This window comes from Catellatospora tritici, assembly GCF_019083965.1.
GTDB classification, from domain to species: Bacteria; Actinomycetota; Actinomycetes; order Mycobacteriales; family Micromonosporaceae; genus Catellatospora; species Catellatospora tritici.
On record NZ_JAHRCY010000016.1, the window covers coordinates 112,220 to 168,635 of the forward strand.

Here is a 56,416-nt window from a genome sequence, read left to right on the forward strand (position 1 = left end):
GTGGACTTCCTTACCTGGCTGTCCACGACGCCATGAACGACCCTTATCCGAGCACTACCTTCATCGGCGGTCACTTGTTGCGGTCCGCCGGGAAGGCTCCCGAGCGGGCACAGCCGCCGCGAGGTCACCGGCGCGCCCGGGACCTGGGCGCTGCAGCGCCCCATCAGGTGAAGGAGTGAGATATGCGCACGGTAAGCGGCCACTCGGACTGGACTGGAACGCTCCAGGACGGTGCCGGAACAATCTCTACCACCAGCGCCACCCTCGATGCCGTGCCATACACGTACGCGAGCCGCTTCGAGGGGGCCGAGGGAGCTTGCCCGGAAGAGCTGCTCGCGGCGGCATATGCTGCCTGCTACAACCAGGCCCTGTCCAACATCTCCGGCAAGGAAGGCTCCCAGATCGCCTCGGTGACCACCACAGCAGACGTGACAATGGGTGTCGATGACCGAGGTCCCGCGATCGTCGCCCTGCACCTCACTGTCGAGGCGAAGGGCCCCGGGATGTCACAGCAGATCTTCCAACACCTGGCCGAACAGGCTCGACTCCGCTGTGCGTTTTCGAAGGTGCTCGTCATCGATCCGACCATGACTGCGAAGCTGGCACCCCAATAACGGCTATGCAACCTCGTCGGCGACGGCCAACCACGACCCTATTCACATAGCCATCGCAGTCGATCGTGGATCGCTAAATATCCAGTGCGGCGTTATCGGCTGGATCGGGCAGTTTTCCAGCTTTCGTTACTGACTTACGCCCGCCAAGGTAGCCGACGGGCGGCCACTCGGTCAGCACCTGCGCCCCGTCGGCGCGTAACGTTCCGTCCCGGCCCATCAGGCCCCATCGGCGTTCTCCGTGCAGGACGGCCAGGGCCATTGCGATTGCGATGCCGGTGCTCGAACAGCGGCCCCAGAGGCCCCCGAAAAGCCCTCGTTCGCCCTGGCGCGGGCTGTACAGGCCCCTCAGCCCAGCAGTCTCGCGGCGATGATCGCCAGGCGCCTACCCTGGTAGCGCGCTGCGGCCGTGGCCGCGGCGTCGGGTTTGTTGCCCTGCGTGCCCGAGGCCCACGAGGTGCCGTACGGGTTGCCGCCGGCGGCGTACACGCTGTCGTCGGTGTAGCCGGGCCCGACGATGATGCAGCCCCAGTGGTAGAAGACGTTGTTGAGCGACAGGATCGTGCTTTCCATGCCGCCGTGCGCGTTGATCGCCGAGGTGAAGCTGGTGACCGGCTTGTCGGCGAGCTTGCCGGCGAGCCAGAGCCCGCCGGAGGTGTCGAGGAACTGCTTGAGCTGGGCGGTGGTGTTGCCGAAACGGGTCGGAGTACCGAACGCGTACGCGTTGGCCCACTCCAGGTCGTCCAGGGTGGCCTCCGGAATGGTGGGGTTGACTGCCTCGATGTGCGTGCGCCAGGCCGGGTTGGCGTCGATGGCATGGTCCGGGGCGAGTTCGGCGACGCGGCGCAGCCGCACCTCGGCTCCCGTGTCGGCGGCGCCGAGGGCGATCGCCTCGGCGAGGCGATGCACGGAGCCGGTGGCCGAGTAGTAGACGACGGCGACCTTCACGTCGGACATCGGATCCTCCTGTTCGTCGCTTACACGAAGATGTCGGCAGGTGTCCCGCACCATCCGGCGAATTGCGAACCGGCGAGGACGCCACTGCGCCGCGGCGCTCCGGGAAGAGCCGGCCTGTTCGCCCCGGCGGCTGACACCGGCCCTCACGTCATGGTCAGCACCACCCGGAAACGCGCCTTGCCGCTCATCATCCGGTCGTACGCGGCGGCGGCGTCGGCTAGCGGCGCCTGCTCGATCATCGCTGCGACGCTCTGGTCGACGGCGAAGCGCAGGTTGTCCTCGTTCTCGATGGCGCTGCCGGTGATCAAGCCCGTGACCCGGATCGTTCCGTAGAGCAGCGCGACCGGGCTCACCTCGATCGGTTCCTCGGAGGCGCCGACCACCATGAGTGTGCCGCCTCGGGCCAGTCCGGGGATCAGCGGCGTCATCGACGAGCCGCTGGCGGCGGTCGCGAGGATGACATCGGCACCGCCCAGCTCCTTGAGCCTGTCGCCGAGGTCCCCGGCGGTGCTGTCGAGGAAGTGGTGCGCGCCGAGCTGCCTGGCCAGCGGCTCCTTGTCGGTGCCGCGCGCGATCGCCACCACCTGCGCGCCCATACGGCGGGCGTACTGCACGCCGAGATGGCCCAGTCCGCCGATTCCCTGTACGGCGACCAGCGACCCGCCCCGCACGCCGGCTTTCAGCAGGGCGTTGTACGTGGTGAAGCCCGCGCACAGCAGCGGCGCGGCCGCGACAGCGGACAGCTGCTCGGGTAGGCGCACCAGGCCCGACTCGCGGGCGTAGGCGTACTCGGCGTAGCCGCCGTCGACAGATACTCCGGTGACGGGCTGGTTCTCGCAGCCGGCGAAGTCGCCGCGGCGGCACGGGTTGCAGACGCCGTCGTGGCCTCCGAGAAAACCGATGCCGGCCCGGTCTCCGATGTTCCAACCGGTGACGCCCTCGCCGAGGGCGTCGATCCGTCCGGCGATCTCGTGGCCGGGCACTCGCGCGGGCTCGGACTCGGGGCGAGGGTGCACGGTGAAAGCGTCGGTGTGGCAGACCCCGCACGCCTCGACCTTGACCCGGACGTGTCCGGGCGCGGGCTCGACCAGCGGGCGTTCAGCTAGTCGCAGGCTCCCGTCGGCCGCGACTTCGACGGCACGGTAGGTGCTCATCCGGCTCATCTCCGGTGGTGTCTTGGCAGCGGGCCAGGCCGCGGCGGCACGCTGGCGACCTGGGCGGTTTCAGTTCACCTTAGGCTGGTATGCGGTGATCACGGGCGGGAACGGGTCGTCCGCGGCGGCGAACCGGTTCGCTGCCGCTGATAGCGACCAGCCGCGGCGCCACGCATCTGCCAGAAGGGGGCGTCGGCCTCCTCGCCGCGCTGCGGCCGTGCCCGGCCAGCGTGGCTACAACGGTGTCCATTTACCGTCCAACTTCCTGACACGCGGATACGCCTCCTTCGTGACGGTCGCCTCTGGCCGCCTTGGCCCATCGCTGGTGGCCGACATCGGCTCGGCGCCGCTCGAGTCCGAACTGCTGCTTCCGATGAGTCCGACGCCGCAATCACGCTGCGCCGTAGGCGCCGCGCTGGTCACCGCGAGCCACGACAAGGTGCTCGGCGACACGCCCCCGGGAGTGTTGTCAACGCCGGCCGTCTAATCCGCCTCGGCACCCGGCCGGTAGGTCTGCGGGAAGAACACCTTGATCGGGCCGCGGCCGGCCTCTGCCCTTGACCGGCTCCTCGATCTTGGGCATGAACTCGTCGATCTTCTTCGCCCGCGCGGCCGGTCGCGCCGGACCGGTTCCAGCATTGCGTAATTGAACGTAGTGGCGGACGGTGTGATGGGTCGCAGCCGACCAACACGGCGGCCCGCCGGTGGCTGCCGGTCAGGTCGTAGGCGGCCAGGATCTCCATGATCTCCTCGTTGGTCTTCATCGCTGGCAGCACGCCGATCGCCGATCCGATAGGGCGCCTCCATCGGATCGGCGATCGGGCTCACCTGACTCGGATGATGCTCTTGCCGCGGGTCTGCCCGCCGGCCAGATTCGCGATCGCGGTCTCGACGTCGGACAGCTCGTACTCGGCGGTGATGTCTATGCGTACCGACCCGTCGGCGACCAGGCTCATGGCGCGGGCGGCGCTGTCGGCCAGCCGCTTCGGGTTGGTCTGGCTGGCCAGGTTGCTGTTGTAGGTCATCAACGACTGGCCCTGCATCAGCAGATCGTTGGCCGACACGGTGACCGGTTCGAAGGTGGCGATGTTGCCGTAGACCACGATCCGGCCATGTGCAGCCAGCCGCGCCACGTTCGCAACACGGGTGTCACCACCGATCGGATCGAGGATCACGTCGAACTTCTCCCCACCCAGGGCGTCGGGGAACTCCTCACGCGCCAGCACCTGGTGGTAACCGAACTGGCGGGCATAGTCGACCTGATCTGCGTTGCCGACCACGCCCACGATGCGCTGCGCGCCCGCCGCCGCGGCGAACTGTCCGGCCAGCGACCCGACACCACCGGCTGCGGCGTGGATCAGCACGCTGTCCCCGGGCCGCACCCCGGCGACGGTGTGAATCAGGTCGTAGGCGGTAGGGGTGACCCACCCGAACCCCGCCGCGGTACGCGGGTCGACCTGTGCGGCGTTGATCGCCAGCACCGCGGGGGCGATCACGACTTCGGCGTAACCGCCCCCGCCGATCAGCGCGGTAACCTGTTCGCCAATACGGGCCTCGTCCACGCCGTCGCCCACCGCGACGATGTCGCCGGATGCCTCAAAACCCGGCACGAACGGGCGCGGGATCGGGAAATGTCCCTCGCGCACCAGCACGTCACCGTACTGCACCCCGGCGTAGGCGACCCGGATCGCGACCTCACCGGGCCCCGGCGCAGGCACGGCCGCCTCCGTGATCCGGAACTGGTCGTCGGCATCCAGAACAACAGCCTTCATCACGTTAACCTCCTGGGTTGAATCAGTATCCTGATACAGAGCAACCTTGGCAGTATCAGGTACCTTAGTCAAATGAGGGAGTTGTGACATGGCTGACGTGCCCGTGGAGGAATACGTGTGCACCCGGATCCGTCGCGCCGAACAGGCGCTGATGGCCCACCACGAAGCAGTGCTGCGCGGCTACGGGCTGTCCATGACCCAGTACACGGTGCTACTAATCCTGTCCCGCGAGGACGGCATGTCCGGCGCTCAACTGGCCCGCGCGTGCGGAGTCACCCAACAGAGCATGGCAACCGTCCTGACAGGCATGCAGAACAAGGGACTCATCGACCGGCAACCGTCCGCCGTGCACGCCAAAGTCATGATCGCCACCCTGACCGGCGCCGGCCGCGACCTGCTCGACCACGCCTACCGGCAAGTCATCGTGCTCGAACGCGCCCTCACCGACCGGTTCACCCCCGACGAGCACAAGCTGTTCTGCGAATTCCTCGACCGCGCCACGGCCACTCTCGTCGAACAGACACCCACAGCGCACGCCAGCCGATGACCCACCGCGGTAGGCGCGGGGAAAAAGCATTGTCCGCCAGTGTGTGAGAATCTCCTGTCCGCCATTGGGGGAGAGCTACCTGGCACCTAACACCCTGCGTGGTGTCGAAACTCGCGAACATCGAAATCCATGCGATCGAGTGGCCATCTCCCCTGGTGTCGAAACTGACGGACAAACCCTCAGCCCGGTCCGGCCGTCGAGCTGCTCACGCAGGATGTCAGCGTGGCCGGCATGCCGGGTGGTCTCCTGAAGGATGTGGATCATGATGTTGAACAGGTTGACGTCGGGCAGCGACCACCACGGCACGTGGCCAGGCGCGTCGATGGGAAGCTCTGCGATCGTCGCGTCCGTATGCTTGCAGGCACGCTGGTAGAAGTCGATGATCTGTTCGCGGGTCTCGTCCGGGGTCGCCCACAGGTCGCTGCCGTCCGCGTCCTGCCATCGCCCCAGCGGCTGCGGGGAGGGGCGACCGAAGACCTCACCGAAATACCAGGCCTCACAGGTCGCCATATGCTTCACCAGGCCAAGGAGATTGGTTCCCGTCTCCGTCGGGGACGCCGGATGTCGTACTCGGACAGAGCGTCGAGCTTCCAGACCAGCGCCTCACGGATCACCTTGAGCCGGCCGTGCAGGAAGTCCTTCGCGAAATCATCGATCATGGCGACGAGCTTGCCACGCGGCAACAACAGGAGCCGCTCCGGAGCTCACAGAACTGTGGCGTCGAAACTCCGCACACGAAATCCAGCGACGTTCTTGTGGTGCCGAATCTGGCGTTCAACCGGTGTCCGAAGCCGTGGAGATAGTCAGACAGGCGAGGCCGCTAGCGCCGGCGTTCCGGTTGCCACAGCCCGTGGACAGCTCCTTCATATGCCCCGGGAAGGACGCGTGAACGTTCACGCGAGCTAGACTCCGGGCATGTCTGAACAGCCTTCACGCCCGGACGATCAGCCGCGCTGGCTGACTCAGGCTGAGCTGGAGACATGGCAGCAATTCGCCCTGATGATGCACAAACTGCCCATTGCCTTGGAAGCGCAGCTGCAGCGGGACGCGGGTCTTAGCTACGTCGAGTACTACGTCCTCGCCGGGCTGTCCGATCAGCCGGGGCAACGCATGCGCATGAGCGACCTGGCCGTCCTCACCAATGCCGAGCTGTCCCGTCTCTCCCACATGATCAGCAGGCTGGAGCGCCGCGGGTTCGTCCGCCGGGAGCCAGACCCCACCAATGGCCGCTACACCTTATCGATCTTGACCGAAGCCGGCCGCGCCCATCTCGCCGAGGCCGCCCCGGGGCACGTGGCCTGCGTGCGCGACCTGGTCTTCGACGTACTCGACCCCGCTGAGCTGGACAGCCTGCGCACCGCTGCTGAGAAGATCAGCGCGAGGATCGACCGCCGGGAGCAGTAGCTCCGTCCCCGCACGGACACCGCCCGTCAGTTGCCACAGCACCTTGACGAACGGAGTCCTCGGCGAGCCCGAGGCCAGATAGTGTGTCGACGGTGATGCCGGCGAACAAATCGTCCTCGGGCAGCCGAGTGTCGACCAGCGAACGGGCCAGCTCGTACTCCTCCGTCGGCCAGACCTCGCGCTGGACGTCGAGCGGCACCCGGAACCACGGGCCGTCCGGGTCGATCTGCGTGGCGTGGGCGAGCAGCGCCCGGTCGCGGACGTCGAACCAGTCGGCGCACTGCACCCGGGTGGTGATCTCCCGCTCGGTGAGGCCGCCCTCGTCCCAGACGGCGATCCACTCGCCGAAGGGGGACTCTTGCCCATGTTCCACGAGGTAGGCGTGGAGCACGCGGACCCGGGCCATCGACATGCCGTGGTTGTAGTACACCTTCAGCGGCTGCCAGGGCTGGCCGGACTCCGGGTAGGAAGCAGGGTCTGCGGCCGTCTCAAAGGCCGCCATCGTGACCTTGTGGGTCATGATGTGGTCGGGGTGCGGGTAGCCGCCGTTCTCGTCGTACGTGGTGATCACGTGGGGACGGAACTGCCGGATCAGCCGGACCAGCGGCTCGGCCGCCTTCTCCAGCGGCACCAGCGCGAAGCAGCCGACGGGCAGCGGGTCGCCCTGCGGCATACCGGAGTCGACGAACCCCAGCCACGCCTGCTTGACGCCCAGGATCTCGCAGGCGGCGTCCATCTCGCTGCGCCGCAGCTCATGGATGTCGGCCTCGACCGCCGCGTCGCCCTGGAGCTTCGGGTTGAGAATGGAGCCGCGCTCGCCGCCGGTGCAGGTGGCCACCAGGACGTCGACGCCCTGGGCGACGTACTTCGCCATGCTGGCGGCGCCTTTGCTGGACTCGTCGTCCGGGTGCGCGTGGACCGCCATCAATCGCAACTGCTCTGTCAACGTATGTTCCTTCCGCATTGCCCCGCTGCGGGGCCGGATCAGGGGACCTGGAGCCTCAGTGGGCGAGCACCGGCACCGCCGCCTCGTCCTCGGTGCGCTCGTGGTACGTACGGCCGACGTTGACCAGGGACAGGACGACCAGCGTGGCGATCACGAGCATGCCGATGGCGAACCAGATGGCGGTGGTGTAGCCGTGCACCACGCCCTGCAGTTGGACCAGCTGCTGCTGCGGATTCGTCGCGGCACCGGCGGTGTGGTCCCGGACATACGAGGTCGTCATGGACGTGGCGATGGTGTTCAGCAGGGCTGTGCCGATCGCGCCGCCCACCTGCTGCGAGGTGTTGACCATCGCGGACGCAACGCCGGCGTCGCGGGGCTCGACGCCCGCAGTGGCCAGGGACATGGCAGGCATGAAGGTCATACCCATGCCGAGACCGAGCAGCGCCAGAGCCGGCAGGACGGTCGAGGCGTAGGACGAGCGGATCTCCATCTGCGCGAGCAGGAACATGCCGGCCGCGGCCACCAGGTAGCCCGCGCCCATCAGGATCCGGGCCGGAATGCGGGTCATCAGACGCGGCCCGATCTGCGTCGAGCCGATCATCATGCCCGCCACCATCGGCAGGAAGCAGAACCCGCTCATGATCGGCGAGTAGCCCTTTACGACCTGCAGGTAGTAGGTCAGGAACAGGAAGGTGCCGAAGATGGCGATGACCGCGAGGGCGAGGGAGAGGTAGACGCCGCCGCGGTTGCGGTCGGTGACCACTCGCAGGGGCAGCAGTGGTGCCTTGACCCGGGCCTCGGTGATGACGAAGGCGAGCAGCAGGACCACCCCACCGCCCAACAGGGAGAGGGTGGTGCTGTCGCCCCAGCCGTGGGACTCGGCGTAGTTGAAGCCGTAGACCAGGCAGGTCAGGGCCAGGATGGACAGGACCACGCCGGGGATGTCGAGCGGGTGGCGGTTGCGGCTGCCCTCGGGCTCGCGGATGACGAAGTAGGCGCCGGCCGCCGCGGCGATGGCGAACGGGATGTTGACGTAGAACGTCCAGCGCCAGTCCAGGTACTCGGTGAGCGCACCGCCGAGGATGAAGCCGACGGCGCTGCCGCCGCCGGCGATCGCGCCGTAGATGCCGAACGCCTTGGCGCGCTCCTTTGCGTCGGTGAACATCACGGCGAGCAGCGAGAGCGCGGCGGGGGCGAGCAGGGCGCCGAAGGCGCCCTGCAGGGCACGGGCGCCGAACATCATGGTGCCGGTGGTCGCCGCGCCGCCGAGCGCGGAGGCGGCGGCGAAACCGATCAGGCCGATGACGAAGGCGCGCTTGCGGCCCCACAGGTCGGCCACCCGGCCGCCGAACAGGACCAGGCCGCCGAAGGCCAGCGCGTAGGCGGTGACGACCCACTGCCGGTCGCCGTCGGAGATGCCCAGCTCCTGCTGGGCGGAGGGCAAGGCGATGTTCACGATGGTGGCGTCGAGGACGACGATCAGCTGGGCGAGGGCGATGAAGACGAGCGCTTTCCAACGCTCGGCGTGCGCGTCGCCGGCAGCTTTGAGGGCTGTGCGAGACATGGGGGTATCCACTTCGGTACTTCGTGAGGAATTGGCTGGCTGAAGGTGCCTGATGACGTGCGTCGAAGGGATCACCGCACCCGCTCATGTCGCAGCACGCTGGGGAGATCAGGCCCCGAGTGCATGGTCAGGGCGCCAGGTCGATGATGCGGACCGGCCGGCTCGCTGAGGGGCCGCCGGGCGGAAAGGCATCCGCCGGGCCGACCGTCCTCGATCGGGAGTCGGCGAAGAGTGCGGGTCCCGGAACCTGACCCCTGTCCGTTCCGGGACACCGCCCGCTCCGGCTGTCGCCGTACCACCCCGCACGGTGGCGATCCGACGTGCGTGGTGGTACTGCGGCGACCGGCATCGCGGTTGCGCTGACCTATGGTCAAGGCTTGCGTCGGCTGAAGGTGGAGATCAGCACGGCGGCGACCGCGACGTGCATCAGCCCCAGGATCGTCTTGGTTGCCCCGGTTGCCGCGAAGACGAACAGGGGCATGAAGGACACCAACAGCACCGATACGGCAAGCACGGTCCACACGACCGATGCGCTGCGGGTGAACCGGTCCAGCAGCGCCCGCGCACCCCAGCCGAGCAGGCCGACGACGAGCGTGAACGTGACGGTGAGCGGCAGGCTGACCGCAGAGGGCGCCTGGCCGTTGCCGGGGTCGACGACCAGGTCGATATCCAGAATCTGGGCGGCCGTCCAGAGCAGCGCAGCGGCCAGGACGGCACCGCCGACCGTGAGAGCGCCGACGCGCAGCCGCGAGGCCGGCGGGGAGACGGAAGTGTCAGTCATCAGGGACTCCTTCATGGAACGAGGATGATCTTGCCGCGGGTGCGGCCGGACTCGACGTCGCGGTGTACCCGCGACGCCGAGTCGGTGGGCGGACGGGACGCGGTGGTGTCGACCCGGACGGCGCCGTCCGCCTGAAGGCGGACGGGTTTCCCGTCGCCTGCCTTCCGGCAGGCGAGGGCGTCAAACCCGGACGGTCTTGAGGGCGCGGGTCCAGGACTCCAGCTGGTCGAACAGGATGGTCGCCGCGGCGTCGTGCTGCGGAGCCGGCTTGAAGACGGAGAAGTGCTCGAAGTCCGTGAACAGCGAGAAGGACAGCTGCTGACGTACGTGGGCCAGCTGCAGTTCGCTGGCCACGGTCCGCAGGTGCTCGATGGCCCGAGCTCCGCCGAGGGAACCGTAGGAGACGAAGGCGGCGGCCTTGTTGTTCCACTCGCCGTACAGGTAGTCGATCGCGTTCTTGAGCACCCCGGAGGTGGAGTGGTTGTACTCGGGGGTCACGAAGACATACCCGTCGAACTCGGCGATCTTGGACGCCCATGCCTTGGTGTGCTCACCCTGGTACTGGCCCATGGCTGGCGGCATGGCCTCGTCCAGGTGGGGCAGCGGGAAGTCGGCGAGGTCGACCAGCTCGTATTCGGCGCCGGTGCGGGCGCCGGACTGGTCCATCACCCAGTCTGCGACGGCCTTGCCGTTACGGCCGGGCCGGGTGCTGCCGAGGATGACGGCGATCTTGAGGTCACTCATGCGGTTCTCTCCTTGCTGGGCCGGCTGGCCAGTGTGAGGCCGGCCGACGGATTGCATGGCTGGCGGGGTCGTGGCGTTGAGCCACAGGTACCGACCCGCCACAGACATCACTTGAACGTTCAAGTGTCAGCTTAGCAGCAACACTTGAACGTTCAAGTGTGAGGTGCGACTCGTGACCGTGGTGGCGGCGGCTGGACGCCGAGGAAGCAAAGGCCCACGGCTCGGCGCACCACGCCACCCGACGAGCACCCGGCACGCTGGTCATCAACCTCGACGGCGCCGCGGCGAGCAGGCAATACTTCGTCATTTACGGCCCCGTCGCGACGTCGCGGGTACCCTGTATCCTGCTGCCGCAAGCGCCAGCCTGCAGCTAGACCGCAACGCGGCGCGGACAGCGAGCCAGCTGAAAGCTCTCGGCCATGCCGTCAGCATCGCCACCGACCTCGTCGTCGTGCCGGGGCAGGGGGCCGAGTTGCCAATCGAGGACCTGCTGGAGTTGTCTGCATGCCGCGTCGTTCCGAGCCGGAGGCATCCACACCAGACCCTTTGGGCTGCACGCACCGGCGGCGGCCTGCCCTGGCATGAGCGAGGGTTCAGTCAGATTGACTGGGCCGTCACGACGGGCGCTTCATACTGCCTCTCCGAGGATCGCTGCTGGGTTCATGAGCACGGGGCCGCCTGCTGAACGTCACCTCGTGGCGACGTCGGACGGGCAATGCGTACCGGTCACTTCGCGCCACGCGAAGCTGACCCGTGTCCTTCAACGATCGAGTCGCGGCAGTCGCCCGCTCCGACCGCCAAGCCCGGCGGTCGGAGCGCAACGGTGTAACGGATAGCCCGGGTTACTGAGAATGGTCACCGTACGGGGTAAGTGAGAATGTGCAGGCCATGAGCGTCGTCGAAGTCGGCCAGGCCGTGCCCTGTCCGGTGAGGGATCCCCTTACGGACGTGATCCGTTACGCCTGGACTGGAACATCCCCGTACTCATCCGGCGGGCCGAGCAACTGGCGGATCTCGTCGGCATCCTCACGCTGGCCGAGGGCTTCCAAGATGTCAGCCTGGGTAACCAGTGCTGACCGAAGACCGCTCGCGAAGGCCTCCGGCTCACTTTCCACCAGCTCCGCATATAGGCTTACTGACTCCTCTGCCAGCGAAAGCGCAGTGTCGAGTTCGGCGGCGCGGAGATGGCGCGCCCATGCGGCACCCCACAGCCCATAGGCCAGGTTGGGCAGAAACGCGTCCGGGTTGGCCTCGGCCAGCCGCCGGTAGCCGGTGACAGCCTCCTCGGTCGCGGCCAACGCCGCCTCCCACCGCCCCAGACCTGACAGCATCAGGCCGAGGTTGTTCAACGACCCGGCCAGGTCGGGCGGGAACGCATCGGGGTTGGCCTCGGCCAGTCGCCGGGAGCTGGTTACGGCTTCCTCGGTCACGGTCAACGCCGCCTCCCGCCGCCCCAGACCCGACAGCATCCCGCCGAGGTTGTTCAGCGCCGTGGCCAGGTTGGGCAGAAACGCGTCCGGGTTGGCCTCGGCCAGTCGCCGGTAGCTGGTGACGGCTTCCTCGGCGGTGGCTAGCGCCGCTTCCCGCCTACCGGCCTCAGCCAGCCGTAGCGCATGCCAGGTGAGCCATGTTGCCCGGGTTTCGGTGTTGCCGGCCGGTAGCCGGTCAACGATGGTAGTGGTCAGTACAGCAGCGATTCGGTGCAGCTCCAGGGACGGGTAAGGGATCTGCTCGGCTAGATTCTGCAGCATTGTCAGGTCAAGCTGTTCGGGCAGAAGCGCTGATAGTGGGTCGGTGTAGCGGCCGGGGAACTGCACGGCCACGGCGATCACCGCGCCGGTCATGGCCGCGACATCGGCTGCCAGGACTGAGCCGATCAGCGAGGTAGGCGCGGGGTGATGGTGCACCGCCCGGCCGATCACGGTCAGCGCCTGTACGGCCTGGGCTTCGCTGATCCCGGCGAACACCCGGGTCAACTGCCGTGGGTCACAGGAGGCCAGGACTTGGGCAGCCAGGTGCTCGGCGAGCAGATCGGGCTGTAGCGTGCCCAGCGCGGTGCCCGGACCAGCGGGGTACAGGTCAGCCAGCCATGTCACCCACCGGTCGACGGTCCGCGTGTCGACGTCGGACACGGCCGGTGTGCGGGACACCAGACCTGTCAGTCGTTGCTGTCGCTGGCGCCGAGCAGGGCCGCGACCGCTGCCAACTGCCGCAGCGGGGCGACGGCCTGCTCCAGCATTTCCGGATCTACATCAGTGTCGACCAGTGGCGGCCGTGAGCGCTGGGCCTGGGCTCGCCAGTATTCAGCTTCATGGCATAGCACCTCGTCGAGCACATCGTGGCCGCCATCGATCGGTGAACCCAGAATCGCCACCAGGGCGTGGGCGTGCAGCGCAGCAGCGGTGCCTGCGGATCGCGGTCACCAGTGGGAAGCTGGGCGGGGACCCGCCCGCCGGTCAAGATCTTCGCGAACACCGCTGCCGCCTGTGCGATGATTTCGCGTTGTGTACGGTCGTCGGCACGGGCCGGCAGGTCGATCACGTTGGTCGGCAGGGTGACCGATGAAGTCGGGCCGTCATGGCGTGCCGGCACGGATCCGCTCATCCATACGCCTCCAACCCAGTGTTCCGGTTCCACGGTACGCGGCGGCGGTGTGCCGGGGTCGCTCATCGAAGCCCTCGATTTCACCGAGCCGTTGCGCACGATCGCTGGAGTCGGCGTCCACGGCGCCTGGCACGGCCGAGACGGCAGGTGTTTCATAGAGTGGAAGGCGTCGCGATCAGGCCGGATATGTGCCGGCGCCGACCGGCGGCGTGTACTTGTGGCACCCGATGACCGGAGGTGGCCATGGATCTCCTCTTGCGCCCGGGGACGCGTGCCGATACGGATGAGTGCGGAAGGATATGCTTCGACGCGTTCGACCGAATCGCCCGCGAGCACGGCTTTCCCAGTGATTTTCCGAGCCAGGACGCTGCGACGGGGCTGGTGGAATCCCTGCTGGACCATCCGGGCTTTTACAGCGTGGTCGCCGAGCGCGACGGGCGGGTCGTCGGGAGCAACTTCCTCGACGAACGCTCACCGGTCGGCGGCGTCGGCCCGGTGACCGTCGATCCGGACCGCCAGAACCACGGCACGGGCCGTCTGCTGATGGAAGACGTCATGCACAGGGCCGCGCAACGGCACGCCCCGGGAATCCGGCTCCTGCAGTCGAGTTACCACTGCAGGTCGTTCGCCCTGTACGCCAGCCTGGGCTTCGAGTTTCGCGAGACCCTGGCGTGTCTTCAGGGCCCACCGATCGGGCTCACTATCGCCGGCCACACCGTGCGAACCGCTACGGACGCGGACCTGGCAGCCTGCAACGACCTGTGCCGCCGGGTCCACGGGACCGACCGTGGCGGGGAAGTCATCGACGCCCTCAAGCAGGGCACGGCCCGGGTTGTCGAGCACGACGGCCGCCTGACCGGTTACGCCACGGACCTGGCGTTCTTCGCCCACGCGGTGGGTGAGACGACAGACGACATCAAGGCTCTGATCGGGGCAGCCACCGCCTTCGCCGGCCCAGGCATCCTCGTTCCCGCGAACAACAGCGCATTGCTCCAGTGGGGCCTGCGCAACGGCCTGAAGATCACCCAACTCATGACGTTGATGACCATCGGCCTCTACAACGAGCCGGCGGGGGCGTACCTGCCCAGCATCCTCTATTGACGAGCCCTGCGGCTCAACCGCCACCGCGGCCTGGCAACGGCTACGACGCGGCGTCGGGTGTGAGGGTGGTCCGCACCAGGTCCGGCACATGCTCGTGTCGAGTCTGCTTGACTCCGGCTACCGTGTGCGCGAGGTCGCAGAGCGGATGGGCCATGACCCGGCGACGCGGATGCGCTAATACACGCGGGTCAACCTGGTGTGCCAGCGGCGACCGCTTAGGACGCCGCGGCCTTCGTGACGGGTCTGCTGCCGCTTTCCGGTGCGACCGGACCGTCGGGCCGACGGTTTCGCAGCAGTGCAAGCGGGCCGGTAGCCGCGACGGTAGCCCGGTCGGATGAAACCGGCCCTACGGGGGCTTCCAGAGTGGAGTTCGCGGCCGGCTCGGCCCGACGCGATCACCTCGCCGTCGTGCCCGACCTCGGTCCGGGCCACGTGCTCGTCAATCGTCGCCGTGATCAGGTCGCCCATCGGGGGCCGTACCGGAAGGTCGCTGCATCTGCGGCCGAGGGTCGTAGGCCATGAACCACCCGGTGGGGTCGACCTCCCACTCGGCGTCGGCAAGAATGAGCCAGTCATCGCGGTCGCCGGCGAATTTCACGTGGGAACCGGATCTCGGCATGGCGCGCATGACCCGCCGGATGTCCTCAGCGTCACCACCGGTCAGTACATACCGCTCCGGCTCGGTCTCGGTCCCGGTGAGCACATGCCATCCGTGCTCGACCGGCTCTGGGCTCGTAGTTCGCCGCGACAGTGCCCAGCCGGCGACGTATGCGTCCACATAAGCGGCTACTGATGGATCAATCTGCGGCACGAGCAGGCAGGCTAGCAGGCAAGCGTCCCGCGTTCCCGCCGCAGCATCGGCCAGTGTCGCCACTGTCGGACCGCCGCGCATCGACCATCATGACGTTCGGTAGATCGCGCGCTGCTCAAGCCAGTACGAGCATTGCTCGACCTCTATCGATTGAATAGTGCTTTAGGGCAGAACAGGCCGGTGCAGGCCCCGACGGAGAGCTCATAGGACCAAGTCCGGCGGGTCGTGCGTGCCGGGGCCTCTCAATCACTACGTAGCCCCTACGGAGGTTTCGGTTGCCGATCGTGTTCCTCACCACCCGCTCGCGTGTCCTTGGCGGGTCGCGCTCACCGTCGTGAGAAGGTCTTCCCCTTACCGCCGGCTCGGCGTCGCATCGGTGTGGCGCTGGCGAACCGGAACCGCGCCGACGGCTTTTGATCATGTAGCAACAGCCCCGCCTGCCCGAATGTCCGGTTCGGGCGAGCGCGGAATACGCGCCGCGCGACGGATGTTGCACGGACGCACCACGAGGGGGGAGACGGCCATGGCGACCACGACTGACTACGACGCACCACGCCAGCCCGTGATCGAGGAGGACAGCCTCGAGGAGCTGCGCGTCCGCCGCGAGACGCCCAACGCCGCGGCGGTGGACGTCGACGAGAACGATCTTGCGGAGTCCTTCGAACTGCCCGGCGGCGACCAGCTCGACGAGGAGCTGACCGTGCCCGTCGTGGCCCAGCAGGCAGATGAGTTCCGCTGCTCGAAGTGCTTCCTGGTCCGCCACCGCAACCAGCGGGCGGCGGCCGGGCAGGACGTGTGCCGCGACTGCGCCTGATTGGCGATTGCCTCGTCGCGCGGTGGCCTGGGCAGCGATTACCGAGGAGATGGTCGCCCGGCTGGCCTTCGCGGAGCCACCCGGAGTCGACGGGCACCCGCTGTAGCGGCATTGCGCGAGTGCCGGCGCGAGCCCGTACATATGCCGCCTCCAGCGCCGGGTTCGGACAGCGGTCTGGCTGCCGCGGCCGGGCTGTGGCAGCGGCTCGCCTCGTTCGGGCGGTCGAATCGGCTGTGGCGGCCGAGAACTTCGTCACTGCCCTAGGAGCGCCTTCCGTCGCCGTTTGGACGTGGGCGCGCGGGGTACGTCGAGGCAAGGACGGGCGACGCAGCCGGTCCGGCTACCCCAGTCCCCGGTGGCACACAGTGCTTGCGAAAGGAAGCCATGCCCGCCACCGGATGTGCCCCATCGTGCGCAGCGCCTCTTTGCGGTGGTGCAGACAGGGAGCCCTTGTGGCGGCCGGCCTGGACCGGTTCAGGCAGGTGGAAGCCCTCATCGCAGCAGAACCCCACGCCGATGACCACACCGCTCATGAGGCCGACGGGCTGCGACAGTTGTGCGGGGCAGCCGTCCGTGCGCTGTCCGCTTGCGGAGTTGGGTTGACCGTCGTTGCCTCAGACGGGGCACGGGCGGTGACGGCCGCGTCCGACCCGGCCGCCGAACGGTTCGAAGAGCTGCAACTGACCCTCGGTGAGGGCCCCTGCATCGACGCCTACACCGCCCGGCACCCGGTGATGATCCCCGACCTCGACGAGGCCATGGCCCGCTGGCCTGCCTACAGCCCCGCGGTGCATGCCGGCGGGGTGCGGGCGGTGTTCGCGTTCCCGCTGCAGATCGGCGCCGCCCGCCTGGGCATGCTCGACGTGTTCCGCCCCGTTCCCGGCATGCTCACCACCGACGAGGTCACCCTCGCGCTCACCTTCGCCGAGGTGACCGTCACGACGTTGCTCGACCGGCAACACGACGCCGACCGCGCCGACACCTGGCTCCACAACGTGCTGGGCTCACGCTCGGAGCTGTTCCAAGCCCAGGGCATGGTCATGGCCCAACTTGCAACGACCCTCACCGACGCCATGGCCCGCATCCGCGCTTACGCCCACGCCAACGATCAACGCCTCAGCGAAGTCGCCACCGGCATCATCGCCCGCCGGATCGTCTTCGACCGGCACCCATAAACACGCAGTCCTCCATGAACACGACGCTTATAAGGGAAGAAGGCTGCCATGACCACTACCACCGTATCCACCCAGCGGCTCGCACGGGTGTTCGTCGAGGCCGCCGACACCCTCGTCGATAAGTTCGACCTGATCGAATTCCTGCCCGTCGTCAACGCCGACCTGCAGGACCCTCGGCTGGGCAATGCGCGGCGACCGTCGACACCGACCAGCAGTTCGCCGTGGCCCGGGGCGAACCATCCCGTGACCACGACGGCATGACCAGCGTCGCCTCGCCCGACGATCGGGGAACTGCCCAGGCCGGTCAAAGAACCGCCCGGGCCGGGCCCTACGCATCCGCGCAGCCGCACGGTACCAGAGGTGGAGTGCACGCCGCCGGGGACGCAACCAAGATGACGGCCATCACCACCGCCACGGTGAAACAGCCCGCCCTCGCCGACTTCGGTCATCCACGACTGCGCGGACAACTACACGCCTACGCCTCGATCGTCGCCGTGTTCTGCGGTGTCGTCCTGGTCAGCGTCGCCGCCACCCGACCCGGGGCTGCCCCCGTGACCAGCGCAGCCGTCTACAGCGTCACGATATGCGCGCTGCTCGCGGTCAGTGCCCTATTCCACCGCACCGTATGGAGCACCCGCGGCTACCAGATCATGCGCCAACTCGACCACGCGATGATCTTCGTGTTCATCGCCGGCACCTACACACCCATCTGCGCACTGCTCCTCCACCCGGCAAAAGCCGCCATCCTCCTGACCATCGTGTGGGCCGGCGCCACCGCCGGAGTCGCCACCTCGGTCATCTGGCGACGCGCACCACGCTGGGTCAGCGCGTCGCTCTACCTCGGCCTCGGCTGGATCGCCGTGATCATCCTGCCGGACATCCTGCACACCGGAGGGCTGACCGCTCTGATCATGCTCGCCGCCGGTGGTCTCGTCTACAGCGCAGGCGCGGTCCTGTACGCGCTACGCAAACCCAACCCATGGCCCCAGACATTCGGCCACCACGAGTTCTTCCACGCCTGCACCCTCATCGCAGCCATCTGCCACCACATCATGATCTACCTTGCCCTATTCGCCTGAGCGAACCGATAGAGGGCTGTAGCCCTCACTCCTAACGTGGAAAGACTGGCCAACTGGCCCCTGGGAATGCTGTACTCCTGCCCCTACCCAACACTGCACTGCCACGCAGTGCCTGCCACGCGTCGGCGTTACACCGCACGGACGACGCCGTCCTGACAACGCCGTGCGCATTCGCTTGGCTGAACTCGAGGCCCTCATCGGGTGGTGCGGGCTGCTGCACCCCTGTTAACACCAAAGCAGCCCGCACCGGACAGCACGATTCGGTGCAGTGAAGTACCTGCTGTACCGCCCACGGACTGAGACCCTCGATGAGTTGACGGCTGCGATACTGGCACAGCTGCGTGATCGGAAACTTTCCAGCAAGATTTTCGACTACGGCAGCGGCCTAGCCCTTTACCAAGATCTAATCGCGAGCGGATCCACAGTCGCATCAGTGCACAGGTACATGTTCGACAAGACGCCGCCGTTCTCGTGGTTCGTGGCGCTGCAGCTGGCCCCCGATCGAGGCTTGTCGAACCTGCCTCTTCTTGAGGGCCCTGATGCCGCCCCAGAGGCGGACCTGGTCCGTCGGCTCGCGAGCGGCGACAGGGAGGCGGCGCGAGACGTTGTCGAACGCACCGGGGGTCGGAATGCCGCCATCCGGGTGCTTCCTGCCCATACCCTCAAGATCACGATTGAAGCCGGAGGCAAGGCCGACCCGGAACGACGCAGGGTTTACCTCGACGAGTGAGGCCGGAGCAACTGGCCACCGATTCACGGTAAGCAGAGGTATTCCGATGAACTACGGGGTGGGCGCGGCTGCGCGGCCACAACAACGACAAGGGATGCGAGAGCGATTTCTATCATCGCCGGGGCGGCCAGGCCACGCATGGTGAACTGGCCGCCGGACTTCGCGCTTTTTTCTGCGACGTGGGCACACGGTAGGAAGATTCACGTCGCATGACTCGTGTGGGCTTAACGGCCCCAGAGCCGCCAGGTCTGGTTGAGCGGGCTGCCTTGGCCGACCGGGTTGCAGGTCCATTGGTGAATGAGCGCGCCGACAGTCGTCGAGATGGTGCTGACGTCGACGCACTTGCCGCTGTGGCGGGCGACGAGCTGGTAGTCGTGGGAGTCGTTGCCGCCGTATGTCACTTTGCGGAGGGTGAACTGCTGGTTCTGGGCTCCGCTGGTGCAGGTCCATTGCTGGACCGCGGCGCCGTCGCTCGTGGAGGCGCCATTGACGTCGAGGCACTTACCACTCTGCTGGTTGACGACGGTAAAGGTGTCGGCGACGCCGGCGACGGACTGGAAGTTCCACAGCTGCTGGCCGCCGCCCTCGCAGTAGTACTGCTGCTGCTGGTTTCCGTTGGTGGAGCTAAGGTTCTTGTTGTCCAGGCACTGCTGGGAGTGCTGGGCGACGGCGACCGACTGGAAGCCGGCGTTCGACGGCGGCAGCAGCGTGATGGTGAAGGTGTCGTCGATGTTGGTGTGTGGCAGGTTGACGGTCGTGGCGTTGCCGGACAGGGTGACGACGGTGTTGGAGATGGTGATCGGCCCCTGCACGGCGCCGCCGCTGTTGTTGGGGATGCGCTGAGTCAGGATGCGGACCTGGTTGTTCTGCACGATGCCGTTCGTGGTGTCCAGTCGCTGCATGTTGACGGCGATGTTGCCGGTGGTGCCACCGCCGCCGACGAGGATCTTGGCCATGGCGAAGTCCTTGGTGGCGAACGCGTCGTAGGCGGTGCTCGGCGTGACCGATGAGATCTGGCCGGTCTGTGAGCCGTAGAAGCGGTATACCCACCATTCGCCCTTGGGCTGGTGCACGCCGGCGGAGTTGCGGGCGAGCAGGTTGCCGAGATCGTTGTGCAGGTTGCCGGCGCTGGCCCAGTTGGCGCGCAGGCCGTCGGCTCCGGCGCGTTCGAGGCGGGCGATGTACCAGGAGCCGTCACCGGGGTTCTGCTCGTTGCCGGCGCCGTACTCGTTGATCTGGTAAGGACGGGGATGAGCGATGCCGCGGGCGTTGAGGGTGGTGTTGGCGGCGTTGACGTTGGCGACCGGGTCGCTGGGCAGGCTGTGCCAGCTGATGATGTCCGGAACGGCGTTGTTGGCCTTGACGAAGTCGAGGTACTGGGTCCACCAGCCGGTGGAGGTGGTAGGCACGCCGGCGTGGCTCGGGCCGACGATCAGGTGGCTGGGGAACTCGGTGCGCAGCCGCTGGTAGGTCCGCCGCCAGAGCTCGAAGTACTGGGCCTGGGGCCGGTTCCAGAAGAGGTTCAGGTTGGGTTCGTTCCAGATGTCCCACTGCACGGTGATCCCGGCGGCGCGTACGTCGCTGATCAGCCTGGTGAGGAAGTTGTCGTAGTCGGTCCAGTCGCCGTTGTCGCCGGGGAATCGGGAGATCGGGTAGCCGTCGGCGCCCCACAGGTCGTGCGGGAGGATGACGAACTGGCCACCCAGGGCGATGGTGCGTCGGGCCTGGGCGAGGGTCGCGTCCCAGCGGCGCTGGTAGCGCCCGGAGACCCAGCCGCCGGGCGAGTCCAGCTGCGCCCCGCCGGCGCGCATGTAGCGGAACTTCACGTCGGTGTAGAAGTGGTCAGCGGGCCCCGACGCGTTCTCGGTCATGCCGTAGATCCACCCAGAGGCGCGGTAGGTGGGCGATCCGCCGGCCATGGAGAAGTTGACGGTGATCGTCTCGTCGGCGGCCGCAGCAGGTAGCGGACTCGCTACGGCCGCGGCGGTCAGGGCGATGACGGCCAGCACGCGCACGGCCGATGCGACTCGGCGTCCGGGCTGGTGGACTGATGCGATGTTCACTAGCGGCTCCTTCGGAGTCTCAGCGGCCAGGGACGGCTTGCGCCGTGCTTCGCGTGGCCACTGATATGCGGGTGGGTCGCGTGTACTCCGGACGGCGGCCGCGCGGTGTTTCGGCCCGCCGGGGGCACAGGCGTTGGTGCTCCGGTTCGGCGTAGTGGTTCATCCAGTCCGCACCGCCGATGGACGCGGCGGCCCTGGCGGCACGGAGCTGTGTCAGCTGTCGGGGGACAACTTGAGAATCGATTCGACGATCAAGCCTGATGACATTGCTATAGTGCGTGGTTCGGCTTCTCGCGAACTCGCTCGCTTATCGAATCGATTCGCTTCGAGACTAAGGATGCGTTGCTGATGTGTCAACGGCGGGTTTCGCGGAGACGCGCCGGGTGTGGCAGATGACGGGAGGTGCCGCTCAGGCGCGCGCGGGCCGTGGTGTCGCGGTCGCCCGGCAGACTGCCTGGATCGTTTCGTCGGCCTCTGCTCAGCGGCCGGCAGGTCGGGCCGCGGACGGACCGGTCGAGGCGCGTAGCGCGATCGGCGGCGCGATCAGCAGGTGCCGCGGTGCCGACGTGGGCTCGGCGATACGCTGCAGGAGCAGCTCCACCGCGCGGGCCCCCATGTCGTGGGCGGGCACGTCGGCGGCGGTCAGCGGTGGGCGGAAGTCCTCGGCCCAGTGCTGAGCGACCACGCCGGTGATGGAGAAGTCTCGCGGCACGGCTAGGCCGGCGTCGTCGAGGGCTCGCTGCATCCCGGGCAGGGCAGCCTCGTTGATGGTCGCGACGGCGGTTATCTGCGGGTGGTCGGCGAGCAGCTGTTCCATGCACGCCTGCCCTGCGGTGGTCTCGTCGGCGCAGCACACCGCGAGGCCGCTGAGGTCGCGTTGGGCGACCGCGTCGGTGAACCCCGCCAGCGCCCGGTGGCCGGGGCCGTAGCCGGCGGCGACGAGCTCCTGGGAGCGGTTGATCAACGCGATGTGCCGGTGGCCCAGGTCCGCCAGGTGGTGGACGCAGCGGCCGATCAGGCCGGCGTAGTCGACGTCGACCCAGGACATGTGCTCAGGGTGCGCGGTGCGGCCGATGGTCACGAACGGCGTGCCGGTCTGCTGCAGCCGGGCCACCCGTGCGTCCTCGAGCCGGATCTCCATCAGGATGACGCCGTCGACGCGCTGACCGGTGATGACGCGTTCGAAGGACCGGTCGTGGTCACCACCCGACGGCGACAGCAGCACGTCGAGGTCCACGCGCGCGGCGGCCTCCACGACGCTGGCCACGAAGCCCAGCTGCATGTCGGTCAGGCGCCGGCTCGCCGGCGGGATGACCAGTCCCAGAGTGCGCGTGCGGCCTTCCTTGAGCGCGCGGGCGGCGGCGTTGGGCCGGTAACCCGCCTCGGCGATGACCTGCTCGATGCGCCTGCGCGTCTCCGCCGACACGGTTCGCCGACCGCTGAGCGCGTAGGACACCGTACTGCGCGACACTCCGGCCAGCCGCGCGATCTCGCCGATGTTCACAGGCTCTCCCCCCACCACGTTGTTTATACCTTGCCCGCGCGGCTTCGCCATGCGGCAACCACGGCGAGCGTAGTCGAACCGATCCACAACATCGAGGAGAGGCCGTATCTCCTTGCCGCCATTTCTTCGGTCGCAGCATGACACGGTGGTGTGTACCGAGACGGCATCTCCCCATTGACCCAGCCGATGCGGAGCCCTATCGTCGATCGAACCGATTCGCCGAATCGGTTCGACACAACCGCGTAACGGGTTGGCAACGGCCGCAGGTCGCCGGTAGGCCACCCCGACGCTCCCAAGCCGGACGCCACCTCGACAGCGGACCGCGACGCAAGGCGGACCGCGCCCGCCCCGAACTGGGTCGGCTCGCCGAGACGGCGCACGGTGACCTGTGCTGATGAAGGGAATGTCCATGCGCTCAACCACGGCCAGGCGGCGTGTCCTGGCTCTCGCCCTGACAGCAGCGGCCGTCACGGCCGGCACGGCCGCCTGCTCCTCGACCGACCCCGCCAACGACCCCGCCAGTACCACCTACACGATCTGGGACCCATACCCCCAGTACGACGGCAGCTCCGACTGGGCCAAACTGCTGAACAAGTGCGGCACCGACGCGGGCGTGACCATCACCCGCACGGGCTACGACACCACCGACCTGACGAACAAGGTGCTGCTGGCCGCCCAGCAGGGCAACGCACCCGACGTGCTGATCGTCGACAACCCGGTCATTTCCACCCTGGCCGAAGCCGGTGTACTCGCCTCCTCCGACGACACCAAGCTCGACACCGCGGCGATCTCGCCGAATCTGCTCGGCGCGGGTCAGAGCGGTGGCAAGACCTACGGTATCCCGATCGGCGCGAACACCCTGGCGCTGTACTACAACAAGGCCGTCCTGCAGGCCGCCAGTGTCGACATCGCCTCGGTGACCGACTGGAAGTCGCTGACCGCGGCCCTGGCCAAGGTCAAGGCGGCGGGCAAGAAGGGCATCACCTTCTCTGCCATCGGCACCGAGGAGGGCAGCTTCCAGTTCCTGCCCTGGTACTGGGGCTCGGGAGCGAACCTGACCCAGCTCGACTCGCCGCAGGCCGTGGCCGCGGTGTCGCTGTGGACCGACTGGCTCAAGCAGGGCTACGCCCCGAACTCGGTCATCAACAACACCCAGACCACCAGCTGGCAGGAGTTCGCCACCGGTGACTACGCCTTCGCCGAGAACGGCACCTGGCAGCTGGGCAACGCCGAGAAGGCCGGCTTCGAGTACGGCATCATCCCGGTGCCCGCGATCGACGGCGGCACCGCCGCCGCCCCCACCGGTGGCGAGTTCGTCAGCGTGCCCGTCCAGAAGGACACCGCCCGCTACGCCACCACACAGAAGCTCGTATCGTGCCTGGCCTCGACCGACAACTCCCTGGCCACCGTCACCGCGCTGAACTACATCGCCCCCACCGAGGCGGTGCAGGCCAAGCAGGTCGCCGCCAACGCAGAGCTTCAGGTGTGGGTCGACGCGGTAAAGGCCGCCAAGGGCCGCACCGGCGACAACCTCGGCACCAAGTACCCCAAGATCTCCCAGCAGCTGTGGACCGCAGTGCAGGCGACGCTCAGCGGGTCGAAGACCCCACAGGCGGCCCTGACCGACGCCCAGACCGCGGCCGCCGCGGCGACCAAGTGACCCGATAGCGCCACGGTCATGAACCTCCGGACACAGACACCGCCTACCCGGCCTGTGGACGGCCCGAGCGGGGCGGCGTTCAGCGCCGCCCCGCCGCGGGCCGCCCGCCACGGCGCGGCTCGCGTCAACACGCAGGTGGCCGCATGGGCGTTCCTCGCCCCCATCACCGTCTACCTGATCGCGTTCTACGCCTACCCGCTCTACCGCAACCTCGACCTGAGCCTGCGCCAGTACACCGTGCGCTCCTTCGTACACGGCGACGCGGCGTTCATCGGGCTCGACAACTACCGCACGGTCCTGGACGACGCCACGTTCTGGCCCGCGCTGCTGCAGACCGTCACGTTCACCCTGGTGTCGCTGGCACTGCAGTTCTTCATCGGGATGGCACTGGCGGTCTTCTTCACCCAGCACTTCCGGCTGTCGGCCACCTTGCGAGCGCTGTTCCTCGTGCCGTGGCTGCTGCCGCTGATCGTGTCCGCGTCGACCTGGTCGTGGATGCTCAACAGCGACTCCGGGATCGTCAACAGCGCCCTGGGCCTGCTCGGCGCGGACCAGGTCAACTGGCTCACCTCGCCGGACTGGTCGCTGATCTCGGTAATCATTGCGAATGTCTGGATCGGCATACCGTTCAACCTGGTCGTGCTCTACAGCGGTCTGCAGGGCATCTCCCCGCAGGTCCACGAAGCCGCCGCGCTGGACGGCGCCACCGGCTGGCAGCGGTTCTGGCGGGTCACGTTCCCGCTGCTGCGCCCTGTCTCGGCGATAACGCTGCTGCTGGGCCTGGTCTATACCCTCAAGGTCTTCGACATCATCTGGATCATGACCAAGGGCGGGCCGGTGGACTCGTCCACCACCTTCGCCACGTGGTCCTACCGGCTCGGGTTCGGCAATCCGCTACCCGCGTTCGGACCCGGCGCCGCCGTCGGCAACCTACTGATCATCACGGCGGTCGTCTTCGGCCTGATCTACATCCGCGTTCAGCGAAGGCAGCAGCAGTCATGACCCCGAAGACGACCTGGTGGAAGACCGCTGCCGGCCTCGCGGCGACCGCGGTGATGCTGTTCCCGGTCTACTGGATGATCAACGTGTCGTTCACGGCTGACCAACGGATGCGCAAGAGCCCGCCCGACTGGTTCCCTGTCGGCGGCACCCTCGACGGCTACCGCTCCGTCCTCGACCAGCAACTGCCGTACCTGGGCACCAGCCTGATCGTCGGGCTGGGCACCGTCGCGCTCACTCTGGCCATCGCCGCACCGGCGGGGTTCGCCCTGGCCAAGCTGCGCCCCCGGGGAGGCGGCGTGCTCAGCTTCCTGCTGCTGGTCGCGCAGATGATCCCCGGGATCATCATGGCGATGGGCTACTACGCCTTCCTGCTCAACATCGGCATGCTCAACACCCTCACCGGCCTGATCATCGCCGACACCACCATCGCGGTGCCGTTCGCGGTCCTCATCTTCACCGCGTTTATGAGCGGCATCCCTCACGAGGTCATGCACGCCGCCGTGGTGGACGGCGCCGGCCCCGCCCGCACGTTCTGGTCGGTGGTCATGCCCGTCAGCCGCAACGCCACCGTCACCGTGTCGCTGTTCGCGTTCCTGTGGGCGTGGTCGGACTTCGTCTTCGCCAGCACGCTCGACAGCGGCGGCCCGCTGCGACCGATCACCCTGGGCATCTACCACTACATCGGCAACAACAACCAGGAATGGAATGCGATCATGGCCACCGCGGTCGTGGCGTCGATCCCGCGACCGTCCTGCTCATCCTCGCCCAGCGCTACGTCGCCACCGGCGTCACCGCAGGAGCAGTCAAGGACTGACCCCCCGCCTTACAGCCGGGCCCGGCGCCGCGCTCCGGCTGCCCTGACGCCTGCCTTCGCGCCGCCACCAACGGTCGGCCGGACCAACACGCCGCACGCAGAAAGAGGCCACACCATGACAGTCGCCCCACAGGGCCCGGAGTTCTCCCTCCGCGAGATCCCCTTCAGCCACAGCGGGTCGTGGTTCAACTTCTCACCGGTGATCGCCGAGAAGATTTATGCGGACGACGTGCACCTGGTATCCCACCAGAACGGCCTGCACCCCATCCTGCGGCTGGTGCCGGTCGCGGGGGACCGGCACCAGCGCCGGCACACCACCGTCACCGGCACGCCCGCCCAGCTGACCTGGCACCACCCACACGGCGCCATCGCACTGGCCTACGACAGCGCCGACACCGTGCGGATCACCGGTATCGGACTCAACCTGCTCGTCGCCGCCGCAAGCCCTTCCCTGACCCCGTTCAGCGGCCCCTACTTCTACCCCGACCCGGTCGACGGCTCCCACGTCTACACCGTGTACGAGACCGGCCGCCGCTACCGCATCACCGTCCTGGCCGGCCGCCTGGCCGAGGTCACCGGCGGACAGTCACTCGGCCTGGCCGAGCGCGGCGTCGTCTGCACCGGCGACGACCTACCGTGGGAGATCGCGATCGAGGAGTACGAGACCGCCCGCGCTCCCTACCGTCCCGAACGGTCCTTCGCCGAGGTCCACAAAAGTGCCCAGGCGGCGTACGGTGCGTTCGTCGACGCCGTCGCCCCCTGGCGCGACGCAGAGACCCCGGCCGCGGAACTGGCCGCCTATGTCCTGTGGTCGGCGACCGTACGCCCCGCCGGATTCCTCGCCCGGCCGGCAGTGCTCATGTCCAAGCACTGGATGAACAAGATCTGGAGCTGGGACCACTGCTTCAACGCCCTCGCCCTGGCCTCGGGGCAACCGGACCTGGCCTGGGACCAATTTCAAACCCCGTTCGACCACCAGGACGCCGCCGGCGCCCTACCGGACTCGGTCACCCATTCGGAGATCCTCTACAACTTCGTCAAACCCCCGATCCACGGCTGGGCACTGCACCGACTGCGACGCCACCTGCACTTGAACCCCGACGACCTGCTCCAGGTATACGGGAGCCTGGCCGACTGGACACGGTTCTGGCTCGAGCACCGCCGCACTCACAACAGCCCACTGGCGCACTACCAGCATGGCAACGACAGCGGCTGGGACAACGCCACCTGCTTCGACCCCGAGCGCGTCATCGAATCGGCCGACCTGGCGGCCTTCCTGGTGCTGCAACTGCGCGAGCTCGCCGACCTGGCCACCGAACTCGGCCTCGACTCCGACGCCGCCGACTGGCGGCGCAAAGCCCAGCAGATGCAGGCCGACATGATCGAAAACCTTTGGACCGGACAGCGATTCCGCGCCCGCAGCGCACTGTCAGGCCAGACCTGGACCAGCGACAGCCTGCTCGACCTGATGCCGATAATCCTCGGTGCCGAACTGGATCCCGCCATCGCCGAAGCCTTGGCCCAGCGCATCAGCGCCCACCTCACCCCCTACGGTCTAGCCACCGAGCTGCCGACCTCAGCGCACTACACAGCCGACGGCTACTGGCGTGGCCCCATCTGGGCACCCGTGACGGTACTCATCGAAGACGGCCTGCGTCGTGCCGGCCATACCGGGCTCGCCGACCACATCAGCAACACCTTTCGCGCCCTGTGTGAGAAGTCCGGCTTCGCCGAGAACTTCGACGCTCTGACCGGGTCCGGTCTGCGCGACCGCGCCTACACGTGGACCGCCAGCGCGTACCTCGTCCTCTCCGCAGCCCACCAGCAGCGGCACTCGCACCATTGACTGCCGGCGGCCGCCCGTCGGTTCGGACACCCGTGAACGCTCATGTGCTGACCCGCGACGGGGACCAGCATCGAATTGGGCGCTCAAGCTTCGGCCGGCCGATCCCGCAACCAGGTGATATGCCCCTGGCCTACGACCGTGGAGCGAAAACGAGGCGATGACCGGCCGGGCGTACACCAACACCCAGCCGACCAGGACACCAGGCAGGCACGCAGTTTTCCCAGTTCACCAACAGACAGGAGGCACACCCGTGAGGTCCCAGCCGAGCCCGACGAGGACGACCTGGTCGCGGCCGTGCCGTTCGCGGGAGAGCTGCCCTGTCTTGCTCATCTGAACGGCGGTCATCTCGGCGCCGCGGGCGTCGCCCAGATGGGTGTTGTGTGCCCAGGCCACGGCCTTGGCGTCCGGGCCGTGGTGGGCATCGATCCGGTCGAGGGTGTCGGCCATGTGCACGTAGCGCACATTCCATGTGACGGCCGGTTGAATCCGCCCAGTTCGGTCCACGACGTTCGCCGCGCACTGCACCAACACCGCATGCTCGGCTCGATGGGCCGGGCCGGCACCGCCGCCATGGAATCGTTCCTCGGTCTGCTGCACAACAACCTGCTGGTGCGGCAGACCGTCGCGGTAGGAAGCGCTGTTGCGCGGGTGCCACACCACGGCGACCCCGATCATCTCCGCCGGGAACCGGAAACCGACGAATGCCGGCCTCGTCGGGCGCCATGGCCACAATATCGTCAAACTTAAATTGACAGTTTTGTGTTCGCGAGGAACGCTATGTGTCATGCATTGGTCACGGAAGCCGGGCATCTGGACCAGTCGCTGCTCAGAACGCCGCGGACCTGCGCGGTGTGTGGTCACGTGCGGACGGTCAGGTCACCCAGCCGTCCGAGGGCACCGGCGGGACGAGTGCCACCACATCGGCGACCACACCCACAACCACCAGCCGGCACGCCGTGGGCATGTCGCGCGCGAGCGCGACTCCACGGCCCGTCCCCCATTTGTGCGGGGAATGAAGGAGACAGACCCATGAAGATCAAACGAAAGCTGCTGCTCGCCCTCGCCGCAGCCTTGGCGGCGGCCGGTGTCACGATCCCGGCGGTTCAACCCGCCTTCGCGGCTTCGCTGGTCGAGGTGCCGAACTTCGGCAGTAACCCGGGCGGCATGCGCATGCACATCTACGTGCCGGACTCCCGTCCGGCCAATCCCGCGATAGTGGTGGCCATGCACGGCTGCGGGGGCTCCGGCCCCGGCTTCTACTCGGGCAGCGAGTTCGCGTCGCTGGCCAATCAGTACGGCTTCATCGTCATCTACCCGAGCGCGATGCAGGAGGCCGGGTTCGGCCGATGCTTCGACACGTGGTCGGAAGCCGCCAAGCGCCGCGACGGCGGCAGCGATCCGGTCTCGATCATGTCGATGATCGCCTACACCGTGGTCCAGTACGGCGGTGACCAGAACCGCGTCTACGCCACGGGAAGTTCCTCCGGCGGCATGATGACCCAGCACATGCTCGCCCTCTACCCGGACAAGTTCAAGGCCGGAGCGGCGTTCATGGGCGTGCCGTTCAACTGTTTCGCCAACGCGGCCGACTACCCGCCCGGAAGCAGCCAGTGCACGGGCGGAGGCATGAACCGGACCCCGCAGCAGTGGGGCGACGCGGTGCGGCAGGTCAACCCGAGCTTCACCGGCACGCGGCCCCGAGTGCAGTTGTGGCACGGCACCAGCGACACCCTCGTGCCGTACTCGTTGCTGCAGGAATCAGTCGAGCAGTGGACCAACGTGCACGGGCTCAGTCAGACCCCCACCTCCTCCGACACCCCGCAGGCCAACTGGAACCGCCGTCGCTTCGCCAACTCGTCGGGCACAGTGCAGGTCGAGGCGCTCAGCATCCAGGGGGCTGGTCACACCTTGCCATCGAGCGGCATGGCAGCATCTGCCATCGCGTTCTTCGGCTTGACCACCACAGGCCCGAGCACCCCGCCCAGCCCGAGCACCCCGCCGAGCCCGAGCACCCCGCCGAGCCCGAGCACCCCGCCCGGATCCGGTTCCTGCCGCGTCACCAGCGCCATCGATGCGTGGAACACCGGACTGGTCGAGAACATCACCGTCACGAACACCGCCAACGCTGGGATCAACGGCTGGTCTCTGGTCTTCACCCTGCCCAGCGGCCAGGTCATCACCTCGGGCTGGAATGCGGGCTATTCACCGGCCTCGGGGCAGGTGACCGCCAGGAACCTGGCGTACAACGCCAGCATCCCCGCCAACGGATCCGTCAGCATCGGCTTCCAGGCAAACCACACCGGTAACGCCGGAAAGCCCACCTCATTCACCCTCAACGGCGTGGCCTGCGTTATCGCCTGATCGACACGACCGCGGGGGGTGGGGCTCCGTCCGGCACCACCCCCCGCCTGCCGCTCACCCTGCGGTTTTCGGATCAAGCGGCCGCCGGTGCGGCGGGTTGCGCGGGTGAGGTGTCGTCATCGCCGGAGTTGCCTCGCGTCGCTTGGATATCGCGGGCGACGGCCTGACCGAGGATGTGGCCGTCTCACGTGTACCGCTGAGTACCGCAACGGCGCTCCTACATACCGGGCATGCCATCACCGACGGACAAGCACCTGCCAGACCTGGCAGGTCATCGACCTCGTCACCGGTCGCGACGCGACGGCGTTGCCGACGTGGCCGGCCGCGCATCCTGGGGCTGAGGTGATCTGCCGCGACCGGGCTGGCTCCTACGCCGACGGCGCCCGCACCAGCGCCTCGACGCCGTCCAGGTCGCCGACCGGTTCCACCTGTGGCAGAACCTCACCGCTGGAGCCGACGAACCCGCTAACGGCATAGCGGCCTCAGAGCTGGTCGGTGGCCGCGTCGAGTGGCAGCGTCATGCGGAACTCGTTGCCGCCGCCGGGCCGCGAGGTGACGATGACGGTGCCGTTGTGAGCGGCGGCTGCCTGCTGGACGATGGCCAGGCCGAGGCCCGAACCGGCGACCGCGCGGGAGGCGTCGAGGCGGTGGAACCGTTGGAAGACGCGTTCGCGCTGGTCGGCCGGAATGGTGGGGTTGCGGTCGAGCACGCTGAGGCATGCCGTGGGGACCGGTTCGGTGACGGTGGTGAGCCGCAGTTCGACCGTCTGGTCGTCGCGGCCGAACTTGGCCGCGTTGTCGAGCAGGTTGACCAGGGCACGTTGCAGGATGGTGGGACGGGCCAGAGCGGTGATGGGCTTGCCCGCGTGGAGCAGGAATCTGGTCTGGGGGAAGTGCGCTTCGGCGAGCCCGATGGCTGAGGCGGCCAGTTCGTTGAGTTCGACAGCGGTCATGGGTTCGTCGGCGGTGCGGGAGCGGGCCAGGTCGACGAGGTTGGCGACAAGGGCGGCGAGTTCGACGCTCTGCAGTTCCAGGTCCTCGAGCAACGCGGCGCGGTCGGCTTCGTCGAGTCGGTTGCCGTCGCGGATGAGGACTTCGACGTTGGTGCGCATGCTGGCCATCGGGGTGCGCAGTTCGTGGGCGGCGTCTTCAATGAGGTCGCGTTGCTGCTGTCGGGCGTCGGCCAGCCGGGTGAGCACGTGGTTGAACGCGTGTCCGAGCTGGGCGATCTCGTCGTGGCCTTCGGCGGGCAGGGGGTTGCTGAGGTCGCGGGTCTCGGCGATGCGGGTGGCGGCGGCGGTGAGTTGGCCGACCGGCCGTAGCCCGGCGCGGGCGACGAAACGTCCGGCGAACGCCGCAGCCGCCGCCGCCGCGATGACCAGCGCGGCGATGAGGGTACCGAATCGGGCGATGGTGGCGTCGGCGCTGGTCAATGAACGGGCCAGCTGGATCGTCTGTCCGTGTGGGCTGCGGAAGGTCAGCACCCGGAATCGGCCCTCGTCGGTGGCGGCGGTGTAGGCGGCCTGGGTGCGGGTGCCGGTGGCGACGGCATCGTCGGCGGCGGTCCAGGGCAGGGCGGTGGTGCCGCGAGGCACAGTGATGGTCGCGGTGGGGAAGCGAATCTGCATCCGCAGGTCTTGCTGGGCGTCCAGCGGGCTCGGCGGAATGTCGGCGGCGGCGGCTGGGGTCAGGTCGCTGAGCGGTCCGTGCGAGATGGCCCGCAGTTCCCGGTCGGCTTGGGAGATGAGGGTCTGGTGGAGGGCGAGCAGCGCCAGGACGCCGACGGCGACAGCGACGGCGGTGACGGCCGCGGCGGCGATGAGGGTCAGCCGGTTGCTGAGGGAGGGGCGGCCGGTCACGGGCACTGCTCGTCTGGCCGTAGCACGAAGCCGACGCCACGGACGGTGTGCAGCAGCCGGGGCCGTCCGTCGGCTTCGAGTTTGCGGCGCAGGTAGCCGATGTACACATCGAGGCTGTTGGACGACTGGTTCAGGTCGAAGCCCCAGACGTGTTCGAACAGCTGGGTCCGGGTCAGGACGCGGTCTTTGTGTTCGAGCAGGGTCTGCAGCAGGTTGAACTCGGTACGGGTCAGTTCGATCAGAGTTCCGCCGCGGCGGACCTGCCTGGTCCGGCGGTTGAGGGTGAGGTCGCCGACACGCAGGACGTCGTCGATGTCGGTAAGCGGTCCGGTGCGCCGCAGCAGTGCTCGTACCCGGGCGAGCAGTTCCTGCAGCGCGAAGGGCTTGACGAGATAGTCGTCGGCGCCGGCGTCCAGGCCGGCGACGCGGTCGGCGACGGCGTCGCGTGCGGTGAGCATGAGCACGGGGGTGTGGTCGGCGGCGGCGCGCAGTCTGCGGCAGGTGTCCAGGCCGTTTAGGCCGGGCATCATGACGTCCAGCAGGAGCAGGTCGGGGCGCAGCTCCATGACTTTGATCAGTGCCTCCGTGCCGTCGGCGGCGAGGTGGACCTGGTAGCCCTCCAGGCGCAGCGCGCGGTCCAGGGACTTGCGCACGGACGGGTCGTCGTCGGCGACCAGGAGCTGGCTACCGGTTGTCATGGCACCACGATAGGGATCGGGTCCGGTTGACCTGCTATTTCTAATCCAATTCTTAAAGACGGCGTACCGCTTGCCGACGCGTTTATGCCATTTCCGGGAGAAGCGCCCTGTTCTTAGTCGCTTCTTAATGTTTCCCGGCGGACCTTCGAGTTTCGCTCTACACGCTAGGTCGCGTTCACTCGCCAGACACCCCCGGTTCAGTCGCCGTTCACCTTCGGTGCGATGGCGGCTGCCTGGGCCGAGAGAAATGGTACCCGCATGCGACTGCGTCCGCGTTCCACGCCGACCGGGCCCGACAAGGGCGGTGGGCCGGCCAGGCAGGCGTCCGCGACGACGGCCGACGACCGCGGCGGCCATGCGCTGCGCGCGCCGAGCCCGCTGCACGCCTTCAACCGCTACGAGATCAAGTACCTGGTGCACGCCTCGCAGTTGCCGGCGATCCGTGACGAGTTGCGGGCCCGCCTGGACTTCGACAGCTACTGCCCCGAGGACGGCTACGGCGTGTGGAGCGTCTACTACGACACCCGCCTGCTGCGCTTCTACTGGGAGAAGGTCGAAGGGTTGCGGTTTCGGCGCAAGCTGCGCGTACGCCACTACGGCGACCGCTTCACGATCGACGACGACACCATCGTGTACGTCGAGATCAAGCAACGGGTCAACCGGGTCACGCAGAAACGCAGGGTCGGCATGCCGTACGCCGACGCCCGCCTGCTGTGCGACGGCCGGCAGATGATCCGGCACGAACCCGGCCAGACCGCCTTCGTCCAGGAGGTCCTCGGCCTGGTCCAGGGCCTGGACCTGCGGCCGGTGGCGATGACCGGCTACCAGCGCGAGGCCTACGTCGGCCGCGACTCCGACCTCGGCCTGCGAGTCACCCTCGACCATCGGGTGCGCGGCCGTGACCGCGAATTCGACCTCGGCTCCGGTGCGCAGAACCGGCTGATCGTTCCGGCGTCGATGTCGGTGCTGGAGATCAAGGTCAACGACCGCGCCCCGTACTGGCTGACCGACCTCGCCGCCCGCGCCGACCTGTCGGTGGTGCGGGTGTCGAAGTACTGCCAGAGCGTCGAGGCCTTCGGCCGGGCCCCTCGCTCGATCTTCCACATCCCCGACTACGACCTCGGCGGCTCCGTCGAGCACGACCCCGTTCCGTCCCCCACCACTGACGCCGACGCACCCGCGCTGGCGCCGAGCATGAAGGCATGACCTGATGAACTTCGATCTGCAAGACCTCACCGGCACGTTCAGCGTCACCGACATCGTCGTGGCGTTGGCGTTGGCCTTCCTGCTCAGCTCGATCATCGGCTGGGTCTACCGGGCCACCCACCGCAACGTGTCCTACAGCCAGTCCTACGTGCAGACGCTGGTCATCCTCGGCATGCTCGTCTCGCTGATCATGCTCGTCGTCGGGTCCAACATCGCCCGCGCGTTCGCGCTGGTCGGCGCCCTGTCGGTGGTGCGGTTCCGCAATGCAATCAAAGAGACCCGCGACGTCGGGTTCATCTTCCTGGTGATGGGCGTCGGCATGGCCGTCGGCACCCGCTTCTACAGCCTGGGCGTCATCGCCACGGCAGCGATCTGCCTGGTCATCTTCGTCATGTTCCGGTTCTCCTGGTTCCAGCTGTCGGTGCAGCGCCAGGTGGTCAAGGTCCAGGTACCGGCGGACGGCAATCACACCGCCACCATCTCCGACGCGCTGATCGCCCACACCACCGAGTTCGAACTCGTCAGCATGGAATCGATCCGCGGCGGCGCCCTCACCGAGCTGATGTACACCGTCCGGCTCAAGAAGGGCAGCGAGCCCAGCGACCTGATTACCGCCCTCAGCGCGCTCACCTCTGGCCAGCGCGTCACCGTGCTCACCGGGTACGACCAGACGGACCTGTGATGACCACCGAACCCGTCCCCGCCTCGCGCGCACCGGCGGCCCGCCTCAAACACCGCATCCCGGTGCGGGTGCGCCACTACTGGAAACTGTTGGCCACTTGCGTGGCCGCCGTCGCGGCCCTGGTCGTGCTCGCGGGCAACACCCGGATCAGCCCGATCGTCACCAGCCCGGCCGCGGCCAAGCACGACGAGGTGGTCACCGACGTCGAAGGCACCGTGGACCTGTTCGATTCCTCGGTCGCCCACACGGTCACGCTCACCTACGGCCAGGCCGACTACCAGCGCATGTTCGACGAGTACATGGAGACCGGCGAGAAGGAGTACGTGCGTGTCGACGCGACCATCGACGGCACCCTGATTCGTGATGTCGGCATCCGGCTCAAGGGCAACTCCACCCTGTCCGGTGTCACCCACAACGGGCGGACTCGGTCGCTGTTCGAGGGCCGTGGCGGCGGCCCCGGCGGCGGCCGTCCCAACCGGCCGGAAGGCGAGTTCCCCGAGGGGGGATTCCCTGGCATGCCCGAAGGCGGGATGCCCGGCATGGGCGCAGACGGCCAGAACCCGCCGACCACCGGCGGCGACGGGCAGGGTTTGCCCGGCGGGATGATGGGCGGCGGGCCCGGCGGGTTCGGCGCCGCCAGCCTGGACAGCTCGCGGCCGGAGGAGTTGCCGTGGCTGATGAGCTTCGACGAGTTCTCCGACGGCCGCCGCTATCAGGGCCACAGCGAGGTCGCGGTGCGCGTGTCCGGCATGGGCGGCGGCAGCACCGTACTCAACGAAGCCGTCTCACTGGCGGTGATGGACGCGGCCGGGCAGCCCGCGCAGGGCTACGCCTATGCGGCGTTCCAGGTCAACGGGCGCCCGGTCAAGGCCCGGCTGCTGGTGGAGCACCCCGACGAGAACTTCGCCGACAGCCTCGGCAACGGTGTGCTCTACAAGTCGCTGGCCACCAGCCAGTTCACGTACAAGGGCGAGGATCCGACCGACTACGAGGACGACTTCAAGCAGATCAACAACAAGGGCAGCTATGACCTGAAGCCGGTCATCGATCTCGTGAAATGGGCCAATGAGGCTTCCGACGCCGAGTTCGACGCTCATCTTGCCGACTACGTCGATGTCGACTCGTTCGCCCAGTACACGGCTCTCCAGAACCTGCTGCTGAACTTCGACGACATGTCCGGACCGGGCAAGAACTACTACCTGTGGTACGACATCGACAGCAAGAAGTTCAAGGTCATCAGCTGGGACCACAACCTGACCTTCAGCGGCAGCGCCACCGCCGGACCGCACGACTCCACCTCCATGGGTGGCGCGGGCGGCTTCCCGGGCGGCGGTGATTTCCAGCCGCCGGAGGGCATGCAGCTACCGGAGGGGTTCACCCCGCCCGCCGGGGCTGGACCCGGCGGCGGTGGGTTCGGCGGCCTGGGCGGCAACAAGCTCAAGGAGCGGTTCCTGGCCTCGGAGGCGTTCAAGAAGGCGTACGAGGACGCCTACCGCGATCTCCACCGCAAGATCTACGCCGACAAGGCAGCCGAGAAGGTGCTGGACACCATCAGCGCCACCCTGAACACCGTCTCGGGAATCGACGCCGCAGGCGCCAAGGCCGACATCGACAAGCTGAGGACTCTGCTCCAGCAGCGTGCCGCGTCGCTGGCGAAGGACAAGGTCATAACCGGCTGACCGGCCGTAGACGGCTGGGGCGCCCGCAGACCGCGGGCGCCCCAGCTCTGCTACGCGGCGCCGGTCGACGACGGCGCCACTGAAACGGCCGCAGGCCCCTGCGGCTGCGCGTCGACAGGGAGTGTTGTGAAGAGGTAGTAGCTGCGATCGTCCGTGGCCCGCGAAGGGGGCTGTTCGAGTTCCGGCTGGACATGGGCCGCAGCCGCGAGGCGAGCTGGTACACGCCAAGCGGAAAGGCTTCACGACGTATCATGAGGCGCTGGGGGAGTACCGGCGACTGTGCGCCTCGCGCGAGGCCGGCCGGACTGAGGCGCGATTGACAGGCATGGTGCGTGCGCAAAGCGCTGCTCGAGGAAGGCGGCATCGTCCTGAGCGCCCGCATGCCACGGCTGACCGACAGGCTCCGCCCCGAATGGACCCTTGAGGAGACGAACACCTTCCTTACACACGTACACAGCGACCGCTTGTACGCTTTGTGGCGGCTGCTGCTGGTGACGGGGTTGCACCGCGGCGAACTGGCCGGATTGAAATGGGAGGACTTCGACCCGGCGACCGGGACGGTACGTGTCGTGCGTCAGCGGGTGGTCGAAGGCGACCACAGCATGGTCCGGGAGAAGCGGCCGAAGTCACCGAACGATCATGCTCGACAAGTTTCTTTGCACGCCCTCACGGGTCAAAGTTTCAGCAGGTCACCCTGCCTTTCCCAAGCATGACACAGAGGGTGCGCGCTGTCCCTGGTCAGCAAGGCCCATCAACCGACCTTCGGGCGGTCGGGACCGGCGTTGCTGGGCCAGGACGACCTGGGCATGGGCGTCGGGCAGATTACCCCTGCCGAGCAGCCGTATGCCCATGCCCAGCGCCACTGGCTCCGGCGACCATGTGGCGCTTCTGGCAGGCCGGCCCGGGTGCGGTTTTCCGGCAACGTCCGGATCAGGTTTATCCCGTCCGTGACGGGTAATATGAGAATTTGGTTCGTATTTGGCTTGGTCGCGCCGTCGGCATGACGGTGAGGGCTTAACAGGCAGTTGGTGCTGACGGCCCCTTACGCGTTGAGGCCTGCCCGACCTCGATTCCAGAACTTTAGGAGTTTGCCCGTACTGCCGGGTGACGATGTTGGCACCCCGTATTGTCTGGCACGCGTCCACGGCTGACTGGTGATCAGCATGGCAAAAGCAGTAGGTATAGATCTCGGTATGATCGTGGACCTGCAGTTCGACGAACTGCGCCAGCGGCTGGCCGAACGGCGCATCACCCTGCAGGTCAGCGCCCGCAAGGTCATCGCCGAGCAAGGCTACGACCCCGTCTACGGCGCGCGGCCGCTGCGCCGCTACATCGCCCGCGAGGTCGAGACCCGCATCGCCCGCGCCATCATCGCCGGCGACCTGGGCGAAGAAGCCGTCATCGGGGTCGACGCGCAGAACGGCGAACTCATGGTCACGTTCCAGAGAACGCCGGCCCGCGAGATGGCGCACTCTGGCGCCGGACCGGAGGCGTGATGAACACAGGCAGCGCAGGCCACCGGGGCCGAGGTCATCGCCTGCCTGCACTGCGGCAGGCGCAACCGGGTACAAGCTGCCGCAGCGGGGGTGCCCCGCTGCGGCAACTGCCACCAGGCTCTGCCCTGGGTCACCCAGGCGAGCGACGCCGACTTCCAGGCCGTCGTGGCCCAGTCGACGCTGCCCGTGCTGGCCGACCTGTGGGCGCCTTGGTGCGGCCCGTGCCGGGTGGTGGCTCCCGGCGTGGAGCAGGCCGCGCGGACCTTCGCGGGACGACTGAAAGCCGTCAAGATCAACGTTGATGAGTCGCCGCAGACGGCGGCCTGCTACCAGGCCCAGCCCATCCCGCTACTGCTGCTGCTCGACCACGGGCAGGTGCGGTCCCGCCAGGTCGGCGCCGCCCCGCCCGACGCGCTGCTGCGCTGGGTCGAACAGGTGCTGGCCCAGCCTCCCGCCGACTGAACCCAGGTATGCCACGCGGCTTGCATCACCGTCAGAGAAGGTGACCAGAATGTCCGAGCCCGTCCAGGAGACACCGGACCGCTACGGAGCTTATCCGCGGCTGAGCGCCGAACAGATCGACGCGCTGGCCTCACGCGGGCAGCGCCACACCACCGACACCGGCGAAACCTTGTTCCACGAAGGTGACCCGAGCTACGACTTCCACGTCATCCTGTCCGGTGCCGTCGGACTGATCGAGGGATACGGTACCCCGGCCGAGCGGGAGATCAGCGTGCACGGGCCGGGCCGCTTCCTCGGCGAACTCAGCCTGCTGGCAGGCCAGCCGGCGTTGCTGAGCGCCGTGGTCCGCGAGCCTGGCGAGGTGCTCAGCATCCCGGTCGACGACGTGCGCGCCATGGTCGCCCACGACCCGACACTCGGAGACCTCATCCTGCGGGCATACATGATCCGCCGCTCACTACTGATCGAGATGGGCGCCGGCATCCGGATCATCGGTTCTCGCTACTCCACCGATGCGCGCCGGCTGCGTGACTTCGCCGCCCGCAACCGGCTGCCGTACCGCTGGATCGACGTGGAGCAGGACCCCACCGCCGAGATGCTGCTGCGCCAACTCGGCGTCACCCCGCAGGAGACGCCGGTGGTCATCTGGCGCGGCCAGGAGGTGCTGCGCAACCCGGGCAACGACGAACTCGCGCGGGTCGTCGGGCTCGCCGAGCCGAGCATCGCCGACTCCGACTCCGACTACGACGTGGTCGTGGTGGGCGCGGGCCCCGCCGGTCTGGCCGCAGGCGTGTACGCGGCGTCGGAGGGTCTGTCGGTAGTGGTCCTTGACGCGGTCGCCGCCGGCGGGCAGGCCTCCACCTCGTCCCGGATCGAGAACTACCTCGGCTTTCCGGGCGGGATCTCCGGCGCGGAGCTGGCCGAGAGGGCCACGCTGCAGGCCCGCAAGTTCGGCGCCCGGTTAACCGTGCCCGCGTCGGTCACGGCGCTGGAAGGACACGACGGGCTCCACCTGATACGGCTGGCCGACGGCACCGAGATTTCGACCCGGACCGTGCTGATCACGACCGGCGCCCGCTACCGCAAACTGCGGGTGCCCCGGCTGGCCGAGTTCGAGGGCACCAGCGTCTACTACGCAGCCACCGCCGCCGCCGAGGCCCAGCTATGCCGCGGCGACCAGGTGGCCGTGGTCGGCGGCGGCAACTCCGCCGGACAGGCGACCGTGTTCCTGGCCGGCCACGTGGCCCACGCCCACCTGATGATCAGGCACGAGGACCTGAGCCGGGACATGTCGCGCTATCTCGCCGACCGCGTCACCGCACTGCCCAACGTGACCGTCCACGCCAACACCGAGGTATGCGAACTGGCCGGACGCGACCGGCTGGAGGAGGTGGTCGTGGTCGACATGAAGACTGAGCACAGCCGGCGCATCCCGGCCACCGCCCTGTTCGTGTTCATCGGGGCCGAGCCGTGCACCACCTGGCTGGACAAACAGATCGCACTCGACCACCACGGGTACGTGCTCACCGGCCCGGACGTGCCCGCCGACGCCGTCACCGACCTGCGCCAGGGCACACCTCGGCGGCCGTACCTGCTGGAGACGAGCAGACTCGGCGTCTTCGCCGCAGGCGACGTGCGCAGCGGCTCCATCAAACGGGTCGCCTCCGCCGTCGGCGAGGGCGCCATGGCGATCCGGTTCGTCCATGAACATCTGCGCCTGCGCCAGGGCTGAACAGACCCGACCGAGCGGGCATCGCTGACCAAAACGGCGAGTGCATACGTTCATTTGTCCGTGCCGCTGATCAGGCCTTGACTCGGCTACCAGGTGCGAGCGCGACCGTCTGGCCGCTCATCGGACCTCAGCCAGAGGCCGATTCACTCACCCGACCGGGAAGTCGGTGTCACGGGACAGCGGCTCGGACGCGCGGATGTCGGCCACGTTGCCCTCAAGCGCGCTGACGACCACGTCGAACGCGTCGCTGCCGAGGACCAGCCGTTTCGGCGGCGCGTCCTGGGACATGGCGGCGATGACCGCGCGGACTCCGCGCCGCGGGTCGCCGGGCTGCTTGCCGTCCTGGCCGATCATCGCGGCACGGACCTGCTCCAGCATCGGCCGGTACTCCGCGATGGTCTCCTCGACGGGCTCGTAGGCGAATCCGGCGTAGGCACGAGTCCGGAAAGCCCCCGGTTCGACTGCCAGCACGTGGATGCCCAGCGGCGCCACCTCGGTGCGCAGGATCTCGGTGACGGCTTCGAGCGCATACTTGGTGGCGCTGTAGTAGCCGAAGCCGGTCACCCCGCGCAGCCCCGCCAGCGAGGACATGTTGATGATCCATCCGCTGCGTCTGGCGCGCATGCCGGGCAGTACGGCCCGGAGGACCGAGAGCACCGCGAAGAAGTTCAGCTCGAACATCTGCCGCACCGCATCGTCGTCCATGCCCTCGATGGATCCGTACCATCCGCGGCCCGCGTTGTTGACCAGCACGTCGATACCGCCGAGGCGCTCCTCGGTCTTACGCACCGCCTGCCGGACCTGTTCGGGATCGGTGACGTCCAGCGGCAGGACCAGCACCCGGTCGCCGTGGTTCTGCGCCCAGGCCCGCAACTCCTCGGGCCGCCGTACGGTCAGCGCCACGCGGTCGCCGATCTCCAGCGCGGCGTCGGCGTAGGCCATGCCGAACCCTCCCGGCGTCCCGCCGGTGATGAACCACGTCTTCATAGCCGTCCCCCGAATGTTGTTTCACGGCTCGATGACCAGCTCCGCGATGTTCGCGCCGCGCAGCGTGAACCGGTGGTGCAGGTCGATCACCCCATCCGGGAAATTCCCCAAGAGATGCTGGCGCACGTCGTTGTGCGTATCGTCGATCTTCGCTGCGCCGGTCAGCTCCGTGGTGTAGGTGTACTCGCTCGCCGAGCGGCCCAGTCAGGCCCGGATCTCATCCGCGTCGGTGCTTTGGAGACACGATCGGTGTCCTTCGGCGCAGCCCGAAAAGGTCGCGGTCGCGGTCACGATGCGGTCGCGGATGGCAGCTGGCTGCGGTATCAGGACCTGCGGCGGGCCTTCATGATGGCGCGAAGCGTCAGCAACGCCACCACGAGTACGATCTGGCCGCCGATGATCACCTTGTTGACATCGACGGCCGGGCGCCAGCCCACGCGGCCCTCCTTGATGACGAAGACGCCGAGCGGCTTGGCCGACAGTCCGAACCCGCCGCCTTCGTGTCCTGCCTCGGGCTGTCCACCGCCGCCCCCGCCGCCCCCACCGTTGACCTTGGCAACGGGTAGCACGGTGATGCCGTCCTGGCTGATGGGGCTGCCGAACACTTTGTTCGCCGAGGCGTGGTCGACAACTTCGCCGATGGTGTCCAGCGCGGCTCTGTCGTGGTGCGTCGCCTGCGTCATGCGGATCAACCCCTGGTCGGCCGAGGGACGAGCGGATCGCGAACGGCCAAAGGCACATGCCTACCTTCGCTGGCAGCATGGCCACAGTCGAAATGGCGTCGCCCGCTCGCCGCCATCGTAGTGAAAATTCGCCCATCTATGGCAGGTTATGAGAGTTATCCTCTTATTGTTCGAGCGGCTCGGCATGTGTTTCGGTGCGCGAGAAGCGGCCGAAGTCCGCCAACAGCATCCGCACGGTCATGCTCGACAAGGACACGGCGAGGTTGCTCGGCCGGTTGCAGCATGGGGTGGCAGCGCCCACATGTTCACATAAGGGGCATGACGAGCAGCCAAGGACGCCATCGCGCAGGCCTGCGGCGTGAGCGTGGACGAGGCGTTCACGCTCACGCCGCGTCTACTGCCGCAGCAGCAACCTGCGTCTGGGCGACGTCGCGCGCCCAACCACAAACCTGGCCAGCATTCCCGCGCTGCGGAGCCGCTGATCGGAGGGAATGGGCCTGGCTGCCGAGGTCCGGCTCGGTGCGGCGGACGTGCAGGGCCCCGGCCGTACAGCTCATCCGTCGTCACGGCCGGTGTGCGGCGGCCGTGGCCACACCGGGCTTAGGCGAACACGGCGAGAGAGATCGCGATGTAGTGGCAGAGCGCGGCGACGAGCGTGCAGGCGTGGAATACCTCGTGGTGACCGAACACCGCCGGCCAGGGGTCGGGGCGGCGTAGCGCGAACAGGACGGCGCCGGCGCTGTAGACGATGCCGCCGACAGCCAGCAGGATCAGTGCGGCCATCCCGCCTGCCTCGGCGACGTCGGGCAGGATCACCACGGCTGCCCATCCCATCGCCAGGTACAGCAGCGCGAACACCGATCGGCGTGCGTTTGGCCAGATCACCGACAGGCCGCCGCCGGCCAGCGCGCCCGCCCAGACGATCGTCAGCAGCGCCGTCGCCTTGGCCTGGTCGAGCAGCAGGACACACAGCGGCGTGTACGTGCCGGCGATGAACACGAAGATCATGGCGTGGTCGAGACGGCGCATTACCTGATAGCCGCGTTCAGTCCATGCTCGGCGGTGATACAGCCCGCTGACAGCGAACAGCGCGCACGCGGTGGCGCTGTAGATGGCCGTGCTGACGGCTGGCGCCGTTCCCGGCCGGGTAGCGGCGACACCGACTAATAGGGTGCCGCAGCCGACAGCGGCGAAGAAGCCGTAGACGTGGAGTAGACCACGCATGCGCGGCCGGCTGAGCCCGGTAAGAGAGGGCCGACGAGTGGTTAGGGAGGTCACGATGTCCTCCGGCGGTCGGGCGAGTGGTGCGCATCGACTCCCGCGCTGCAACAGCCACTGAGTCACTTCGATTGCATAGCCCTACGAGCGGGCCCACGCATGTATCCGGCGCTGTGGCAGTGTGCCCCCAGGTATACCGACGCGTCGGTAGCCGCAGCTGGGCTTCGAGCACGGCTATGAGTCCGTTCCAGACCCACGAGGATGTCGACCTCCTGGTCTGCCGACGCCCTCGTTGTGCGCAAATCCAGGTCCGGCCATTTTGGCGCGGCCGGCCGATGGCGTGGGCGGCGGTCGGTTCACCCCCAGTTTTCGCTACGTCCCCGCGCGATCGACATGCCGAGGAAGATTCCGACGATCAGGCCGGCTGCGCCGGATGCCACCGCGGCGGCCAGCCCGGTGATCGAAGCTCCCATCGCAGCCGCTTGGCCCGCCTGCGCCGCAGCCTGGGTGGCCTGCGCCCCGGCTCGCGCGGCGGCCTGGATGGCCTGCTCTCCCGCCTGTGTCGCCGCTTGTACGGCCTGCTCCTTCTCCAGGGTCCGAATCTTCTTCAATCTGCACGGTGCCGTTCTGGCTGTGCTGAACGTCTACACCCACGGTGCTACACCCCCGTCGTCACGCTGGTAGACGGGCCAGCGAGGCGCCACATCAGCAACACTCCCCAGGCACGGTCCTCGCCGTGTTCTGTTCCTCATTCATGACCTGCTCAAACAGCCCAACGACGAAATTTGAAGATCATCGTCCTTGCTAGTTTAGGGTCCTGAGGTAGCGCGTAGCACCACATCTCGGAAGATGTCGCCCGGCGGTCGTCTGCTTGAGCTCGCCGAAGGCGCCACATCGGGAGCCCGGCCACCGGCCGCGGCATGGATGGCCCCTGCCATCGGGGAGACCGATGACACCTCGGCGATGGCAGCTCCAGCGGCGTCGAGTCGATATTGCACACCGATCAACAGGCCGTCGCTGAGCGCGCTGAGCGACTCATGGATCTGCTGATGGGTCAGCCCCAAGGCGGCGGAAATGCTCATGACGTCGATGCAGGCCCCGCTGTCGTAAGCGTTGATCACCTGCATCAGGACGGGTCGGTGCTGGAAATCCCACTCGGTGCTCATGAAGAGACAACGCCGCGGGCCGTGTCATGGTTTTGGGGATCTACCGCGCCGCGGCCGCCTTAGGAGCCGATCGGCAGAACCGCAGGTGCCCTGCCCTCAGTGCCTCGCGGTGGGATGCTGCGGTGCTGGCCCACCGAGACGTGGGTGGAGTGCCTGGTCTGCCGCTCCTACTGGACCGCCGAGACGCTGGGCGAACTGTGCGACCGGCTGCGGCTGTCACGTGAGCTGGCTCACGCCCGATGATCGTTGACGTCCGTTCGTCTGGACAAAATACACACCTGCTGGCACCCGGTGGCACCGCCAGCAACGTGCGGCGCTCCAACACGGCATGGTCGTGACCCGCGCGCTTTCGTAGGGGTACAGGAAGCCGCCTTGCCGTGACGGTCCCGGAAATTACCCGATCGCGAGAGGTCACTACGTCGAAGCCGCACACCTCGTCGATATACCTGCCTGGGGACGCACGTCGGATGCGGGGCACCGAGTTCGGCGTCGCCCGGAAAGTTTGGGCAGACCTGAGGCTGGGCACGTACCACGATCAGACAGCGAGGGGCGGAAGCACCGCCACGGCGCGCAGGCTGGAACGAGGTGGTCATCCATGTCCGAGCCACAGCAGATGCCTCCCGGCACGCTGGGGGCGATGAGCCGCAAGCCCGACCACGGGGAGGAGAGCTACCGTGGCTCCGGCCGTCTGCAGGGCAAGCGCGCTGTCATCACCGGTGGCGACAGCGGCATCGGCCGGGCCACCGCGATCGCCTTCGCTCGCGAAGGAGCTGACGTGGTCATCGCGTACCTCGACGAGCACGACGACGCACATGACACGGCCAAGCTGGTCGAGGAGGCCGGTCGTAAGGCGGTGCTCGTAGCTGGCGACCTGTCCAGCAGGCACGAGTGCGAGACCCTGATCGACACCGCGGTGCGCGAACTCGGCGGGCTGGACGTCCTGGTCAACAACGCCGCTTACCAGATGACGCACAAGACCATCGAGGAAATTCCCGACGAGGAATGGCAGCACACCTTCGACCTCAACATCACCGCAATGTTCCGCCTCGTCAAGGCAGCTCTGCCGCACCTCGGCGAAGGCGCGTCGATCATCAATACAGCGTCGGTCAACTCCGACATGCCCAAGCCCACCCTGCTGCCGTACGCGACGACCAAGGGCGCCATCGCCAACTTCACCGCCGGCCTGGCGCAACTGCTGGGCGACCGCAGGATCCGGGTCAACAGCGTGGCCCCCGGGCCGATCTGGACTCCGCTGATCCCATCGACCATGCCACCGGAGCAGGTCGAGGAGTTCGGCAAGAACACCCCGCTGGGCCGCCCCGGCGAGCCTAAAGAAGTCGCCCCGGTGTTTGTGCTGCTGGCCTCGGACGAGGCTAGCTACATATCCGGCGCGATGATCGCGGTCACCGGCGGAAAACCCATCCTCTGAAGCACCGCGGCAGCCATGGCGACAGCGACCGCGGGCGACCGTTGGCGGCGTACCGAATCAGGCGCGACTTCGCGACGTCCCCAGAACCGCCAGCCAGTCCGGCAGGCGGCCCGGACCGGTCAACCGGCACTTCGTCGTCCACCGGCACCGGGCCCGTCGGCTGTGTACGACTTCCGTCTCGAAATCGACGGAGTGCTGGTCAGCTGGGAAGTGCCGAAGGGACCCGCGCTCGATTTGGGCCCAGAACCGGCACAACACAACACGTGCCCTGGGCCCTGTGGCGCCCGCCCGGGCGTGGCGGGCGTACGACCGGAATCACTCAATCGGCTGGTGTGGGACTGGGGGCCACCACGCTGTGACCCCCGAACGTCGGGATCAGCGCCACGTCTCGGCGCGTCCCCTCACGATCGACATGCCGAGGAAGATCCCGATGATCAGACCAGCCGCCCCTGAGGCCACGGCGGCGGCCAACCCGGCGATCGAGGCACCTGTCGCCGCGGCCTGTCCAGCCTGCGTCGCCATCTGAGCGGCCTGAGCTCCGGTCATGGTGGCCGCCTGGGTCGCCTGCGCTCCGGCCTGCGTGGCCGCTTGTACAGCCTGCTCCTTCTCCAGCGTCTGCACCTTCTCGCTGACTTCCGAACCGTTCTGACTGTGTTGCCGTACATCCACGCTCATGGTGGGCTCCCCCGTTTTCTGGTGGGCTGAGACCGGCGGGAAAGGTCGAATTGCAGGAAGTCCCGCATCCAGCCTCCGCACGATCCCCACGTAGGTTCCCTCCATCGCACCTTCCAAACCGGCGCTACCAGGCAAGTTATAGATCATTCTCGTTCCGGCCATTCCGCCGTGCGGCTACAGTCCCGTCGAACTGATAGACGAGCACCGGCCATCTTCCTCGTCTACGCCCGAGCTCTCTATGTAGCGGTGGAGCCCGCCCGACTCCAGTTCAGCAGGCGCCCTTCGTCCTGGGGCAACTCGCCCCGTCGAACGACCGCCGCGTAGAGCAACATCGTTTGCCAGACCGGTTTACCTGCAGTGAGCTGCGCAGAAACGGGCATTCAAGGCTTGCCGGTTGCGCCTTCCGTGCCGGGATCGGTTCGTTTCGATCTTGCAAAGCGCGGCTGCGCGGCGGCCGCCTTTGAGCTCGGTGGTCGGTGCCCGGCTCGGGTGCGGCGCGGCACGCGGCACGATCGTCGAACCGGCTGCCGCTGCGCGCGCCCCAATGGGATCGCCGGAGATAGCATTTGCGCAGCTAATTGCCCGTTTGTAAGTTGTCGTGACCACTCTTGCGGAAGATGTCGACTCAGTCAGATTTCACACCTGGTGGCACGATGAGTCAGGCCGCGAGAACACGCAAGGCGTCCCCTGCTATGGCCCGCGGCGGGGCTGCCGGACGCACCTCGGTGTCGACGTCCAAGAAGCGCACCTCGGCCGCGACCGGCCGCGGCTCAGACGCCATGGCGAAGAAGTCGCTGCCTGCCGGGATCGGCGACGACGCGATCGTGATGCTCAAAGCTGATCACAAGGTGGTCGAGGGCCTGTTCAAGCAGTTCGAGAAGTCCGGGAACGATCCGTCGGGTAAGCGCGCGATCGTCGATCAGGTGATCAAGGAGCTGACGACACATGTCTACATCGAGGAGACCCTGTTCTACCCGACCGCTCGTGAGGCCGCCCCGGACACCGCCGAGCATGTTTTGGAAAGCATCGAGGAGCACCACGTCGTGGTGTGGATGATGTCGGAACTGGCCAGCACCGACACCTCGGACGAGCGGTTCGACGCGAAGATGTCGGTCCTGATGGAGAACGTGCGCCATTACGTGCAGGAGGAGGAGAAGGAGTGGTTCCCGCAGGTACGTAAGGCCATGGGCCGTGCCGCTCTGCAGCACCTCGGCGCTCGGATGGCAGCGGCGAAGAGCCAGGCGCCCGCCGATCCTCTGGAGCTTCTCAGCGCAGATGCCTGACGGGATCGGTGTCCACCGGACGCTGCCGGAAGTCGAGGATCCATGCACGGCTACCGTGTCGCCGCAGACACCCGGCGTTCGACCACTGCCGACATGGCCCGCCCCGGAAGGGCGCGGGCCGCCTTTGCCACAGCAGGCCGACGCGGACGGAGATGAGTACTCACCCAGGCTTTGGCTCGAGTGTCGAGTGCTGGTGCTACGGCAAGTGCCCGACGCCACGCCGAGATCGCTGCGGACACGGGCTATCTCCTCCTCGCGGAGAAGCAGGGCGGTTCACTTCTGCACTCGCACTCATCAATCCTCCTGGGCCCACTGCCGACCTCGGCTGTCAGCGGCTGGGCGCGGGCGACGCAAGACTTCCGCGCTACGACGGCGACGGCTTGGGGTGCTCCTGTTGGCCGAGGCCGAAACGTCCTGGACCGCAGATCAACGTCCTGGACCGCAGATCAACGTCCTGGACCGCGGATCGGCCCATAGCGCGCGTGCGTCCGTCCCCTTCGGTCAGCGCTCGGGCTTCCCACGGTCCGGTGGAGCGCTCGTGGCCTTCGTTTGGCTCGGCGGGTCGGTAGGTCCCTTGATAGCGGTGGGCACGTCACCACCGTCGTCAGCGGGCTCGGCGCCCTCGCCGGCCTGAGGTGCGTCGTCGGTGAACTTCCCAGGCGTTTGGGCGAGATCGTGCTGGCTGTGCGCTACGCCCTCTGCCGACGGCTGCCCTTCAGGTCCCCCGAGGCCGGATCCGCCCTCGGTGCGCTCGCGATCGGTGGTGTCTCTGTAACCGGGCTTCATCTCGTTGCTCCTTACCTCTGCGGCCTACCGGCTCGCGGGTCGCCAACGCCGCTCCCCGCGGTCGCAGCGGAGCCCAACCCGTGTGCCGCCGTGTGCCACAGCCTGCGTTCCCATAACATCCCTACTCAAACCAACGTCAGCCACTCGAACGGTTCCGGCAGGGGTCCTGGCAGACGGATTCACCAGTGGGGACGGCTGGCTGTGACCGCATGGTCGCTGGGCTTACCCCCATGGGCTCCGGTCGCCCTGACTGGCCCTTGTATCGCAGACCAGGGCAGGTTGGCGGGTACGGCGGTGGTCACCGACCAGTGCTCGACGATCATCGCCCCGTCCAGGCGGTACAGGTCGTAGAACACGGCTGGTTCATCGTGTACGCCGCCGATGCACACGGTCAGCACGAACTCGCCTTCGGCCACCGTCAGCAGCCGTCGGTGGTAGCACATGAGCCGGTTGGCCAATGCGGTGCACAGTGGTGCGACGCCGTTGCCCAGCGTCGGCATGTGCTGTACGAGGTCGGTGACGATGAACCGGCCGATGTGCGGCAGGTCTCCACCGATCAGCACATGATCGGTGTAGTAGTCGACCAGCCGTCGGCTGAGCCGGGTCTGCTGGACATGTTCGGCGCGACCCGTGGCGTCGGTGAACGGCACGCAGTCGCTCAGCGGTTGCAAGGCTAGCCACCGCTCGGCGACCCGGCCGCCGGCCAGTCTGAGGATCTCGAATCCGGTGAAGTCCCCGGCGGGACTGTGGCCCGGAAACTCGGCGTGTATCACGACGATGTCGTCGTCGGCTATGACCCGGTGGCACCGGCCGCTGCTGTGCACCCCCAGTGCCCGTAGCCGCTGCATTGCCTGATGCCGGCTCCGCGAAATATCGTTGACCAAGTTGAGCATGGCTCGCTCCTGGTGGTCGATGGCGAGATGGGTGGCTTACCCGACCTACTCAAGATCAAAACACTGCGGTGGTACCCGTGGCGTTCCGCCTTCACTCGAAGCGCCGGGCCCGGCCCTCACGCCGTGCCGCCCCAGGCGCCTTCCTTTCGTGGATACCGGCCTCGTCGGCGCCTGGGTCGGCGAGGCCGGACGGGTCGCCCAGGAGCCGGTAGGCGATGTCCAGAGGTCTCGGGTGGTGACTCCTGGCCGTGGATCCGTTGCACTCCGGCAGCAGTACTGCCTCATGGACCGTGACGTCGCAGCGCTGCATGTACGTCCGACTCCGGAACAAATCCCATGACCCCGGACGGGCGGCGCCGATCTGCCGCAGGAACGCGAACACCGCCGGATTCCCTCCGTCCGGCGTCAGGGCCCTGAGCGCTTCTCAAGCGTGCCGGCGGTCATTGCTGATCCGGCTGGACGGACTATGCCCCAGGTCGGCGACCGCCAGTTGGGGCGCTGTTGACGATCTCGAGTGCTCTGTGCCAGCAGTGATGAGCACGCGACGGTGGAGTAGCGCGAGCTTGCGCGCGGTGCCGTCCAGTCCTCACCAGCGCTATCGGTGGCCGAGCCCACAGTAGGCCAGCCACGGCCTCCACGACGCGCCCGATCCAAGCAAAACGTCCTAACCGCCGAGCCTCTGCACTGCCATAGCACGCCCCGTCACGGCTGCAGGAGCACCTTGATCATGCCGTCCTTCTTCTCCTGGAACTGCTGGTATGCCGCGGGCGCGTCGGTCAGGGGCAGCCGGTGGCTGGCGAAGCTGGCTACGCCGAGCGGGTCGGCGGCGGTGAGCAGCGGCAGGATGTCGTCGACCCAGCGGTGTACGTTGGCCTGGCCCATCCGCAGTTGGATCTGCTTGTCGAACAGGGTCATCATGGGCATCGGGTCGGTCATGCCGCCGTACACGCCGATGATCGAGATGGTGCCGCCGCGGCGGACGGCCTCAATCGCGAGGTTCAGCGCGGCGAGGCGGTCGATGCCGGCGTTCTCCATGAGCTTGGCGGCCCATGCGTCGGGCAGGATGCCGGTCATCTGCTGCATCGCCTTGGCGATCGGGGATCCGTGTGCCTCCATGCCGACCGCGTCGATGACCGAGTCGGGGCCGCGGCCGCCGGTCATGTCACGGATGCGGGCGACGAGGGTGTCCTGGTCGTCCAGGTCGAGGACCTCCACCCCGCGGGCCATGGCCCGGTCTCGCCGTTCTGCCACCGGGTCGACGCCGATGACCCTGCCGACGCCCTGGTGCAGTGCTATGCGGCAGGACATGTCACCGATCGGGCCCAGGCCGAGCACCAGCAGGGTGCCGCCCTTGGGCACGGCCGCGTACTCGACGGCCTGCCACGAGGTCGGCAGCACGTCGGACAGGTACACGAACATGTCGTCGGGCGGCCCCGCCGGGACGGTGATGGGCCCGTACTGGGCCTGCGGCACTCGCAGGTATTCCGCCTGCCCGCCGGGGACCTGCCCGTAAAGGCGGGTGTGCGAACAGCGCCGCTCCCATGCCCTCGGAGCGGACCTGGGTCGTCTCGCACTGGGTCTGCAGGTTCTGCGCGCACATGAAGCAGTCGCCGCATGCGATCTGGAAGGGGACGACGACCGGGTCGCCCGCTGCGACATCCTCACCGACGACCTGCAGGTGCCCTCGCCCTGAGCGCCAGCGTCTTCGCGGCAGCGCTCGCCGTCGTGTTCGGCATCTGGTACGCCCGGGAACGGACCCTGTCCATCCACAGCATTGCGACCCTCCCACGTGAGGCGTTCTACTGGCTCGCCGTCCTGGTGTTGCCACAGCCTGGCGATCCAGTCCACCACCCACCTGCGCATCGGTGCTCGAGTCGGAGTCGGCCTGCTGGCCGGGTACGGCCGCCGTGCTGGCGGTAGCCGGCTGGGCGGTCTTCCGACCGCGCGATGCCTGAACCGCAGTACGCGCCCTCCGGGTCCACCATCCGCGACGCCAAAGCGAACTCGTCCTGGTATGTGGGAGATCGAGGATTTCCCGGCAGAACCGACCAAAATTCACTTTGGCGATCGTCGTCCGTTATCCGGAAGCGGTGGTGGTGTCGTTCTTCGCTCCGAAGGAGGAACGTGTTCGCTGGTCGGAGCCTCAGATGAATCGTCGGTGAACTACCGGCCGGTCGGCAGGTGATACGTCTTCTGATTCGCATTCGTTCATTTGTCCGTGGCTTGGATCAGGCATTGACTCGGCCGGGTTCGATATGTCCGACATTCTGTAGGGGGTGCACCATGCGCAGGGCAATGAACGCCCTCACCGGCAAAGTGCCGCAAGTGCTTGCACTGCTCGGCATCGTCGCCGTAATCCTCGCCTCGATGGTGCTCGGGGCGCAGCAGGGCGCTTTCGCCGCGACCCGCACGGCTGACCGTGCCGTGTCGGTGCTGGCCGACGACGATCACCACCACTGTCGGCACCACGGCGACGACGGGGACAACCACCACTGCCGCCACCACGACGGTGACGGCGACCACGGCGACAATGATGACGACTAGGTGACGCATCTGGTGCTCACGGTCTGACCGGGCCGATGATGCGGACCCGCTACTGCGATGTTGCCGTCCAGAGGTCCGTTGGGCCGCACGCGCTTGAGGCGGTCCTTGACCGCCTCAAGCTGCGTTCTCCTGTACTTGTCTCGCCGCGGCGCCGGCAATCGACCCTGCTTGCTCAGCTCGCCGGGGACCTGCGTCCCACGGCTGGTCTGACCTGCCGTCGGGAGGGCACGCTTCGCATCGGCAGGCGAGCCGACGTTCCGGGTCGCCACGCGGTACCGCAGCCACCGGGTTCTGGCGTCGTTGACCAGGACAGAACAGCTCTTGGCACCGACAACGGAGGTGGGCGACTCCTATGCACGCGATGCGACGATGAGTGCGTTCGAGGCCAAGCGGCGGGCGGCAGGCGAGCTTGAGGGTCAGGTGATGAACGTGCTGTGGTCGGCGGGACGGCCGATGACCCCGGCCGAGGTCCAAGCCCAACTGAACCCTGTACCGGCGTACAACACGGTGCAGACGATCCTGATCCGGCTGATCGACAAACAGCTGGTACGCCGCGACCGCGTCGGGAAAGCGCACGCCTATGAACCGGTCCGCAGCGAAGCCGACGCGGCCGCAGCTCAGTTGCGGGCGACGCTCGACAGCGTCGGCGACCGCGAGCTCACACTCCAGCGGTTCGCTGAGTCGCTGGACGCAGGTGAGGCCCTGACACTCAGTGGACTCCTGTCCGTGCTGCGGCGGGCGAAGTCATGAAGGTGTGGGTCTATCTGCCGATCCTGGTGTCGGCGCTGCTGCCCTACGCGGCGCGGTACGTCGCCCGACGCACGGCACCGGCGACCGCGGCCCGGACCATCACCGCCGCGGCGGTGACGACTTCCGTGGCGACCGTCTGCTGCCTGGCTCTGCTGGCACTGACTCTGCTCGACGACCTGCCGCCGCTGGGAGCCTTCGACAACCGCCCCGAGCTCGGACTGCCCAAGCCGGTGCCAGGCATGATCGCCCTGACGGCGGCACTGCTGCTGATGTTCGGGGCCGTGCGCCTCATCCGTGAGATACGTGCCCAGCGGCGCATCCTGGGTCAGCTGAGGGCAGTGGGACGACCGCGAGCGGGTTTGGTCGTGGCGGATATGTCTGAACCGTTCGCGGTGGCCGTACCGGGCCGACCCGGTCACATCGTGGTGACGACGGGGATGCTTCAGGTGCTGGACGCGGCCGAGCGGCGGGTGCTGTTCGCCCACGAGAACGCCCACCTGAACCGGCGTCACCACCGATGGGTGACCGCTGTGACCTGGTCATCGGCACTCAACCCCCTCCAGCGCCGCGTGCCGCCACTGGTGTGCCATCTCGTGGAGCGGTGGGCCGACGAGGATGCCGCCGCCGCCGTCGGAAACCGGCACCTCGTCGCGACCGCAGTGGCGAAGGCGTCGCTGGCCGGCCGTCGAGCTTCTACCGCACCGGCGATGGGAATATCCGGCTCTGGGGCGGTGGAGCGGGTCACTGCCATGCAGCACCCGCGCCGGACCAACCGCCGGCAGTCGCTGATCATCCTGGCTGCGCTGGCAGTGACGCTGCTGGTCGCGGCGTCGTTGGCCCTGGTCGACTTCACCCGGGTCGCCGCAGCCTGGCTCGCGATGATCTCCTGACCAGCCCACGCCGTACCGCGACGCCGCGCAGAAGTGACCTGCGGATGTGGCCTCAACCGACGTTGGGCCACATCTGTTGCCATTGGTCGACGGCGAAACTGTTCCAGGAACGCGGCGGCCATGTTCGTTTGAACATATGTCAGCCAGCGGCTGAAGTTTCACGGGTTCGTCGTCTTGAACTGGCGCCAGGCGGTCCTGAGCTTCTCCAGTTCGGCCCGCGGGAACGGATCCCCCCATCTGTCCTGGTAGCGGCTTTCCCCGTGCTCGGCGACCACCTCGTCAAATCCGCGGATGAAGGCACGGGCCACAGAGTCGACAGTCTGCCAGCTACTCCAGATCTGGGTGCCGGCCTTGTCGTGGTGTGCTCCGTCGGGCAGTTCGAGCAGCTGGATCCAGACCTGGTCACGTTCCCGGTAGAAGATCCAGCGGAAGGCGGTGGGTTCCGCCTCGAGCTGGGCCCGTGCCTCGCCTTCCCGCAGGACTACTTGGGTGACGGCATCCAGGAGCTCATTGGGCGCCAAGGTGATATATGAAGCCGTGCTCTCAGCTTGAGCCTGTTCATCGGTGACGAGGCACTTGGCCCAGCCTCTTCCGCTGAGGGCCCAGGTGATGGACATCTTCGTCATCGGTGACCTCCTGGAACCGGCGGGTGGCGGCGGTGGTGGTCGAACTCGTTCCCGAAGCCACTCTGCAGCATCATCCTTCACTGCGTATGACGGCAAAAGGTGATCGAACACCGCAGAACGAACAGTTCTCCGACACACCATAGGTGATGGGCCGGAGGACTTCGCCGACCCGTCCCGAGGTCGCCGCAGCACCGGCAGCTCGGGCCACCGGCCCGCGTTCCGGCAGGTCATAGCAGGTGTATGGCAATATGCCCCGGCGGCGGCAACGACCCGTCGCCTCCGCTTCGCCGCCCGCCGAGGACGCCCTCGCCAACGATCCGGCGCGCACCATTACAAGAAAAGTCCGCGACCTCGTGAACCGACCGGCCGCCGGATGCAACAGAGATGGCGATGGACGACGACGAGTTGATGAGTGCCGTGGCCGGCGGCGACGACACGGCCCTGCGGGAGCTGTTCTCCCGCCACGCGCCGTGGATGGCCGCCAGGCTGCGCACAGTCCTGCCCGCCGCCGACGTGGAGGACGTCCTGCAGGAGACCTTCCTGGCGGTATGGCGCGGCGCGGCCGGCTACCGGCAGGCCGGCGCCGGCGGCTGGATGTGGGGGATCGCCCGACGGCAGGCAGCCATGTGGCTTCGCCGCCGCGGCCAACCGGACTTGCTGCTGTCAGCGGTCGACGAAGCCGACCAGCGACACCTCGCCGACCCGGCCGACATCGCGGTGCTGCAGGCCGAACTCGCCGAAGCCGTCGCAGCGCTGGGGCCCGAGACCGGCCCGCAGCGTCAGACCTGGCGGTTGATGTACGTCGAGGACCGGCCCGTGTCCGAGGTCGCCGACCTGATGGGCGTCCCAGAGGGGACCGTCAAAAGCCGGGCCCACCAGATCCGGCGCCTGATGCGCGCAGCACTGCGACGTAACGATCCGATGCCGGAGGCAGGCCGATGATCAGCGACCACGACACCGCCCGGACTGCGGCCCACCGCCCGCTGACCCATGACGTCGACCTCGACCGGGTCTGGACCGGGGTCGCGGCAGAGATCTGGCGCCGCCGACCGCGACTGCTCGAACGCGCGGCGACACGGCTGCTGCGCTCACCGGGCCTGGCGCGGGCGCTGGTCACCACACCGTCGCTCCTGCTCGGCTGGACCCTGGCCACCGCCACCGTGCTGCTGGCCGGCGTGCTGGCAACACTGGAAACCGGAACCCCGTATGTGTCGCTGCTGGCCCCGGCAGTCGCGGCCGCAGGCATCGCCTACGCCTACGGACCCGGCGCCGACCCGGCCTGGGAACTGACCTGCAGCACCGCCGTCAGCGACCGACTCATCCTGCTGGTACGGGCACTGGCCGTATTCGGACTCAACAGTGCGCTCGGCCTGGCCGCCACCGCCGCGAGCAGCCTGGCAGCGCCGATGACCGTCGGCTGGCTGCTGCCGATGACCGCAGTATGCGCCCTGGCGCTGGCCACCGCCGCCCTCACCCGGTCGGCGAACGCCGGCATCGCCGCCGCCACAGCCAGCTGGATGATCACAGTACTGGTCGGCAAGGCCACCACCGGGCAGATCACCGCGGCCGTGACGACCGCCGGACTGCGGCTGCCCTACCTCCTGCTCACCGCCTGCTGCGCGGTGATCGTCCTGCACACCACCCGGACCTCGAAAGGAACAGCGTGAACGTCTCGACCACCGACCTGACCCGCCGCTTCGGCCGCACCGCAGCCGTGGCCGGTGTCAGCCTGGACACCGGTCCAGGCGTCCACGGCCTGCTCGGCCCCAACGGCGCCGGCAAGACCTCGCTGCTGCGGATGCTCGCCACCGTCATCGAGCCGACCTCCGGCACGATCCGTCTGCTCGGCCAGGACCCCGGCGACCATACCCAGCGCCGCCAGATCCGCCGCAGGCTCGGCTACGTTCCGCAGAGCCTCGGCTTCTACCCGGGGTTCACCGTGGTCGAGTTCGTCGAGTACTTCGCCCTGCTCAAAGAGGTACCCGCCTCGAGAGTGCCCCGCGCGGTCGCCGCCGCCGTCGAACGCGTCGGTCTGGGCGACAGGGCCACCGCCAAACTGAGGACCCTGTCCGGTGGCATGCTGCGCCGCGCCGGCATCGCTCAGGCGATCGTCAACGACCCCGAACTCCTGCTGCTGGACGAGCCGACGGCCGGACTCGACCCCGAGCAGCGCATGGCCTTCCGTAGCCTGCTACGCGACCTCGGCCGACACGCCACCGTCATCGTCAGCACCCACCTCGTCGAGGACGTCGGCGCCGCCTGCACCGACGTCGTACTCATGGACCAGGGAAAGATCGTCTTCCGTGGCAGTCCCGACGAGCTGACCGCCCGCGGTGTCGGCACCGGCGCGGCAGGCGACGCCCCGCTGGAACGCGGCTACAGCGCCGTGCTGGCCGAGGCACGCGCATGACCGCGTCACCGACCACGGCCGGACTCGCCGACCAGCGCCCGCACCGGCTGCGCGCGGCCGGCCGCCTGCTGAGACTGGAACTGCGCCGCAGCGTCATGCTGTGGCTGCTGCCGATCATCGGCGGACTCTTCTGGCTGGTGACCTATCGCCCCGCCATGGGACACCCGCCGCTGTGGAACATCCGCGCGATGATCATGCAGACGACCGCCTCGGCCGTG

55 protein-coding genes and 3 pseudogenes (2 of these 58 cut by a window edge) are annotated in these 56,416 nt (G+C 67.8%); 32 read left to right on the forward strand and 26 right to left on the reverse strand.

Features of this window, described 5'->3' with window-relative positions; all coding sequences use genetic code 11:
- Both KUA19_RS30025 and KUA19_RS30030 read left to right on the forward strand, forming a co-directional pair.
- A protein-coding gene (locus KUA19_RS30025) for an alpha/beta fold hydrolase (protein WP_217401313.1) crosses the window boundary here: on the forward strand, positions 1 to 36 show its final stretch. The gene continues 954 nt to the left of window position 1, outside the view; the window shows 36 of its 990 coding nt (coding positions 955-990); its start codon lies beyond the left edge, outside the window; it ends in the stop codon at positions 34 to 36.
- 146 nt (positions 37 to 182) lie between these two features.
- The gene (locus KUA19_RS30030) at positions 183 to 614 is read left to right on the forward strand and encodes an OsmC family peroxiredoxin (protein WP_217401315.1); all 432 of its coding nucleotides are present in this window, start codon (positions 183 to 185) and stop codon (positions 612 to 614) included.
- 345 nt (positions 615 to 959) lie between these two features.
- On the opposite strand, the gene wrbA is transcribed toward KUA19_RS30030, so the two are convergent.
- Both wrbA and KUA19_RS30040 read right to left on the reverse strand, forming a co-directional pair.
- Entirely contained in the window at positions 960 to 1,568 is a 609-nt protein-coding gene (gene wrbA / locus KUA19_RS30035; RefSeq protein ID WP_217401318.1) for an NAD(P)H:quinone oxidoreductase, read from the reverse strand.
- Between the two features lie 143 nt (positions 1,569 to 1,711).
- The gene (locus KUA19_RS30040; RefSeq protein WP_217401320.1) at positions 1,712 to 2,722 is read right to left on the reverse strand and encodes an alcohol dehydrogenase catalytic domain-containing protein; all 1,011 of its coding nucleotides are present in this window, start codon (positions 2,720 to 2,722) and stop codon (positions 1,712 to 1,714) included.
- A gap of 217 nt (positions 2,723 to 2,939) precedes the next feature.
- On the opposite strand from KUA19_RS30040, the gene KUA19_RS30045 reads away from it, so the two are divergent.
- The gene (locus KUA19_RS30045) at positions 2,940 to 3,209 is read left to right on the forward strand and encodes a PLP-dependent aminotransferase family protein (RefSeq protein ID WP_217401322.1); all 270 of its coding nucleotides are present in this window, start codon (positions 2,940 to 2,942) and stop codon (positions 3,207 to 3,209) included.
- 45 nt (positions 3,210 to 3,254) lie between these two features.
- On the opposite strand, the pseudogene KUA19_RS43265 reads toward KUA19_RS30045, so the two are convergent.
- Together KUA19_RS43265 and KUA19_RS30050 are read right to left on the reverse strand one after the other, a co-directional pair.
- Positions 3,255 to 3,486: pseudogene (locus tag KUA19_RS43265) on the reverse strand (IS21 family transposase); the annotation flags it as partial.
- Positions 3,487 to 3,546: 60 nt separating this feature from the next.
- Positions 3,547 to 4,584 carry a quinone oxidoreductase family protein gene (locus KUA19_RS30050; protein WP_217401324.1) on the reverse strand — a complete coding sequence of 346 codons (1,038 nt, stop codon included), beginning with the start codon at positions 4,582 to 4,584 and terminating at the stop codon, positions 3,547 to 3,549.
- Here KUA19_RS30050 and KUA19_RS30055 point away from each other — a divergent pair.
- On the forward strand, positions 4,583 to 5,041 hold the full coding sequence (locus tag KUA19_RS30055; protein WP_217401326.1) for a MarR family winged helix-turn-helix transcriptional regulator: 459 nt from the start codon (positions 4,583 to 4,585) through the stop codon (positions 5,039 to 5,041). The genes KUA19_RS30050 and KUA19_RS30055 overlap by 2 nt on opposite strands.
- Before the next feature lie 75 nt (positions 5,042 to 5,116).
- Here KUA19_RS30055 and KUA19_RS30060 read toward each other — a convergent pair.
- Positions 5,117 to 5,700 (reverse strand): annotated as a pseudogene (locus KUA19_RS30060) (DinB family protein).
- Between the two features lie 256 nt (positions 5,701 to 5,956).
- On the opposite strand from KUA19_RS30060, the gene KUA19_RS30065 reads away from it, so the two are divergent.
- Positions 5,957 to 6,445 (forward strand): MarR family winged helix-turn-helix transcriptional regulator, encoded by a 489-nt coding sequence (locus tag KUA19_RS30065; RefSeq protein WP_217401328.1) that lies wholly within the window; start codon positions 5,957 to 5,959, stop codon positions 6,443 to 6,445.
- Here the strand turns inward: KUA19_RS30065 and mca are convergent.
- The 6 genes from mca to KUA19_RS30095 form a co-directional block, all read right to left on the reverse strand.
- A complete protein-coding gene (mca, locus tag KUA19_RS30070; RefSeq protein ID WP_217401330.1) occupies positions 6,414 to 7,391 on the reverse strand; it encodes a mycothiol conjugate amidase Mca in 978 nt (325 codons plus the stop codon). The genes KUA19_RS30065 and mca overlap by 32 nt on opposite strands.
- Positions 7,392 to 7,446: 55 nt before the next feature.
- Entirely contained in the window at positions 7,447 to 8,955 is a 1,509-nt protein-coding gene (locus KUA19_RS30075; protein WP_217401332.1) for an MFS transporter, read from the reverse strand.
- A gap of 370 nt (positions 8,956 to 9,325) precedes the next feature.
- Entirely contained in the window at positions 9,326 to 9,751 is a 426-nt protein-coding gene (locus tag KUA19_RS30080; protein WP_217401334.1) for a DUF6069 family protein, read from the reverse strand.
- A 165-nt stretch (positions 9,752 to 9,916) separates the two neighbouring features.
- Entirely contained in the window at positions 9,917 to 10,480 is a 564-nt protein-coding gene (locus KUA19_RS30085) for an NADPH-dependent FMN reductase (protein ID WP_217401336.1), read from the reverse strand.
- A gap of 956 nt (positions 10,481 to 11,436) precedes the next feature.
- Entirely contained in the window at positions 11,437 to 12,612 is a 1,176-nt protein-coding gene (locus KUA19_RS44140; protein WP_217401338.1) for a tetratricopeptide repeat protein, read from the reverse strand.
- Positions 12,613 to 12,638: 26 nt separating this feature from the next.
- On the reverse strand, positions 12,639 to 12,854 hold the full coding sequence (locus tag KUA19_RS30095) for a hypothetical protein (protein WP_217401340.1): 216 nt from the start codon (positions 12,852 to 12,854) through the stop codon (positions 12,639 to 12,641).
- A gap of 473 nt (positions 12,855 to 13,327) precedes the next feature.
- Here KUA19_RS30095 and KUA19_RS30100 point away from each other — a divergent pair, with 473 nt between their 5' ends.
- On the forward strand, positions 13,328 to 14,185 hold the full coding sequence (locus KUA19_RS30100; protein WP_217401342.1) for a GNAT family N-acetyltransferase: 858 nt from the start codon (positions 13,328 to 13,330) through the stop codon (positions 14,183 to 14,185).
- Positions 14,186 to 14,624: 439 nt separating this feature from the next.
- Here KUA19_RS30100 and KUA19_RS30105 read toward each other — a convergent pair whose 3' ends face one another.
- Positions 14,625 to 14,996: a hypothetical protein gene (locus tag KUA19_RS30105; RefSeq protein ID WP_217401344.1), complete on the reverse strand. Its 372-nt coding sequence runs from the start codon at positions 14,994 to 14,996 to the stop codon at positions 14,625 to 14,627.
- Positions 14,997 to 15,519: 523 nt separating this feature from the next.
- Here KUA19_RS30105 and KUA19_RS30110 point away from each other — a divergent pair.
- The 5 genes from KUA19_RS30110 to KUA19_RS30130 all read left to right on the forward strand — a co-directional run bounded on the left by KUA19_RS30110 (position 15,520) and on the right by KUA19_RS30130 (position 18,794).
- Positions 15,520 to 15,810: a DUF4193 domain-containing protein gene (locus KUA19_RS30110; protein ID WP_217401346.1), complete on the forward strand. Its 291-nt coding sequence runs from the start codon at positions 15,520 to 15,522 to the stop codon at positions 15,808 to 15,810.
- A 452-nt stretch (positions 15,811 to 16,262) separates the two neighbouring features.
- Positions 16,263 to 16,985, forward strand: coding sequence for a GAF and ANTAR domain-containing protein (locus tag KUA19_RS30115; RefSeq protein WP_308167721.1), 723 nt, complete (start codon positions 16,263 to 16,265; stop codon positions 16,983 to 16,985).
- Between the two features lie 48 nt (positions 16,986 to 17,033).
- Positions 17,034 to 17,246: a hypothetical protein gene (locus KUA19_RS30120; protein WP_217401350.1), complete on the forward strand. Its 213-nt coding sequence runs from the start codon at positions 17,034 to 17,036 to the stop codon at positions 17,244 to 17,246.
- Between the two features lie 140 nt (positions 17,247 to 17,386).
- Positions 17,387 to 18,064: a PAQR family membrane homeostasis protein TrhA gene (gene trhA / locus KUA19_RS30125; RefSeq protein ID WP_372451892.1), complete on the forward strand. Its 678-nt coding sequence runs from the start codon at positions 17,387 to 17,389 to the stop codon at positions 18,062 to 18,064.
- 268 nt (positions 18,065 to 18,332) lie between these two features.
- A complete protein-coding gene (locus KUA19_RS30130; protein ID WP_217401354.1) occupies positions 18,333 to 18,794 on the forward strand; it encodes a hypothetical protein in 462 nt (153 codons plus the stop codon).
- 224 nt (positions 18,795 to 19,018) lie between these two features.
- On the opposite strand, the gene KUA19_RS30135 is transcribed toward KUA19_RS30130, so the two are convergent.
- Positions 19,019 to 20,857, reverse strand: coding sequence for an RICIN domain-containing protein (locus KUA19_RS30135; protein ID WP_217401356.1), 1,839 nt, complete (start codon positions 20,855 to 20,857; stop codon positions 19,019 to 19,021).
- Positions 20,858 to 21,335: 478 nt separating this feature from the next.
- Positions 21,336 to 22,361 (reverse strand): LacI family DNA-binding transcriptional regulator, encoded by a 1,026-nt coding sequence (locus tag KUA19_RS30140; RefSeq protein ID WP_217401358.1) that lies wholly within the window; start codon positions 22,359 to 22,361, stop codon positions 21,336 to 21,338.
- Between the two features lie 409 nt (positions 22,362 to 22,770).
- Here KUA19_RS30140 and KUA19_RS30145 point away from each other — a divergent pair, with 409 nt between their 5' ends.
- The 3 genes from KUA19_RS30145 to KUA19_RS44705 are packed head-to-tail and all read left to right on the forward strand — an operon-like array spanning position 22,771 to position 27,683.
- Positions 22,771 to 24,021, forward strand: coding sequence for a sugar ABC transporter substrate-binding protein (locus tag KUA19_RS30145; protein WP_217401360.1), 1,251 nt, complete (start codon positions 22,771 to 22,773; stop codon positions 24,019 to 24,021).
- Positions 24,022 to 24,039: 18 nt separating this feature from the next.
- On the forward strand, positions 24,040 to 25,023 hold the full coding sequence (locus KUA19_RS30150) for a carbohydrate ABC transporter permease (protein ID WP_217401362.1): 984 nt from the start codon (positions 24,040 to 24,042) through the stop codon (positions 25,021 to 25,023).
- Entirely contained in the window at positions 25,020 to 27,683 is a 2,664-nt protein-coding gene (locus tag KUA19_RS44705; RefSeq protein WP_254550314.1) for an MGH1-like glycoside hydrolase domain-containing protein, read from the forward strand. The genes KUA19_RS30150 and KUA19_RS44705 overlap by 4 nt, the downstream gene beginning before the upstream one ends.
- Positions 27,684 to 27,944: 261 nt before the next feature.
- Here KUA19_RS44705 and KUA19_RS30165 read toward each other — a convergent pair.
- Positions 27,945 to 28,493, reverse strand: a pseudogene (locus KUA19_RS30165) (erythromycin esterase family protein); the annotation flags it as partial.
- Positions 28,494 to 28,712: 219 nt separating this feature from the next.
- Between KUA19_RS30165 and KUA19_RS30170 the strand changes: the two are divergent.
- Positions 28,713 to 30,044, forward strand: a complete 1,332-nt coding sequence (locus KUA19_RS30170; protein ID WP_217401366.1) for an extracellular catalytic domain type 1 short-chain-length polyhydroxyalkanoate depolymerase — start codon at positions 28,713 to 28,715, stop codon at positions 30,042 to 30,044.
- Between the two features lie 482 nt (positions 30,045 to 30,526).
- On the opposite strand, the gene KUA19_RS30175 is transcribed toward KUA19_RS30170, so the two are convergent.
- A complete protein-coding gene (locus KUA19_RS30175; RefSeq protein WP_217401368.1) occupies positions 30,527 to 31,903 on the reverse strand; it encodes a HAMP domain-containing sensor histidine kinase in 1,377 nt (458 codons plus the stop codon).
- Positions 31,900 to 32,601, reverse strand: a complete 702-nt coding sequence (locus KUA19_RS30180; RefSeq protein ID WP_217401370.1) for a response regulator transcription factor — start codon at positions 32,599 to 32,601, stop codon at positions 31,900 to 31,902. The genes KUA19_RS30175 and KUA19_RS30180 overlap by 4 nt, the downstream gene beginning before the upstream one ends.
- A gap of 258 nt (positions 32,602 to 32,859) precedes the next feature.
- Between KUA19_RS30180 and KUA19_RS30185 the strand changes: the two genes are divergently transcribed.
- From KUA19_RS30185 to KUA19_RS30215, 7 genes are all read left to right on the forward strand, one after another.
- Complete coding sequence (locus tag KUA19_RS30185; RefSeq protein ID WP_217401371.1) at positions 32,860 to 33,807, forward strand: polyphosphate polymerase domain-containing protein; 948 nt, start codon at positions 32,860 to 32,862, stop codon at positions 33,805 to 33,807.
- A 4-nt stretch (positions 33,808 to 33,811) separates the two neighbouring features.
- Positions 33,812 to 34,489: a DUF4956 domain-containing protein gene (locus KUA19_RS30190; protein WP_217401373.1), complete on the forward strand. Its 678-nt coding sequence runs from the start codon at positions 33,812 to 33,814 to the stop codon at positions 34,487 to 34,489.
- Positions 34,489 to 36,168, forward strand: a complete 1,680-nt coding sequence (locus tag KUA19_RS30195; protein ID WP_217401375.1) for a CotH kinase family protein — start codon at positions 34,489 to 34,491, stop codon at positions 36,166 to 36,168. Before KUA19_RS30190 ends, KUA19_RS30195 begins: the two co-directional genes overlap by 1 nt.
- Before the next feature lie 332 nt (positions 36,169 to 36,500).
- A complete protein-coding gene (locus KUA19_RS30200) occupies positions 36,501 to 36,881 on the forward strand; it encodes a site-specific integrase (RefSeq protein ID WP_217401378.1) in 381 nt (126 codons plus the stop codon).
- A gap of 480 nt (positions 36,882 to 37,361) precedes the next feature.
- Positions 37,362 to 37,664, forward strand: coding sequence for a ClpB D2-like domain containing protein (locus KUA19_RS30205; RefSeq protein WP_254550316.1), 303 nt, complete (start codon positions 37,362 to 37,364; stop codon positions 37,662 to 37,664).
- Between the two features lie 90 nt (positions 37,665 to 37,754).
- Positions 37,755 to 38,126: a thioredoxin family protein gene (locus KUA19_RS43280; protein WP_308167722.1), complete on the forward strand. Its 372-nt coding sequence runs from the start codon at positions 37,755 to 37,757 to the stop codon at positions 38,124 to 38,126.
- 49 nt (positions 38,127 to 38,175) lie between these two features.
- Complete coding sequence (locus tag KUA19_RS30215) at positions 38,176 to 39,858, forward strand: FAD-dependent oxidoreductase (protein WP_217401380.1); 1,683 nt, start codon at positions 38,176 to 38,178, stop codon at positions 39,856 to 39,858.
- Positions 39,859 to 40,005: 147 nt separating this feature from the next.
- Here the strand turns inward: KUA19_RS30215 and KUA19_RS30220 are convergent, their stop codons facing one another.
- From KUA19_RS30220 to KUA19_RS30240, 5 genes are all read right to left on the reverse strand, one after another.
- On the reverse strand, positions 40,006 to 40,845 hold the full coding sequence (locus tag KUA19_RS30220; RefSeq protein ID WP_217401382.1) for an oxidoreductase: 840 nt from the start codon (positions 40,843 to 40,845) through the stop codon (positions 40,006 to 40,008).
- A 323-nt stretch (positions 40,846 to 41,168) separates the two neighbouring features.
- Entirely contained in the window at positions 41,169 to 41,528 is a 360-nt protein-coding gene (locus KUA19_RS30225; protein ID WP_254550317.1) for a spore germination protein GerW family protein, read from the reverse strand.
- Positions 41,529 to 42,128: 600 nt separating this feature from the next.
- The gene (gene trhA, locus KUA19_RS30230; RefSeq protein ID WP_372451887.1) at positions 42,129 to 42,806 is read right to left on the reverse strand and encodes a PAQR family membrane homeostasis protein TrhA; all 678 of its coding nucleotides are present in this window, start codon (positions 42,804 to 42,806) and stop codon (positions 42,129 to 42,131) included.
- A gap of 296 nt (positions 42,807 to 43,102) precedes the next feature.
- Complete coding sequence (locus KUA19_RS30235; protein ID WP_217401384.1) at positions 43,103 to 43,357, reverse strand: hypothetical protein; 255 nt, start codon at positions 43,355 to 43,357, stop codon at positions 43,103 to 43,105.
- A 198-nt stretch (positions 43,358 to 43,555) separates the two neighbouring features.
- Positions 43,556 to 43,912 carry a hypothetical protein gene (locus KUA19_RS30240; RefSeq protein ID WP_217401386.1) on the reverse strand — a complete coding sequence of 119 codons (357 nt, stop codon included), beginning with the start codon at positions 43,910 to 43,912 and terminating at the stop codon, positions 43,556 to 43,558.
- Positions 43,913 to 44,011: 99 nt separating this feature from the next.
- Here KUA19_RS30240 and KUA19_RS30245 point away from each other — a divergent pair, with 99 nt between their 5' ends.
- Together KUA19_RS30245 and KUA19_RS30250 are read left to right on the forward strand one after the other, a co-directional pair.
- The gene (locus KUA19_RS30245; protein WP_217401388.1) at positions 44,012 to 44,155 is read left to right on the forward strand and encodes a hypothetical protein; all 144 of its coding nucleotides are present in this window, start codon (positions 44,012 to 44,014) and stop codon (positions 44,153 to 44,155) included.
- A 352-nt stretch (positions 44,156 to 44,507) separates the two neighbouring features.
- Positions 44,508 to 45,341: a glucose 1-dehydrogenase gene (locus tag KUA19_RS30250; protein ID WP_217401390.1), complete on the forward strand. Its 834-nt coding sequence runs from the start codon at positions 44,508 to 44,510 to the stop codon at positions 45,339 to 45,341.
- 375 nt (positions 45,342 to 45,716) lie between these two features.
- Here KUA19_RS30250 and KUA19_RS30255 read toward each other — a convergent pair whose 3' ends face one another.
- Entirely contained in the window at positions 45,717 to 46,121 is a 405-nt protein-coding gene (locus KUA19_RS30255; protein ID WP_217401392.1) for a hypothetical protein, read from the reverse strand.
- Positions 46,122 to 46,669: 548 nt separating this feature from the next.
- Here KUA19_RS30255 and KUA19_RS30260 point away from each other — a divergent pair.
- Complete coding sequence (locus KUA19_RS30260) at positions 46,670 to 47,299, forward strand: hemerythrin domain-containing protein (protein ID WP_254550320.1); 630 nt, start codon at positions 46,670 to 46,672, stop codon at positions 47,297 to 47,299.
- A 965-nt stretch (positions 47,300 to 48,264) separates the two neighbouring features.
- Here KUA19_RS30260 and KUA19_RS30265 read toward each other — a convergent pair.
- Positions 48,265 to 48,933: a hypothetical protein gene (locus KUA19_RS30265; RefSeq protein WP_217401394.1), complete on the reverse strand. Its 669-nt coding sequence runs from the start codon at positions 48,931 to 48,933 to the stop codon at positions 48,265 to 48,267.
- Between the two features lie 747 nt (positions 48,934 to 49,680).
- Positions 49,681 to 50,451 carry a zinc-binding dehydrogenase gene (locus tag KUA19_RS30270; protein ID WP_308167724.1) on the reverse strand — a complete coding sequence of 257 codons (771 nt, stop codon included), beginning with the start codon at positions 50,449 to 50,451 and terminating at the stop codon, positions 49,681 to 49,683.
- Positions 50,452 to 51,303: 852 nt separating this feature from the next.
- Here KUA19_RS30270 and KUA19_RS30275 point away from each other — a divergent pair.
- The 3 genes from KUA19_RS30275 to KUA19_RS30285 all read left to right on the forward strand — a co-directional run bounded on the left by KUA19_RS30275 (position 51,304) and on the right by KUA19_RS30285 (position 53,162).
- On the forward strand, positions 51,304 to 51,522 hold the full coding sequence (locus tag KUA19_RS30275; RefSeq protein ID WP_217401396.1) for a hypothetical protein: 219 nt from the start codon (positions 51,304 to 51,306) through the stop codon (positions 51,520 to 51,522).
- Between the two features lie 339 nt (positions 51,523 to 51,861).
- On the forward strand, positions 51,862 to 52,272 hold the full coding sequence (locus tag KUA19_RS30280) for a BlaI/MecI/CopY family transcriptional regulator (protein ID WP_308167725.1): 411 nt from the start codon (positions 51,862 to 51,864) through the stop codon (positions 52,270 to 52,272).
- Between the two features lie 26 nt (positions 52,273 to 52,298).
- Positions 52,299 to 53,162, forward strand: coding sequence for a M56 family metallopeptidase (locus tag KUA19_RS30285; RefSeq protein WP_308167726.1), 864 nt, complete (start codon positions 52,299 to 52,301; stop codon positions 53,160 to 53,162).
- Positions 53,163 to 53,320: 158 nt separating this feature from the next.
- Here KUA19_RS30285 and KUA19_RS30290 read toward each other — a convergent pair whose 3' ends face one another.
- Complete coding sequence (locus KUA19_RS30290; RefSeq protein WP_217401400.1) at positions 53,321 to 53,788, reverse strand: hypothetical protein; 468 nt, start codon at positions 53,786 to 53,788, stop codon at positions 53,321 to 53,323.
- A gap of 390 nt (positions 53,789 to 54,178) precedes the next feature.
- Between KUA19_RS30290 and KUA19_RS30295 the strand changes: the two genes are divergently transcribed.
- The 4 genes in view from KUA19_RS30295 to KUA19_RS30305 are tightly spaced (each overlapping or abutting the next) and all read left to right on the forward strand, a layout consistent with a single transcriptional unit that may run on beyond the window.
- A complete protein-coding gene (locus tag KUA19_RS30295; RefSeq protein WP_217401402.1) occupies positions 54,179 to 54,730 on the forward strand; it encodes an RNA polymerase sigma factor in 552 nt (183 codons plus the stop codon).
- The gene (locus KUA19_RS43290; RefSeq protein ID WP_254550321.1) at positions 54,727 to 55,455 is read left to right on the forward strand and encodes a hypothetical protein; all 729 of its coding nucleotides are present in this window, start codon (positions 54,727 to 54,729) and stop codon (positions 55,453 to 55,455) included. The genes KUA19_RS30295 and KUA19_RS43290 overlap by 4 nt, the downstream gene beginning before the upstream one ends.
- Positions 55,452 to 56,198 carry an ABC transporter ATP-binding protein gene (locus KUA19_RS30300; protein WP_308167727.1) on the forward strand — a complete coding sequence of 249 codons (747 nt, stop codon included), beginning with the start codon at positions 55,452 to 55,454 and terminating at the stop codon, positions 56,196 to 56,198. Before KUA19_RS43290 ends, KUA19_RS30300 begins: the two co-directional genes overlap by 4 nt.
- A protein-coding gene (locus KUA19_RS30305) for a hypothetical protein (RefSeq protein WP_217401406.1) crosses the window boundary here: on the forward strand, positions 56,195 to 56,416 show its beginning. Its footprint extends 1,236 nt past the window's final position; only the first 222 of its 1,458 coding nucleotides appear in the window; its start codon is at positions 56,195 to 56,197; its stop codon lies off the right edge, out of view. Before KUA19_RS30300 ends, KUA19_RS30305 begins: the two co-directional genes overlap by 4 nt.

Excerpts from the sequence above, each read along its gene's own strand:
- KUA19_RS30150 (WP_217401362.1), top strand. The coding sequence starts at position 24,040 with ATGAACCTCCGGACACAGACACCGCCTACCCGGCCTGTGGACGGCCCG.
- KUA19_RS30195 (WP_217401375.1), top strand. The coding sequence starts at position 34,489 with ATGACCACCGAACCCGTCCCCGCCTCGCGCGCACCGGCGGCCCGCCTC.
- KUA19_RS30075 (WP_217401332.1), bottom strand. The coding sequence starts at position 8,955 with ATGTCTCGCACAGCCCTCAAAGCTGCCGGCGACGCGCACGCCGAGCGT.
- KUA19_RS44705 (WP_254550314.1), top strand. The coding sequence starts at position 25,020 with ATGACCCCGAAGACGACCTGGTGGAAGACCGCTGCCGGCCTCGCGGCG.
- KUA19_RS30065 (WP_217401328.1), top strand. The coding sequence starts at position 5,957 with ATGTCTGAACAGCCTTCACGCCCGGACGATCAGCCGCGCTGGCTGACT.
- KUA19_RS30290 (WP_217401400.1), bottom strand. The coding sequence starts at position 53,788 with ATGACGAAGATGTCCATCACCTGGGCCCTCAGCGGAAGAGGCTGGGCC.
- KUA19_RS30050 (WP_217401324.1), bottom strand. The coding sequence starts at position 4,584 with ATGTCACAACTCCCTCATTTGACTAAGGTACCTGATACTGCCAAGGTT.
- KUA19_RS30145 (WP_217401360.1), top strand. The coding sequence starts at position 22,771 with ATGCGCTCAACCACGGCCAGGCGGCGTGTCCTGGCTCTCGCCCTGACA.
- KUA19_RS30100 (WP_217401342.1), top strand. The coding sequence starts at position 13,328 with ATGGATCTCCTCTTGCGCCCGGGGACGCGTGCCGATACGGATGAGTGC.
- KUA19_RS30240 (WP_217401386.1), bottom strand. The coding sequence starts at position 43,912 with ATGAGCACCGAGTGGGATTTCCAGCACCGACCCGTCCTGATGCAGGTG.
- KUA19_RS30215 (WP_217401380.1), top strand. The coding sequence starts at position 38,176 with ATGTCCGAGCCCGTCCAGGAGACACCGGACCGCTACGGAGCTTATCCG.
- KUA19_RS30225 (WP_254550317.1), bottom strand. The coding sequence starts at position 41,528 with ATGACGCAGGCGACGCACCACGACAGAGCCGCGCTGGACACCATCGGC.
- KUA19_RS30040 (WP_217401320.1), bottom strand. The coding sequence starts at position 2,722 with ATGAGCACCTACCGTGCCGTCGAAGTCGCGGCCGACGGGAGCCTGCGA.
- KUA19_RS30120 (WP_217401350.1), top strand. The coding sequence starts at position 17,034 with ATGACCACTACCACCGTATCCACCCAGCGGCTCGCACGGGTGTTCGTC.
- wrbA (WP_217401318.1), bottom strand. The coding sequence starts at position 1,568 with ATGTCCGACGTGAAGGTCGCCGTCGTCTACTACTCGGCCACCGGCTCC.
- KUA19_RS30250 (WP_217401390.1), top strand. The coding sequence starts at position 44,508 with ATGTCCGAGCCACAGCAGATGCCTCCCGGCACGCTGGGGGCGATGAGC.
- KUA19_RS30295 (WP_217401402.1), top strand. The coding sequence starts at position 54,179 with ATGGACGACGACGAGTTGATGAGTGCCGTGGCCGGCGGCGACGACACG.
- KUA19_RS30260 (WP_254550320.1), top strand. The coding sequence starts at position 46,670 with ATGAGTCAGGCCGCGAGAACACGCAAGGCGTCCCCTGCTATGGCCCGC.
- KUA19_RS30110 (WP_217401346.1), top strand. The coding sequence starts at position 15,520 with ATGGCGACCACGACTGACTACGACGCACCACGCCAGCCCGTGATCGAG.
- KUA19_RS30080 (WP_217401334.1), bottom strand. The coding sequence starts at position 9,751 with ATGAAGGAGTCCCTGATGACTGACACTTCCGTCTCCCCGCCGGCCTCG.
- KUA19_RS30185 (WP_217401371.1), top strand. The coding sequence starts at position 32,860 with ATGCGACTGCGTCCGCGTTCCACGCCGACCGGGCCCGACAAGGGCGGT.
- KUA19_RS43290 (WP_254550321.1), top strand. The coding sequence starts at position 54,727 with ATGATCAGCGACCACGACACCGCCCGGACTGCGGCCCACCGCCCGCTG.
- KUA19_RS30220 (WP_217401382.1), bottom strand. The coding sequence starts at position 40,845 with ATGAAGACGTGGTTCATCACCGGCGGGACGCCGGGAGGGTTCGGCATG.
- KUA19_RS30085 (WP_217401336.1), bottom strand. The coding sequence starts at position 10,480 with ATGAGTGACCTCAAGATCGCCGTCATCCTCGGCAGCACCCGGCCCGGC.
- KUA19_RS30205 (WP_254550316.1), top strand. The coding sequence starts at position 37,362 with ATGATCGTGGACCTGCAGTTCGACGAACTGCGCCAGCGGCTGGCCGAA.
- KUA19_RS30255 (WP_217401392.1), bottom strand. The coding sequence starts at position 46,121 with ATGGAGGGAACCTACGTGGGGATCGTGCGGAGGCTGGATGCGGGACTT.
- KUA19_RS30170 (WP_217401366.1), top strand. The coding sequence starts at position 28,713 with ATGAAGATCAAACGAAAGCTGCTGCTCGCCCTCGCCGCAGCCTTGGCG.
- KUA19_RS30030 (WP_217401315.1), top strand. The coding sequence starts at position 183 with ATGCGCACGGTAAGCGGCCACTCGGACTGGACTGGAACGCTCCAGGAC.
- KUA19_RS30265 (WP_217401394.1), bottom strand. The coding sequence starts at position 48,933 with ATGCAGCGGCTACGGGCACTGGGGGTGCACAGCAGCGGCCGGTGCCAC.
- KUA19_RS30180 (WP_217401370.1), bottom strand. The coding sequence starts at position 32,601 with ATGACAACCGGTAGCCAGCTCCTGGTCGCCGACGACGACCCGTCCGTG.
- KUA19_RS30190 (WP_217401373.1), top strand. The coding sequence starts at position 33,812 with ATGAACTTCGATCTGCAAGACCTCACCGGCACGTTCAGCGTCACCGAC.
- KUA19_RS30055 (WP_217401326.1), top strand. The coding sequence starts at position 4,583 with ATGGCTGACGTGCCCGTGGAGGAATACGTGTGCACCCGGATCCGTCGC.